This window comes from Ruegeria sp. SCP10 (assembly GCF_040329495.1).
In the GTDB taxonomy this organism is placed as follows: Bacteria; Pseudomonadota; Alphaproteobacteria; order Rhodobacterales; family Rhodobacteraceae; genus Ruegeria.
On the sequence record NZ_JBDZYF010000013.1, the window covers coordinates 56955 to 104842 of the forward strand.

Below are 47888 nucleotides of genomic sequence, written 5' to 3' on the forward strand. Positions count from 1 at the left end.
GGATCGGGCGGCAATTGGACGAGCTTTTGGGCCGCACCCCCACCTATCCGTGACGCGCAGCGCTTGCACCCCGGCCCATTCTTTGCCATTGCCTGTGCCAAACGGATGTTTGCCCAAGAAGGCCGCTTGCAATGAAATTCACTCTGTCCTGGTTGAAAGACCACCTTGATACGGATGCGTCGGTTGATGAGATCACCGAGGCGCTGACCGATCTTGGCCTTGAGGTCGAAGAGATCGTGAATCCGGCGGACCGGTTGAAGGGCTTTACGCTGGGCCATGTGAAACATGCCGAAAAACACCCTGACGCCGACAAGCTGCGCGTCTGCACGGTGGCGACCGATGAGGGCGATTTGCAGATCATCTGTGGTGCCCCCAACGCGCGTGAAGGCATCACGGTCGTGGTCTGCAAACCGGGCATGTATATCCCCGGTCTGGATATCACCATCAATGTCGGCAAGATCCGCGGTGTCGAAAGCTTTGGCATGATGGCCTCGGAACGCGAGCTGGAGCTGTCGGATGAACATGACGGTATCATCGAGCTGCCCTCGGGTGAGGTTGGTGATCAGTTCGTCGACTGGCTGGCCGAGAATGACCCGTCAAAGATCGACCCGATGATCGAGATTGCGATCACCCCCAACCGTCCTGATGCGCTGGGCGTTGCGGGTATTGCGCGTGATCTGGCGGCGCGCGGTCTGGGGACGTTGAAGATACGCGACTACGTTCCGGTGCCGGGTGATTTTGAAAGCCCGATCAAGGTGACCATTGATGAGGATACTCTGGACGGTGCGCCGCATTTCACGGGACGACTGATCAAAGGTGTGAAGAACGGCCCAAGCCCGCAATGGCTGCAGGATCAACTGAAGGCGATTGGTCTGCGTCCGATCTCAGCCCTGGTGGACATCACCAACTACATGACCTTCGATCACAACCGCCCGCTGCACGTGTTTGATGCCGACAAGGTGCAGGGCAACCTGCGTGTTCATCGCGCCAAGGGTGACGAAACGCTGGTCGCGCTGGATGAGAAGGAATACACGCTGCAACCCGGCATGATGGTAATCTCGGACGACAATGGCCCGGAATCGATTGCTGGTATCATGGGCGGAGAAGAGACAGGCTGTACCGAAGACACGGTGAACGTCTTTCTCGAAAGCGCGTTCTGGGATCACGTGCAGATCGCCCTGACGGGCCGCGCGCTCAAGATCAACTCGGACGCGCGCTATCGGTTCGAACGCGGGGTTGATCCGGAATACACACTGGAAGGGCTGGAACATGCGACCCAGATGATCCTGGATATCTGTGGTGGTGAAGCGTCCAAGGTGGTTGAAGCGGGCAAAGCGCCGAACCATGCGCGTGCCTACAAGCTGGATGCGGAACGTGTGCAGTCTCTGGTTGGCATGGACATTCCAGAAAGCGATCAGCGCCAGACCCTGACGCGTCTGGGCTTCCGCCTCGAAGGTGAAATGGCCCATGTGCCCAGCTGGCGCCCTGATGTCATGGGTGAGGCCGACCTGGTGGAAGAGGTCGCGCGGATTGCTTCACTGACCAAGTTGCAGGGCAAGCCATTGCCACGCGTGACCGATGGCATCCCGAAGCCGGTGATGACCCCGACACAGCGCCGCCAATCGATGGCCCGGCGCACGTGTGCTGCGCTGGGTTACAATGAATGTGTTACCTACACTTTCATTGATCAGGATGCAGCGGCTTTGTTCGGAGGCGGGGACGCGGCGACTCAGTTGGAAAACCCGATCTCGTCCGAGATGAGCCACATGCGCCCCGATCTACTACCCGGATTGCTTCAGGCCGCAGCGCGCAATCAGGCGCGTGGTTATGCGGATGTGGCCCTGTTTGAGGTTGGTCCGGTGTTCCATGACGGAGAGCCGGGGGAACAGCAAACGCAGATCACTGGCCTTCTGGTTGGCCGTTCGGCCCCAAAGGACGTACATGGCGCGTCCCGCCCGGTTGATCTGTTTGATGTCAAAGCGGATGCAGAGGCTGTTCTGGCAGCCATCGGCGCGCCCGCTAAGGTTCAGATCCTGCGCGATGGGGACGCCTGGTGGCATCCGGGCCGTCACGGAAAGATTTGCCTGGGCCCGAAAAAGGTTCTGGGCGTGTTTGGTGAGCTGCACCCGCGCATCCTGCAGGCGATGGACATCAAAGGCCCGGCGATGGCCTTTACCATCTGGCCGGATCAGGTGCCTATGCCGCGCAAATCCGGCGCGACTCGCGCGGCGTTGGAACTGCGCGATCTGCAGGCCGTCGAGCGTGACTTTGCCTTTGTCGTTGATGCGGATGTTGAAGCTCTGACACTGGTCAACGCCGCTGCGGGTGCTGACAAAGCGCTGATCGAGGATGTGCGCGTCTTTGATGAATTTATCGGGGGTAGCTTGGGAGAGGGCAAGAAATCCCTGGCCATCACCGTGCGCCTGCAACCCACCGACGCGACGCTGAAAGAAAAAGATATCGAGGCGGTGGCCGAGAAGATCATCGCCAAGGTTTCCAAAGCGACGGGCGGTGTCCTACGCGGGTAATCGCAGCAATATACACTTTGCAGAACGCGCCTTTTGGCGCGCTTTTCAGTTCGAGAAGAACTTGGTCAGCACATCAAAGACCAACCGGATGCGCCGACTGGTGTGCAGCTCGCGATGCGCGACCAACCAGATCGGAAATTCAAATGGGTCCATATCTGGCAGCACCCGCTCCATTTCTGAGGCCACATCCCCCACATTTTGCGACATGGGCGCGATGCCGAAGCCATGCTTGGCATATTCCCAGGCAACAACGCCATTTTGTGAGCCGAGCCTGAAATTATCTTCCGTCAGGTGAATGCCAAGTGGCTCCAGATAAGCGATCATCTGATGGGTATCGCCGAAGCTAATGAAGTCGTGGTTGGGCAAATCGCTTTTCGATTCAGGGTGCCCCATGCGGTTCAAATACGCTGAAGATGCATAAAAGTGGCCGGGCGCTTCCTGCACCAGTTTGGCGATAAGATCAGGTTGTTCAGGTCGCACATGGCGAATTGCGATATCGGCTTCACGCCGCATCAGGTCACTCACATCGTTCGAAGCGATCACTTCTATCCGCAGACGTGGAGCTTGTGCCTGAACCTCGCGTAGCAAATCCGGCAGAATGTGCGCTGACATGACATCACTGGCAGTTATCCGAACACGCCCTTCGATCGATTGTGCCTGACCAGATGCCGTCAAGGCGATCCGATTGGCAGCTTCGCCCATGGCGCGCGCGTGTTCCAGGATCTCCAAACCAGCTTGCGTGATTTCTAACGAGCGGCCCACACGCTCGAACAGCAAAACGCCCAAATCGGCCTCAAGCGCAGCGATCTGGCGGCTAAGTGTTGGTTGACTCTGTCCCAACTGCCGCGCCGCTGCTGAAAGCGATCCGGTATCCGCGGTCGCCAGAAAGGCGCGCATGTGGTTCCAATCAAATTCATCGATTCCAGTCATGCAAATATGTATAAGTGTTCTGCAGTATTCCGCAATTCATATTCAATATCCGCATGAGTAGATAGGCCGCAAAGGAGATTTACCATGAAGACTGGCGCAAAGTTTTGGGATGGCATTGCCGCGAAATACGCGCGTAGCCCAATCCGTGACATGGAGTCGTATGAATACACTCTGGGACGGACCCGGTCCTATCTGACCCAACAGCACAACGTTCTTGAGCTTGGCTGCGGAACAGGCTCAACCGCGCTGCTGCTTGCATCGTCAGTCGCGCATATCACGGCCAGCGATTTTTCTGACGCGATGCTGGATATTGGCCGGGATAAGGCGAAAAAAGAAGGGGTCGACAACATCTTATTCACGCCCATAGACATCACCGCGCCAGATGGTGAACAGTCCTTTGATGTCATTCTTGGCTTCAACGTGTTTCATCTTGTGCCGGATATTGAAAAGGCCTTTGCGGACATCTATGCGCGTTTGCCCTCGGGCGGATTGTTCATATCCAAAACGCCTTGTCTTACCGAGGGAAGTTTGGGTTTCAAATTCGGACTGATGAAACTCATGCTGCCTGTGATGCAGCTGTTTGGCAAAGCGCCTTATGTGAACCTGTTCGACGTAAAAACGCTTGAAGCTGCGATCGCAGATGCCGGCTTCGAAATCATCGAAAGCGGGAACTATCCGGCAAAGCCCCCGTCTCGGTATTTGGTGGCGCAAAAGAAATAGCAATCTTGGGCGGTTTCTTCGGCTTACGCATTGGGCTTTGGGTGATTGCCGCTTAAGTAGGGTCCAAACTGTTTTGGAGGAAACCATGGGCCTGAACGTCTATCTATCTGGGGAAATTCACACCGATTGGCGCGAACAAATCATCGATGGTGCACAGGGACTGGATGTTTCTTTCAACAGCCCGGTCACCGATCATGCTGCCAGTGACGATTGCGGCGTAGCCATACTGGGCGCTGAGCCTAACAAGTATTGGCATGACCATAAGGGTGCGATGGTCAACGCGATCCGCACACGCAAGGGTATCGCGGACGCCGATGTGGTCGTTGTGCGATTTGGCGACAAATACAAACAATGGAATGCAGCGTTTGACGCCGGATACGCAGCAGCCTTGGGTAAATCACTGATCGTGTTGCATGGCCCTGATCATCAGCACGCGCTAAAAGAGGTCGACGCCGCCGCACTCGCCGTGGCTGAGGAACCCGCTCAGGTGGTCGAAGTTCTGCGCTATGTGCTGACCGGTAAGCTGCCGGGCTAAGAATATGGGCTTGCGACCGGTTCTGGCCGCAAGCCCGATATCGGCAACGGGGCGAGGGGGGCCTTAGTCTCGCGCGGGTGTCACCAAGCCTTTTTGAACCGCAGGCCGTTCAAGGAAACGATCCAGATAGGCCACGACATTGGCGTGTTCGTCCCAACCGACTAAATCCTTTGCTTCATAGAAGTCCAATCCGCGCAGCCAGGGGGCAATGGCCATGTCAGCGATCGAGTAGTCTCCGGCAACCCAATCCTGACCTTCAAGCTGCGTGTTCAGCACGTTCAGCAGGCGCTTGGCCTCGGCCACATAGCGTTCACGGGGGCGGGGGTCTTCGATCTCGCGGCCTGCGAATTTGTGGAAAAATCCAAGCTGGCCAAGCATCGGCCCAATACCACCCATCTGAAACATCAGCCATTGCGTAATATGGTGTTTGTCGGATGCATTTTGACCGATGAACTTGCCGGTCTTTTCGGCCAGATACAGCAAAATCGCGCCGCTTTCGAACAGGCCGATAGGTTCACCATCCGGACCGTTGGGATCAATGATTGCCGGGATCTTGTTGTTGGGGTTCAGTGACAGAAACTCGGGGCTTTTGACGTCGGCATCGGCCAGTGTGACCTTATGCGCCTCATAAGGCAGACCGGTTTCTTCCAGCATGATCGATGCTTTGACCCCGTTTGGGGTTGGGAAGGAATAGAGCTGAATGACCGACGGATCTTTGGCGGGCCATTTTTGGGTCACGGCGAAGGGGGCTAAAGCGGACATGGGCTCTCCTGAATGATCTGATTGGGGAAAAATAGGCATGCTTTCCCATAAAAAAATATGTTTTAGGGTGCAATTAGCGCACAATTAATCTGCGCCTATGCGCGAACAGAGGCGAAAAACGCTAACAACAGGAAAGAGGGAACACATGATCCAGGAATTCAAAACATTCATTGCCAAGGGCAATGTCATGGACATGGCTGTGGGTATCATTATCGGTGCTGCATTCACCGCAATCGTGACATCGCTGGTCGGGGACCTGATCAATCCATTGATTGGTCTGTTCACAGGCGGGATTGATTTCACCAATAACTACGCCGTGCTGGCAGGCGATGTTGCCGAAGGGGCGAGCCTGGAAGCTGCGCGTGAAACCGGCGCCTCGGTGTTTGCCTATGGTGCGTTCATCATGGCGGTCATCAACTTCCTGATCATCGCATGGGTTGTATTCATGCTGGTGAAGTCTGTGAACCGCGTTAAGGATGCCGCCGCCAAAGAAGAGGAAGCAGCCGAAGAAGCCCCCGCTGGCCCAAGCGAGCTGGATATCCTCATGGAAATCCGGGACGCTTTGAAGAAGTAAATCCGGAAGTTGGCAAGAAAACGGGGCTCCGCATCGTTACCGGTGCCCCTTCTAATTTGATCGAGAAGGAAATCTGACATGGATCAGACAGTCGATATGGCAAACCAAGCTGTGGATTTAGCGAGTGGCTATATGCCGATCCTGCTAAGTGCGGGTAAGGCGTTGATTGTTCTGATCATCGGTTGGATCGTGGCCGGGATGGTATCGGGCGTTGTGCGGCGTCGTATCAACAAAACGCCTCAGATCGATCCCACGCTTGGGAATTTTGCTGCCAGCCTTGTCAAATGGGCGATCTTGGCGATCGTCCTTGTGGCCGTTCTGGGGATCTTCGGGATCGAGGCCACAAGTATCGTTGCCATTCTGGGTGCTGCCTCTCTGGCGATTGGTCTTGCGCTGCAAGGGACGCTCAGCGATCTGGCAGCGGGCGTGATGCTAGTAGTATTCCGACCCTACAAGCTGGGTCAGTATGTGGATATCGGGGGAACGGCGGGAACAGTCAAAGACCTGAACCTGTTCACCACTGAGCTGGTAACGCCAGACAACGTCCAGATCATTGTCCCGAACGGGCAGGCTTGGGGATCGGTGATCACCAACTATTCCGCACATGAAACGCGGCGTGTCGATCTGGTGTTCGGCATCGATTATGGTGACAGCGCGGATGAAGCCATGAAGATCATTTTGGATGCCGCCAACGCGGATGCGCGCATCCACAAGGATCCAGAGCCTTGGGTGAGGGTCACAAATCTTGGCGACAGTTCGGTCGATCTAACTGCGCGCCTGTGGTGTGCTGCGGCGGACTACTGGGATGTGAAATTCGAGCTGACCAAGACCATCAAGGAAGCCTTCGACGCCAAGGGTGTCTCGATCCCTTATCCGCATTCGGTGGAAATTCAGAAACAGGGCTAAGGGCTCCCGCCCGTCGAACGGGCATTCAAAATGCCCTCCTCCGGTTGGGCCCGGCGCCGCACTGTCGTGCTGCGCTGTTTCGTTTTGCGACGGTCGATTTATAGAGTACCCGCGCCGCGCCAAGGGCGCGGTGCTACGCCCAACGCTGTAAAGCGCCTTTTTCAGAAGGCGCTTTCAGGGGCGGGAGGGTTACGCCTTGATCACCACGTTGGGCGAGACGACGTCGATGCCAAGCGCCTTGCCAACTGCATAGTACGTCAGCTGTCCGGCATGGACGTTCAGACCGGCCAGCAGATGCGGATCATCCTGACAGGCCTGTTTCCAGCCTTTATCTGCCAATGACAACATGAACGGCATCGTCGCGTTGCCCAGCGCAATGGTCGAGGTGCGTGCCACAGCGCCCGGCATGTTGGCCACGCAGTAATGCATCACCCCATCGACCTCATAGATCGGGTCCGCATGGGTGGTCGCGCGAGAGGTTTCGAAGCAGCCGCCCTGATCGATGGCCACATCCACCAGTACCGCACCGGGTTTCATTGTCGACAGCTGCGCGCGCGAGACCAGTTTGGGCGCTGCTGCGCCGGGGATCAGAACCGCACCGATGACCATATCGGCTTCACGGATCAGTTCGGCGGTTGCGCCGGCGGTCGAGTACTGGTTCTTGAATTGGCCTCCGAACACGTCGTCCAAATAGCGCAGGCGAGGCAGGGACCGGTCCAGGACGGTTACATCTGCGCCCATGCCAGCGGCGATCTTTGCCGCATGGGTGCCAACCACACCGCCGCCGATCACGACGACCTTGGCCGGGCCAACCCCAGGCACGCCACCCATCAGCACACCGCGCCCGCCATTGGCCTTTTGCAAGGTCCATGACCCGACCTGAGGGGCCAGACGCCCGGCCACCTCGGACATCGGGGCCAGCAGCGGCAGGCCGCCATTGGTATCGGTTACGGTTTCGTAGGCAATGGCCGTACAGCCCGATTCCAGCAGGTCATGGGTCTGATCCGGGTCGGGGGCCAGATGCAGGTAGGTGAACAGCAACTGACCTTCGCGCAGCATCTTGCGCTCGCCGGCTTGGGGTTCCTTGACCTTCACGATCATGTCGGCTGTGGCGAACACCTCTTCCGCCGTGTCCAGAATGCGCGCGCCTGCGGCGACATAGGCGTCGTTGTCAAACCCCGCACCGATTCCTGCGCCGGTTTCGATGAGCACTTCATGCCCTCGCGACACCGCTTCCTGAGCTGCGTTTGGCGTCATGCCAACGCGGAATTCCTGGGGTTTGATTTCCTTTGGGCACCCGATTTTCATGTGACCCTCCTCCGTTCATAAACTGCCTAAATTATGTGCATTACGTGGCGCAATTTCTGTGAAACAATACCTGCCATTGGGCTTTCTTTTGAAAGAATCCAGCGAGAATACTAAAATCAACGCAATGGATGTGCGCGAATGAGCTTAGATACGACTGATCGTAAGATTCTGTCCGCCCTGCAAAAGAATGGTCGGGTTTCGAATGCGGACCTGTCCGAAAAGGTGAACCTTTCACCCTCGGCCTGCCATCGCCGGGTCCAACGGCTGGAGCTGGAGGGCTATATTAGAAACTACGTGGCCTTGCTGGACGCAAGGAAGATGAATGTTCCCACAACCGTGTTTGTTGAGATCACCTTGCAAGGTCAAGCCGAAGAGGGTCTGGATGCATTCGAAAAGGCGGTGGCCCGCATTCCGGATGTGTTGGAATGCCACCTGATGGCGGGAACGGCAGATTACCTTCTGAAAGTCGTTGCCGAAAACACCGAAGATTTCGCCCGCATTCACCGCCAATATCTGTCGCGCCTGCCGGGCGTGGCGCAGATGCAAAGCTCGTTTGCCTTGCGGACGGTGTTCAAGACCACGGCCTTGCCGGTCTGATCAGGCCGACACGGGATAGGTGAAATAGGCGAGGTGGACAAAGTTAAAGGCAAAGTGCATCGCAATCGGTACCCAAAGCCGCCCGGTCGCGGCATAGGCCAACCCCAGACCCAAGCCCAGCACCGTGGCAAAGATCATCAGGGCTGGACCACCGCCGAAATGCGCCAAACCGAACAACAGGCTGGCTGCGACAACGCCACCAATAGGGCCAAGTTTCGAACTGAACAGAGATTGCAGGTAGCCGCGAAAAAATGCCTCTTCCGTGAAACAGGTTAGAAACAGGTTTGAAACTGCAAAGACCAGCCACCACGGGGGCAGTTTAACCTCTGGCCGCAGCGCCCCGATTGAAACAGCGGCAAGAAAGATCAGCGGCAGTAGGGCAAGCCCGACGACGAGCCACGTGGCATTGGTTTTCTGACGCGCAAACAGCATGCTGGGCCAAACCAAGAGGACCGCAAAGAATACCATTGGTTTGTCGAGGTTCAGATACATTGTAAACGTGGCGCTCTTTTCACCGGCATAGACCTGATCCAAGATAAGCAGATTGTTGAACCCAGGAACCAGATGCGCGCCCAGGGCGAAACACCACAGGATCAGAAGTGTATGTCCGGCAACTGCCATCGCGCCGCTCAGGCGTGGCAGGGTCGCGGCCCCTAGCAACCCGATCGCAATCACTGCAATCGCCCATGGCGTGATCAGATTGGCAACCGATCCAAAGCTGATGAACAGCGCCAACAGCGCCAATGCCACGCCCATCCGTCCGCTCAGCGCGGTAATCTGGGCCGCGATCAGGATCAGCCAGGGCCAGATCATCGGAAGAAGGGTCAGGACATGCGCCACGGTGGCCTCGACAGTTCGACTGGCTTAGTCATGGCGCGCAGCTTTCCCCGGTGCAAGCCTTTCCAGTTGCGGCAATTCTTACGGTTGTATCCCCTGCGCGAGCGGTCCAGAATTGCACGTAATGTCTTTACATGGCGGCGGCCACCTCATCGGCGCCTGCAATAAGATCAACTTATCCGATGACATCAGGCGGTTACACAGGCGCACTACTGTCCGCACCCGGTGAATGAAGAAGGAACAGACTTTGGCGTATGAAAACAACGACTCTCCCAAAGACTGGCTAGAGGCCGAGTTGGAAGACACGCTGGACGAAGATTTTGAGATCGAGTTCAGCGAACCCATGCTGTCAATGGAAGTGCGCAAGATCTACAAGGATCAGCATCCCGATATGTTGGATCGCAAGGTCTATTTCCGCAACCTGCTGCGCCTGCAAGCCGAGCTGATCAAGGTTCAGGATTGGGTGCAGCATACCGGGGCCAAAGTGTGCATCCTGTTCGAAGGTCGCGACAGTGCGGGCAAGGGTGGGGTGATCAAGCGGATCACCCAGCGTCTGAATCCTAGGGTCGCGCGCGTGGTGGCGCTGCCTGCGCCCAGCCGACGGGAACAAAGCCAGTGGTATTTCCAGCGCTACGTCCCGCATTTGCCTGCGGCGGGCGAGATCGTGTTCTTTGATCGGTCCTGGTACAACCGCGCCGGGGTTGAACGCGTCATGGGCTTTGCGACCGAGGATCAGGTCGAACAGTTCTTTCAGGACGTTCCCGAATTTGAACGGATGTTGGTTCGGTCCGGGATCATCTTGCTGAAATACTGGTTCTCGATCACCGATGAAGAACAACAGCTGCGATTCCTCATGCGGATTCATGATCCGATGAAACAGTGGAAACTGTCTCCGATGGATCTGGAATCCCGCATTCGTTGGGAATCCTACACCAAGGCGAAAGAGGATATGTTATTCCGCACGAACATCTCTGAGGCGCCGTGGTACATTGTCGAGGGCAATGACAAAAAGCGCGAACGCCTGAACTGTATCGAGCACCTGTTGACCAAGATCCCCTATACGGACGTGCCGCAGGAGCGGGTCGATCTACCTGATCGTAGGTACAACCCTGACTACGAACGTCGCATTCTGCCCGACGAATTGTACGTCCCGAAAATCTACTAGGCGAAACGGGTCTCTGACCCAAGAAAAGCAGGGCGCGATGTCTCGCGCCCTGCCCAAGTGCCAGCCGTTAAGCGACGTCCATCATGCATTCGCCACCCATTGGAGTGAAGATCAGCATGTCATCATCGTCGGTGAAGCCCGCGACGGGTTCTTCTGTCGGCGGCGTTGCGTCATCGCCCGCTTCCGGGATCAGGATCAGACCGTCATCCATTGGTACGTCACCACCGGGTTGCGCGGCGGGTAGTTCGATATCGATCCAGTCGAAATCATCGACTAGTGCCAGCACTTCGTTCAGGAATTCTTCCAGCGCCGCAACGAAGGCTTCGATATCGAAACCGTTCTCAGCCGTTGGTTCAGGCGTTTCTGGCTCTTCAGGGACCTCTGGTTCTTCCGGAGTCTCTGGTTCCACAGGTTCTTCGGGCTCCTCTGGCGTTTCGGGTTCCACGGGAGTCTCTGGTTCCTCCGGCGTTTCCGGCTCCGCAGGCGTTTCCGGTTCTTCTGGCGTTTCAGGCTCTTCGGGTGTTTCCGGTTCTTCCGGAGTTTCAGGTTCAGTTGGTGTCTCTGGTTCTTCTGGAACTTCCGGCGTCTGAGGTTCCTCGGGTGTCTGAGGCTCTTCCGGTGTTTCGGGCTCTTCGGGCACCTCTGGTTCTTCGGGCATCGGCGTAGGGGTTGGGGTCGTGCCTGTATCCAGGTCCACCGTACCCGCTGTTGCGCCAAAGTTTTGCGTGACCATCACGGCGTCAAAACCCTGCATATCGCCCGTTTCGATCCCAATCCCGATATATTCGAAGTTCGGATTCAGGATATTGGCACGGTGGCCCGGGCTGTTCATCAGGTTCTGATGCAGCTGTGCGACATCGTCGCTGATCCCCGGCGCGCCGCGTTCAGATTGCCAGGCGATGTTCTCACCTGTGCGCCAGCTGCCCGACAGATCGAACCCCGCGGCCTGCATCCTTTGGGTCGCGCTGGACCCGCCCGCGCCTGTATGGCTGAAGATATCGCGGTCCAGCATCCAGGTGCTGTGATCCTCGGATGACTCGTTCAGATTGGTTTCCAGCTGCAGCGGGTTCAGCCCGCGGGATGTTCGCTCTTCATTGATAAGCGCGAGCATTTCTCGCTCGATTGTGCTTGCAGTCGACATAGTAGCCTCCGTTTTTGATTTGGTGTCTGAGTAGACGAGAGGCTGATACAAAGACCTTTCCTGCGGCGGATAGGTGGGCTGATCTGGCAGGTGAATTTGGGCATCGCCATGCTACCGATGCGGTATTCGCTGCGCTGCAAAATGCCGGGCAAAATCCTGCCGGGGCTGAAATGGCAGCTTGTCGCACAGCATCACGCACGAGTCGGCAAGATCAAACCGGTCTTAGAAACGACAAACCCCCGGGCGGGGCCTCGGGGGTCGTCAAATAGTGTCATCCAAAGCTGGACGAGACGGGTCGCTGCTTAGAGCATACCTTCGCGCTGGGCTTTCTTGCGTGCCAGTTTACGGGCACGGCGGATCGCTTCAGCTTTCTCGCGCGCTTTTTTCTCGGACGGTTTCTCGAAATGTTGCTTCAGCTTCATTTCACGGAACACGCCTTCGCGCTGCAGCTTTTTCTTCAGGGCACGAAGCGCCTGATCGACGTTATTGTCGCGAACACTAACCTGCATGTGGTTGTCACCACCTTTCTAGATAGAGTTGCAAGGAAATTGCAGGAGTTGGCCGTATAGCAAAGCCGTTCTATCTTGTCTAGTACTGGCCCCGAACACCGGAGAACCGCCATGACAGTGACCTATGAAGACGCAAAACAGCAGATGCTGGACGCGATGCTTGCCCATGTTCCATTTGACGGATGGTCCGAAACCTGCTTTCGCGCCGCCATTTCAGAGTGCGATCTGGATGACGGTCTAGCCCGGGCGATTTGCCCGCGCGGCGCGGTTGATCTGGCGCTGGCCTATCATGCGCGTGGGGACCAGATGATGCTGGATCGGATCAAGTCTGAAGACCTGAGCGCGCTCAAGTTCCGCGAAAAGATCGCCGCCGCCGTTCGGTTCCGGCTTGAAGCGGTTGAAGACAAGGAACTGGTCCGCCGGGGCATGACTTTGTTTGCCCTGCCAATGCATGCAGGTGACGGGGCCAAGGCGGTTTGGGGCACCTGCGATCTGATCTGGGATGCGCTGGGTGACACGTCGGATGATGTGAACTGGTACACCAAGCGGGCGACGCTGTCGGGGGTCTATTCCTCGACCCTGCTGTTCTGGCTGGGAGACGATTCGCCTGATCACCAGAAGACGTGGGAGTTTCTGGACAGGCGCATTGGCGACGTGATGCAGTTTGAAAAGCTGAAGGCGCAGGTCAACAGCAACCCGTTGTTCAAACCGTTTCTGGCCGTGCCGAACTGGCTGGCTGGTCAGGTCAAAGCACCGATGAAGATGCGAGCAGATTTGCCGGGTCTGCTGAATCCGCGCAAGTAGTCAAAGCTTGGACTTTGCCCAGATGACAGCTAGGCATTGGGCAAAGGAGATTTGCCCATGAACCAGATGATGCGCGCTGTCGAAATCACTCAGCCCGGTGGTCCCGATGTTCTTAAGCTGATCGAACGCCCGATCCCGACAGCCGAGGCCGGGCAGGTTGTTCTCAAGGTCGCCTATGCCGGGGTGAATCGCCCGGACGCTTTGCAACGTGCCGGGGCCTATGATCCCCCGCCGGGAGCCAGCGATCTGCCGGGGCTGGAAGCATCGGGCGAGGTAGTTGCCGTGGGCGCCGGGGTCGAGGGTTTGGCGCTGGGCGATAAGGTCTGCGCCTTGTTGCCCGGTGGCGGTTACGCCGAATACGTCGCCTCACCCGCTGCGCATTGCCTGCCAGTGCCGGACGGGATGGACATGAAGCAAGCGGCTTGCCTGCCAGAGACGTTCTTTACCGTCTGGTCCAACGTGTTCACGCGAGGCGGTCTGAAACCAGGCGAGCGCTTCCTTGTTCATGGTGGGTCCAGCGGCATCGGAACCACTGCGATCCAGCTTGCCAATGCCTTTGGTGCGCGGGTCTTTGCAACTGCTGGCTCGGATGAGAAATGCGCCGCCTGCGTGAAATTGGGGGCAGAGAAGGCCATCAACTACCGCGACGAAGATTTCGTGGGTGTTATGCGTGCTGAAGGCGGTGCGAACCTGATCCTCGATATGGTGGGCGGCGACTACATCCCGCGCAACGTGAAGGCATTGGCCGAGGATGGACGTCTGGTTCAGATCGCGTTTCTGCAGGGTCCTGTGGCTGAGTTGAATTTTGCTCTGATGATGGTCAAGCGTCTGACGCTGACCGGCAGTACCTTGCGCCCGCAAAGTGATCTGGCCAAGGCCCGGATTGCACTGGACCTGCGTGAGGCCGTCTGGCCTTTGCTGGCCGCCGGTAAGGTTGCCCCGGTTATGGACAGCGAATTCCCCCTGGCCGATGCTGCGGCAGCGCATACCCATATGGAAAGCTCGACTCATATTGGCAAGATCGTTTTGAGCGTTGCAGGCTAGTGGCGATGCGCGGGGGTTGATCCGCGCGCAAACTCGCCACAGCACAAGCTCCTGATTGCCCTGTCACGCAAGCATGCTAGCTTGGGATCAGGCAAGAGGAGGTTCAGAATGCAGAATACTGCGCGCACAGTCGTTATCCACGAATTCGGCGGCCCCGAGGTCTTGCAGATCGAAGATCGGCCCTTGGGTGATCCCGGTCCGGGTGAGGTTCTTATCCGCCATCATGCCTGCGGCCTGAACTTCATCGATGTTTATCAGCGCACCGGCCTTTATCCGCTGGAGTTGCCACATGCGCTTGGGATGGAAGCATCGGGTGTGATCGAAGCGGTTGGCGACGGGGTCACCCATCTGACACCGGGTCAGCGCGCAGCCTATGCTGCCGCACCGTCGGGCGCCTATTGCGAAGCGCGGGTGATGCCGGCGGCTCAGGTCTGTCCGTTGCCAGACGGCATTTCATTCGAAGCGGCGGCGGCGATGATGCTGAAGGGCATGACCGTTGAATATCTGTTCCACCGCACCACGCCTTTGCGTCGCGGGGATACAGTGTTGTTCCACGCTGCGGCCGGGGGTGTGGGCCTGATCGCCTGCCAATGGGCGAAATCCGAAGGCATCACTCTGATCGGCACCGCTGGCACGGATGAGAAATGCGCGCTGGCCCAGTTCAACGGCGCATCGCATTGCATCAACTACCGCGCCGAGAACTTCGTCGAACGCGTGGCCGAGATCACCAATGGGAAAGGCGTTGACGTGGTGATGGACTCGGTCGGCGCCGACACGTTCGAAGGGTCGCTGGACTGTCTGAAACCGCTCGGGATGATGATCTCATTCGGCAATGCTTCGGGGCCGGTTCCGCCTGTGAATATCGGGATCTTGGGGCAGAAAGGATCGCTCAAGATCACCCGCCCGACCTTGTTTACGCATATCGGCGATCATACGATCTGTCAGGCGATGGCGCGGCGGTTGTTTGGTAAGGTCGAAGGCGGCGAGGTCAAGATTCACATCGACCAGCGCTTCCCACTAGATCAGATCGCCGACGCGCACCGTGCGCTTGAGGCGCGTCAAACCACGGGCAGCACAATCTTGGATGTCTGAACAACAAAACCCGGCGACACGCGCCGGGTTTTGATCAATCTGGCGGGTTACAAAGCGTATTCCGTTCAGAGTGGGATTTGAGCGCGGCAGGAACATCTCTGTTCCCACCGCAAAAGTTGCCGAATACGGGTTATTGCTGCAGTTCGGCCGGAGCTTTGTCCGCAATGTTCTCCCAGTTTGCGCTGGCCTGTTCGATGAAGCCCGGAATGTCGCCTTCCCAGCGTTCCTGGATGTCCTGCGACAGGTTCAGGTACAGTGTGTTGTCTACGATTTTCCAGTGGTTCGGGTCACCATCAAACTTGAAGCCCATGGCTGCACCGAAAGCGCAGTAGCCGCCGTAAGCAGGCAGATACGCTTCGGGGTTCGCTTCAAACGCGGCTTTGTTTTCCTCGGATGAGAAGCGGTACATTGCGTCATCATGCAGCGTGGTGATCCGGTAGTCGCCCTTGGTGGCTTCACCTTCGGTAAAATACGCAACCGGGTCATAGCCCTGCATCGCGAGCCCGGTCGAGCTGGCATTGATTTCTACGCCAGCTGCAAGGGTTGAAGTTGCCAGAGCAACAGACAGCGCAACGCCACCGATCAGAGATTTAAACGTGTTCATAGCTTCACCTTTCGTGAAAGAGGATGCGCGCGGTCGCCGTAATTGCGATTTGCGATCCCGGATTTTGTCCTGTGCGACCGGTAATTGGCCGTCACAGAAACTCAGGTGGGAAGCCGGATGTTCACGTTCAAAGCAATCAATTGTGATTGTGCAGAGGCGCAGAGATGCTGTTCAGAAATGTGGCTGGGTCAGCCTTCGGGTGTCAGCGCAAGAACAAAGGCGACGACCTTTTGGGTAGGCATTTCGCAAGGTCGTAGCAACGCACCGCTGTTGCGGGTTTGGTAAAGGTTCAGGCTGATATAGTCCCCGCCACCGAGTTCATACGCCACAAGCTTATGGGACTTGTTTTCTGCCATGGCCTGACGTGAGACGACATAGCGCCGATCATCGGCGCGGCCAGTGAATGTGCCCAAGGGCAATGCGAAAAAAGCGCGGGTAAACGCGTCGGTCGCAGTCACGGTTTTCCGATTTTGGGCTCAGTCCCCGCCTTGATGCGGGCTACATTGGCGTTGTGGCGCCAATAGACCAGCAAGGTAAGCGCAATACCCAAAACGAAGGTGGACCCATCCGTCAATACCACGATCCAGGTGGTCGACAACGCAGCCGCCGCCAGTGAGCCGATCGAGGATATCCGCCAGATCGCCGCCGCAACCAACCACGTTAGACAGCAGGCAACACCGACCCGCCAATCCAGCGCCAGCCAAAGGCCCAGGAAGGTGGCCACGCCCTTACCACCCTTGAAGCTTAGCCAAACGGGATAGCAATGGCCCAGAAACGCCATGAGCGCGGCAATCTGGGCTGCGTCCTCACCGGCAAAGGCGCGCGCCAGCAGAACCGCAACAGCGCCTTTTGCGGCGTCAAACAGCAGGGTCAGGGCGGCGGCGGCCTTGTTGCCGGTTCGAAGCACATTGGTGGCCCCGATGTTGCCCGACCCGATCTGGCGCAGATTGCCCAGCCCCATAATCTTGGCCAGGATCAGGCCAAAGGGAATTGACCCCAACAGGTAGCCCATGGCCGCCCACAGCAGCAATTCGGGTTGTGTACTGTCAATCAGGGGCATCAAATTCTCCGGTAGACTTCTTTGCCGGCCACATAGGTCGCAATGACCTTACCTTGCATCCGCTGCCCGTCAAATGGCGTGTTTTGCGATTTGGATCGGAGTGTAAACCGGTCCAGCACAAACGGAATATCAGGATCAAACAAAACTAGGTCGGCTGGCGCATCTTTGGACAAACGACCACTGTTCAAACCCAGACGTTTGGCCGGGTTCAGGGTCATGGCACGGAACAGGGTCGGAAGGTCCAGCTGACCCGAATGATACAGACGCAGTGCAGCAGGCAATAGCGTTTCTAGCGCGACCGCGCCTGAAGCAGCCTCTTCAAACGGCAATCGTTTGCTTTCCTCGTCCTGCGGGGTGTGCATTGAGCTGATCGTGTCGATCAGGCCCGATCGTACCGCCTCAATCACCGCCTGCCGGTCGTCTTCCGACCGCAGCGGCGGTTTGACCTTGAAGAAAGTGCGATAGTCGGCCACGTCCAGCTCGTTCAGCGTCAGATGGTGGATCGAAGTTCCGGCGGTGATGTCCAGCCCGTTGCGCTTAGCGCGCTCCAGCGCGGGCAGGGCGCGAGCTGTTGTGATCTGATCAGCGTGATAGGCTGCGCCGGTCATCTCTAGCAGGGCGATGTCACGGTCCAGTCCCATCCGTTCTGCCCGGGCTGAAACTGCGGGCAGGCCGCGCAACGCTGCGAACTTGCCGCTGGTCGCAGCAGCCCCGGCGCTGAGCCCCGGTTCCTGCGGATGCGCAATCACCAACGCCCCGCACGACCGTGCATAGGTCAACGCGCGAGAGAACACCTTGGTGTTTGTCACCACATGATCGCAATCCGTAAAGGCCACCGCACCGGCATCCATCAGAAACCCGATCTCGGTCATCTCGCGCCCTTCGCGTCCCTTCGTCAGGGCAGCCATTGGAAGTACGTTCACAGGCGTATCAGCCTGGGCGCGGCGTGTAGCAAATTCCAGCGTTTCCGGCGTGTCGATGGCAGGTGTGGTGTCAGGGCGCGTAACCATCGTGGTCACCCCACCCGCCGCTGCCGCGAGACCTGCGGATTTATAGCTTTCCTTGTGCCGCTCGCCCGGCTCACAAACTTTAACGCCGATATCGACAATGCCGGGGGCCAGGTATTTGCCATTGCAGTCCACGACCTGCCCGTCCACTGCGGGGGCATCGCCGTTGCCGTTCGCCACGATCCGCCCGTCCGCGACATGCAGCCATCCAGTCGCATCCGTCCCGTTCTCGGGGTCGATCAGGCGCGCGTTGGTAAACAGTAAGTTTGTCATGCTGAGGCCTCTCGGGCTTTGTTCAACGCCGCCAAAGCGGCATTGGGGTCAGACAGGTGGTCGAATCTGAAAAACGGATGGCGACTGAACACCACAGCTGAGGGTACAGTGCGAAAGTTCAGGAACTGGTTGATTTCCAAAGTCTTGGACTTCAGGTCCTTGTTGATTTGCCAGGCATTCTGGGAGGTCACGACATAAACGCGTTGCAATCGAACGTAGCGATCCGCCCACATCACGAAGGCCAATAGGATCGTGCAACTGATCAGCTTCCAAGACTCTCTCACCGAGTCCACTATCCACGGACTGACCAGCCAGGCCAAAACTAAACAGAAAATTAGAATTCTGTAGGACCATCCCAGATGGGGCGGGAAATACCCGCCATGCGGTTGTCCGAGCCACAGAACTTCTTCGCTCTCAGGTATTTCCTCGCGCCACCATTCTGCGTTCATGCAATTGCCCTTTCGATAGCGGCTTTGGTGGCGGCTGGGTCCGCTTGGTATTTGATCAGATGCTTGTCGCCGCTTTTGGTCACAAGCTGGACGAAGCTGCCCATGGTGTTCACGGCCTCAATCTGTGTCAGCGCAACCTTGCGCGGGCCGGGGCCTGTCAGCAGCGTATCGGTCATCTCCCATTTGGCGGTCAGCTCTTCCGAAGCCAGATACCATGCGCGCAGGCCGATGGCAGCAAGTCCAGCAGGCGCACCGGTCCAGACATAGGGGTTCCCGATCAACCAGAGCACAGCCATCGCCCCGGCCATTGCAACGGCGGCCAGCCAGGCGTTGGTGCGAATATACGCACCCTTGTCGGGGGTGAAGATCACAGGATCAGCCACAGGGCACCTCCGATCACCAGCAACAAGAACACGGCTAGCGCGGCCGAGCCTATTCGGCGCGGCCTGTTGTCTTGCGCCGGTGTCTGCGGTGCCGAAAACGGCTTGGCGCTTTCGGTTTCGATCCTGTCGCCACTCCAGTTTGTGGCCTCTTCCGTGAACAGACCAATCAGCTGCACGCGGGAATCGGGGGCAAGCACCGCAGGCTGTCCTTTGAACGCAGCGCTGCGCAGAGCCATGATCCAGCCTTCGACCGCGCCCAGCGCCGCACGATCCAATTGGTCTTCGGACACGCCGCCCCCTTCGTTCAGATAGCCCCAAAGGCCCAGGTCTTCGAGGTCGGACACAGGAAAGATGTCGATCTGTTCAGGGTCCAAATCCGCAACCCCCAAAACCTGATCCGCAGCACCCGGTTCACGCAGGAACTTGGCCTCTTCCGGGCGCATGTACAGTGCAAACAGGCGGATGACGCCGCGTTCGTGGGGAAGGACGGTTAGGTCACTCATGCGGCCTCGCGCAGGTTGCGGGCCAGCAGTTCCATAGCGGCCATGCGGACGGCGACGCCCATCTCGACCTGTTCCTGAATGACCGATCGGTTGATGTCATCCGCCAGCGTACCGTCGATCTCGACCCCTCGGTTCATTGGACCCGGGTGCATGACGATGGCGTCAGGTTTGGCTTGCGCAAGCTTGACCGCGTCAAGGCCATAGCGGTGATAGTACTCGCGCTCCGACGGGATGAACCCGCCATCCATCCGCTCTTTCTGAAGGCGCAGCATCATGACGACATCAACATCCCGCAGGCCTTCGGTCATATCGTCATAAATCTCGGCCCCGAACTCGGCGAATTGCGCAGGCACCAGCGTGGGTGGCCCGATCAGACGGATCCGGTTCTCCATCTTGCCCAGCAGGATCAAGTTCGAACGTGCCACGCGGGAATGGGCCACATCGCCGCAAATGGCGATGTTCAGGCGGTGCAAGCGACCCTTGGCGCGGCGGATGGTCAACGCATCCAGCAGCGCCTGTGTCGGATGTTCATGCCGCCCGTCGCCTGCATTCAGCACAGCGCAATTCACCTTTTGCGCCAGCAGATCGACTGCGCCAGATTGTGGATGCCGCACCACCAGCAGGTCGGGATGCATCGCATTTAATGTCATCGCTGTATCAATCAGGGTTTCGCCCTTTTTGATCGAACTGGCCTGCATCGCCATATTCATCACATCTGCACCCAGACGCTTACCCGCGATCTCAAAGCTCGCTTGCGTGCGGGTCGAGTTTTCAAAGAACATATTGATCTGGGTCAGCCCGGACAGCACATCCGAGTGCTTGGTCGACTGGCGGTTCAGATCGACATAGGTCTCAGCAAGGTCGAGAATGGCGGTGATATCAGATTGCGACAGATGCTCGATGCCAAGAAGGTGACGATGGGCGAAACGCATGGGCGGGCTCCTGTCTGACAATCGGACCGCTTATAGAAAGCTGCGCCGGGCAAGGCAACCTAAGGTTCTGTGCTGTCGGGCAGTTTCTGGCATCCACCTTCGGGCAGGCATTGTTCACCCGGTTTGCACCATTTGCCGTACCCGCAATCGATGGCTTTGACAGGGACACAGCCTTGATTTCTGGAGCATTTGAAACCTTGGCGACATTGCGACCCAGTTTTTTCGCATAGGTACCATCCAGGACGCGAGCATCCGCCTTGCGGCATGCAGTATGATCCGCGTGCGCAAATCCGGCCATCGGCGCAGGGCTGCGGCAGGTTCAGATCAATATCTGGGCGGATCAGTTCGCATTTGCCACGGCCATTGCAGCGGCTCCCACTGGGGCAATCGAGGCTGGAATTGCAGGCATTTGCACCTTGTGGTGCACATCGCGTTCCGCCCGCGGCACAACGCTCGAAAGGGCCACAGCTGCGCCCACCACCGCAATAGGTACCGCCCAGTGGGATGCAGTGGCCATCAAAGCTGCACCTCTGCCCGCCCGAGCAGCAGCGGCTGCCACAGGCGAATTGACCCCCGCGGCATTGGTCATTGCCGATGGAAAGCTGTGCCTGTAGCGCGCCTGCCGGGGTGCTGAGAAGCAGCGCAATCAGAAGGAATCGCAAGATTGATAGCATAACAGGATCATGGTCGGTGCGACCCAGCGCCGTGGCAAGGTCTATTCGCTTTCCATCGGTCAAAAGCCGGTTAGATTGTGGGATATGGAATCGGGCATGGATTATCACACCGCACGGGCGCTGTTGGACTGGCAGATTGAACTGGGCGTGACCGAGGCGATTGGAGACGCGCCAATCGACCGGTATGCGCTGCCCGATACTGCGCCCAAGTCAAAAAAACCGGCCAGCCCCGCTGCTGCGCCGGAGAAACCCAAGCAGGTTGACCCGGTTGCCATCGCAAAGTCCGCAGCACAAAGCGCCGGATCACTGGATGAATTGCGCGCGGCGATGGACGCATTTGAGCATTGTGAGCTAAAGCGCGGTGCGCGGCAGTTGGTGTTTGCCGATGGTACGGCTGGTGCGCGTGTGATGATCATCGGAGAGGCTCCGGGCCGGGATGAAGACCGCGAAGGTAAGCCCTTTGTCGGGCGTGCGGGTCAGTTGTTGGATCGGATGTTGGCGGGGATTGATCTGGATCGCACGCAGAATGCCTATATCACCAACGTGTTGCCTTGGCGCCCCCCACAAAACCGCGATCCGAAGCCGGAAGAGATCGGCATGATGAAACCGTTTCTGGAACGCCATGTGGCGCTGGCCAAGCCCGAGGTTCTGGTGGTGATGGGCAATATCAGTTGTCAGGCTGTTCTGGGCAAGCGTGGTATCACGCGGTTGCGCGGCACTTGGGAACACGCGCTGGATTTGCCGGTGATCCCGATGTTCCACCCCGCTTACTTACTGCGCCAGCCGCAGATGAAACGAGAGGCTTGGGCCGATCTGTTGGAGTTGAAAGCACGGCTGGGGGCAGGATGATGCGCATTCTGGCTTTCTCAGACCTTCATATGGCGCGCAACCGGGCGGCTGATCTGGTGGAGGCCAGCGCGCAGGCCGATCTGGTGATTGGGGCCGGGGATTACTGCAATATGCGCCAGGGACTGGCCGAGGCGATGCAGATGCTGTCGGGTATCTCGGCCCCGCTGGTGCTGGTGCCGGGAAATGCGGAAAGCGCGGATGAGCTGACCGATGCTGCGCCAGATAGCGCCCATGTTCTGCATGGCACCGGAATGACGGTCGATGGAATACACCTGTTCGGGCTGGGCTACGGAGTACCCGCCACGCCGTTTGGCGATTGGTCCTGCGATCTGTCCGAGTCAGAGGCTTCGGAACTGCTGGATCGCTGTGACACTGCCGATGTTCTGATCGTGCATTCTCCGCCCAAAGGACACGGGGACGTGACATCGCAAGGTATCTCCGTCGGCTCGGTGGCCGTGCGCGATGCCGTGGAACGGCTTCAGCCCAAACTGGTTTTCTGCGGTCATATCCACGACAGCTGGGGATATCGTGGTACGCTGGGGCAGACGCAGATCGCCAATCTGGGACCCAAAGTGAACTGGTTCGAGGTGTCGTGATGATCGAAACCGTCACGCTGCTGACGTTCATACCGGCGGCGCTGCTTCTGAATCTCACACCAGGGGCGGACATGATGTTCTGCTTCGGGCAAGGCCTGCGATCTGGTGCAAAACCTGCCTTGGCGGCCAGTGCCGGGATATCGGCGGGCTCTTTTGTCCATGTTTTGCTGGCAGGTTTGGGGTTGGGTGCAGTGGTATCGACCATCCCATGGGTATTCGATGTTATCCGTTGGGTGGGCGTTGCTTACCTACTATATCTCGCTTGGGACGCGTTCCGAAACGGCAACTTGCCGATTGAGAACGATGTCAAACCAACGCGAATGGCCTTTCGCGACGGTATGGTGGTGAACCTGACCAATCCCAAGGTCATCTTGTTTGTGCTGGCCTTCATCCCGCAATTTGTGGATCCCGCTTCGGGCTCGATCCTGGTGCAGTTCCTGATCTTCGGCATGATCATCGCGCTGGGTGGCTTTGTTGTGAATGGTCTGGTCGGGGTTTTCGCCGGGGGTGCGGGAAAGGTGCTGGTTTCAAACCCCCGCGCTTCGCGGATTATGGGCTGGGTCACCGGAGGCATCTTCACGGCACTTGCCGTCCGACTGGCAATCATGGAAAGGACCTGACCCCGTATGTCGCGCATTGATGAAACCAAAGATTTTATCCCTGTCCGAATTGCTGTCCTGACAGTCTCAGACACGCGATCAATCGAAGAGGACCGGTCTGGCCAAACATTGGTCGATCGGATCGAAGCGGCGGGTCACGCCGTTGCAGATCGGCAGATCTTACCCGACGAGCGCGCGCAGATCGCGGATCAGTTGCGTATATGGATCGCGGACCCTCAGATCGATGTTGTGATCTCGACCGGCGGCACGGGCCTGACCGGGCGCGATGTGACTGTCGAGGCGCATCGCGATGTCTATGAGAAAGAGATCGATGCTTTTGGAACCGTCTTCACCATTCTGTCGATGGAGAAGATTGGAACCTCGACCGTGCAGTCCCGCGCCACAGGCGGTGTTGCTGGCGGCACCTATCTGTTTGCCCTGCCGGGCAGCCCGGGTGCGTGCAAGGATGCATGGGACGGTATTCTGGAAAAACAATTCGACTACCGCCATCGCCCCTGCAACTTTGTGGAAATAATGCCGCGATTGGACGAACATCTGCGACGGAAGTAGACTGCTCGTACGTTTAACACCTTATAACCGCATTGTGGCTTGGCATATTTCACGGTCCAGCTACATTTTGCGCAAGGCAGCCCATTGCAACCGGGGTAAGTGAGAATGCGTTTTCTAAGGCAGAGTCTTGTCGGTGTCTTTCTGGCGTCGCTGACGTTGGCTTTGCTGTTTGTCGCTGTCCAGATGATCACAGGTGCAATTCAGGACGTGATTGCGCGTGACACTGCAAAACCCCCGGCGCGCGAGCGTGTGTTTACAGTGTCGGTCAGAACAGCCGAGCTACAGACCGTAACGCCCTATCTGGAGGCCTTTGGTGAGGTGCAAAGTCGCCGCCGGCTTGAACTGCGCGCGGCGCTGGGGGGGCGTGTGATCTCACTCGCCGATGACTTCGAGGATGGCGGGACGGTCACGGCGGGTGAAATTCTGGTCGAGCTGGACCCTGCGGATACGCAATCCGCCCTGGACCGGGCCAAATCCGATCTGCTGGATGCCCAGTTCGAGGAACGCGATGCGGAACGATCCCTGCTGCTGGCGCAGGATGAGTTGAAATCGGCAGAAGCGCAGGCTGAGCTGCGTGAACGTGCCCTTCAACGGCAACGCGACCTGGAATCCCGAGGTGTGGGCGCGACTGCGAGCGTGGAAGAGGCCGAATTGTCGGCCACCTCGGCCCAGCAATCTGTTCTGGCACGTCGGATCGCCCTGGCTCAGGCTGAATCACGTGTGGATCAGGCCACAACGCTACTAGCGCGTGCGCGGATTGCCCTTGAAGCGGCAGAACGCGATCTGGATGATATGACCATTCGGGCCGGGTTCGGCGGTACACTGACCGATGTCACATTGGTCGAAGGACGACTGGTTGCCGCCAACGAAAAACTGGCCGAGCTGGTAGACCCTGACGCCTTGGAAGTCGCCTTCCGGGTTTCGACGGCCCAATTTGTCCGATTGCTGGATGAAGATGGCACGCTACTAAACGCTCCGGTAACGGTGTCGCTTGAGGTGACGGGGGCCGACCTGACCGCAACAGGACGGATCAGCCGCGACAGCGGATCAGCGGGTGAGGGGCAGACAGGTCGTCTGATCTTTGCACGATTGGATAGCGCCTCGGGCTTCAAACCAGGGGATTTTGTGACGGTCACCGTTCAGGAACAGGCGGTCGACGCCGTTGTGCGTTTGCCCTCATCCGTTCTAGACGCGGCGGGCACGGTTTTGGTGCTGGGCGCGGATGACCGTCTGGAAACCTTACCGGTGCAATTGATACGACGGCAGGGTGATGAGGTTTTGCTGCGCGGCGCCGGCCTGGAAGGCCGCGAGGTTGTGATTGGCCGCACGCCGCTGCTGGGTTCCGGCGTGCGCGTGCGCCCCCTGCGGGTTGAGGAAAGCGCCGACGCGGATATGGTCGAGTTGACGGATACGCAGCGCGCGCAGCTTGTTGCACAGGTTGAGGCCAGCGAAGGTATGCCTCAGGATGTCAAAACCCGAATGTTGGGTCAGTTGGAAGCGGCGCAAGTGCCTGCCTCGCTGGTCCGTCGTATTGAAAACCGGGCCGGGGGATAAGCGCTATGATGCGCGAAATCCCAAGCGCGGCGGGCGGCATTCTCAGTTATTTCACCCGGCACCGGACGGTCGCCAATTTGCTGCTGCTGGTCATGCTGGTTTTGGGGGCCGCGGCGATCCCGAACATGCGCGCGCAGTTCTTTCCGGATGTCATTCTGGAACGGGTCGATGTCGACGTCGAGTGGGAGGGCGCGGGTCCTGAGGATGTTGATAACGGGATCGTTCAGCTGCTGGAGCCCGAGCTGCTGGCGGTCGAGGGCGTAGCCAGTACCACAGCCACTTCACGAGAAGGGTCGGCGAACATCCGGCTTGAGTTCGAAGCCAACTGGGATATGTCCCGCGCCGTCGAAGATGTTCGGACCGCTGTTGATAGTGTCACTAGCCTGCCCGAAGACGCCGAAGAACCCTCGATCCGGCGGGGGGCGTGGCGTGATCGTGTGACCGATGTTGTGATCACCGGCCCAGTAGCGCCTGACCAATTGGCGAAGTTTACCGATGAACTGATCAACAGGCTGTTCGCTGCGGGTGTTACGCGCACCACGATCCGCGGCTTGGCCGCGCCGCGTGTGGTAGTGGAAGTTCCGACGGCGCAGTTGATCGCAAACGACATTGCCTTGTCTGACATCTCCTCGGCCATTGCGGCTGAGGTTAACGCCAGCCCAGCCGGGGATGTCACGGGCGCCAATGCCCGTATCCGAACAGGTTCGGAGAAGCGCACCCCGGAAGAGATCGAAGGCATCGCACTGCGCAATTTTGCAGACGGATCCAAACTGTTCGTGGGCGATGTCGCACAGATCCGGGTTGAAGGGGTTGATCGCAATCGAAGCTATTTCGTGGGCGAAGATCCGGCCATGTCCATCCGGGTGGATCGTTCTAATCTGGGCGATGCCATCGGCATTCAACATCAGGTCGAAGACGTGGTGGCCGAGATGCAGGCCAGCCTGCCCGAAGGCGTCACGGTCGAGTTGATCCGAACGCGGGCGCAGTCGATCACAGACCGGCTGGACATTCTGATCGACAACGGCCTTGTCGGGCTTGGGCTGGTTGTGTGCCTGCTTTTTCTGTTCCTCAACGCGCGGATTGCTTTCTGGGTGGCCGCAGGCATTCCCGTCGCAATGTCAGCCGCCATTGCGCTGATGTACCTAGGCGGACTGTCGATCAACATGGTCTCTTTGTTCGGCCTGATCATCACCCTAGGTATTGTGGTGGACGACGCGATCGTCGTGGGCGAACACGCTGATTTTCGTGCCCGTCGTCTGGGCGAACCGCCTATGGTTGCGGCTGAACGCGCCGCCCGGCGGATGGCCATGCCGGTCTTCGCGGCGACTTTGACAACCGTGATCGCGTTCTTCGGCCTGACCCTTGTCGGTGGTCGGTTCGGAGAGTTGATCCGGGACATCCCATTCACTGTGATCGCTGTACTCGCGGCCTCTCTGATCGAGTGTTTCCTGATCCTGCCCAACCACATGGCCCATGCCATCGCCCATTCGGCGAAGGAGCATTGGTACGACCTGCCCAACCGGGTGGTCAACCGCGGGTTCCGCTGGGTGCGGGATCGCCTGTTCCGGCCCTTCATCGCCTGGGTGGTCTGGGCACGCTATGTGGTCGTTGCCTTGATGGTTGTCATTCTGGCCAGCCAGATTGCCCTGTTCATCCGGGGCGATGTGAATTGGCGGTTCTTTAACGCGCCCGAGCGTGGTTCGGTCACCGGCAGCTTTATCATGGCCGAAGGGGCGACCCGTTCCGATACGTTCGAGATGATGCGCCAGTTGCAGCAAGCGGCCGAAGAACTGGGCGCAATTTATGAAGAACGCCATGGCCGCAACCCCATTGACTATGTTCTGGCTGAAGTTGGCGGCAGTGCCGGGTTTGGCCTATCGGCCGCTGAAGGCAAGGATGATGACCTGCTGGGCGGTATCTCGATTGAATTGATTGATGCCGACCTTCGCCCCTATTCCAGCTTTGAATTTGTGGGCGAGCTGCAGGATTTCGTGCCCCGCCATCCCAAGGTCGAGCTGATCAGCTTCCGTGGTTGGCGGTCCGGCCCAGGTGGCGATGCCATCGACGTGCAGTTCTACGGTTCCGATGTGAACACGCTCAAGGCCGCATCAGAGGACCTTCAGACTGAATTGTCTAAATACCCCGAGGTTTCGGCGCTTGAGGACAATCTTGCTTATGACAAGGAAGAGTACATTCTGGACCTGACCGCGCAGGGGCAGGCTTTGGGCTTTCGCATCGAAACCCTGGGACGTGTGCTGCGCAACCGATTGAACGGGATCGAGGCTGCGACCTTCCCGGATGGGCCACGCAGCGCCGAGATCCGGGTGGAACTGCCCGAGGGCGAGTTAACGGCTGACTTCCTAGAACGCACTCTGATGCGCACACCCGATGGGGTGTATGTGCCGCTAGCCGATATTGTCTCGGTCGAGCGGAAATCCGGCTTCTCAACTGTACGGCGCGAGAATGGGCTGCGGGTGATCTCGGTGAATGGCGACATTTCCGAGGATGATCCGACCCGCGCGGCCGAGATTGAACGCGCGCTGAACGAAGAGATTCTGCCCAATATCGCTGCCGAACGACAGGTCGAATGGCGCATGGCAGGGCTGAGCGAGCAGGAAAACGAGTTCCTCTCCGAGGCGCGCACGGGTCTGATCCTGTGTTTGACCGGGATTTATCTGGTGCTGGCCTGGGTCTTTGCCAGTTGGTCCAGACCTCTGGTGGTGATGGCCATTATCCCGTTTGGCTTGGTGGGTGCGATCTGGGGGCATTATATCTGGGATGTGCCGCTGAGCATGTTCACGGTTGTTGGCCTGCTGGGCATGACCGGCATCATAATAAACGATTCGATTGTGCTGGTGACAACTATAGATGGCTATCAGCAGGAACGTGGACTGGTGCCGTCGATTGTCGAAGGCACGGCTGACCGGTTGCGCCCGGTGATGCTGACGACGCTGACGACAGTGCTGGGCCTGACGCCGTTGCTGTATGAAGGTTCTCAGCAAGCACAATTTTTGAAGCCAACCGTAATCACTCTGGTTTACGGCTTGGGTTTTGGCATGTTGCTGGTTTTGGTTCTGGTTCCTGCTTTACTGGCTATTCTGAATGACGTCTCCCGTCCGATGACAGCCATGCGGCGAGCCATGCGCGCGCCGGATCGGGTGATGCAGGGCGCTGTTGCGGCCACCGGGGTCGTGCTGATGCTGTGGTTTGCAGTGACGATGGTGTGGCCTGCGCTTGTTGGTAAACCGATCGGCATGCTCTCTGCGCTCTACCCGGGTGAGAGTGGCGCAGGTGTCTTGGATATGGGGCTGGGTGCGTTTTTGGCCGGAGCTCTCCCGATACTGGCGCTCAGCTTTGCAGCGTCCGGATTGCTTTATGTGCGGCTGAAAGGCCGGGTTGGCACTTAGCCCACGCGCAGGGCTCGTTCCAAAAGCTGGGGCACGCGCGCGCTCATCTGTAAATCGCCCTGACTTATCCGTTCAATCGGAAACCAGCGCGCGTCCAGCGCGTCATCTCCGGCTATGGGTTCGCCCGACTGATAGCGGCAGGCCACGCCGACGAGCAGGTAATGTGAGATGACTTCTCCTGCCTCATCCCGTCGCAGCAGATCCAGATTGTCCAGATAGTGCAGCGGTTCCGCGGTGACCGAGGTTTCTTCGAACAGCTCCCGCTGCGCCGCCTCAAGAACGGTTTCGCCCCATTCCACATGGCCGCCCGGAAAGCCCCAAAGCCCACGGTCGGGCTGTTTGCTGCGTTGCACCAGCAGGACCTGACCCTGATGCAGAACAACGGCCAATGCTCCGATCTTTGGGGTTTGGCTCATGCGATTAGCCTGCGCTGCAGCCCTGAATATCTACGGCGTGGTTTGCGCCCAGAACCGTGATCCGAATCTCGGACCGATCCAGCGCGAAGGGCTCGCCCGACGCATTGATGACCTCTGCCTTAGCGATGAGCGTGCCGCCCTGGCGCACTGTTTCGGGCTGCGAGGCCCAAAGCACCGGATTGCCCGGTTCGATCACTGCTATTTCCTGCCCGCCAGCCGAGGGCATGGTCACGCGCGCTTCGATCTGCATGCCGTCTGCCGTAGGTGTCAGGCTGCATCGTGCAGCTGAAACATTGGCCTCTCGCGCAGAAAACGGGCGTTGGGCCAGTGCTGCGGCGATGGCCGGGTTGCGCTCGGCCTCGGCATCCAGCGTATGGTCGAAATCCAGTCTCTCGGGGATGCAGACATCCTTGCAGACGCCCAAATCCATCTCGCCGCGCAGGCGAACAGGCTTGGCAGGGTTTTTCGGCGTGATCTCAACCGGCAAAACCAATTGATCCTCGTACCCGATGGATTGCAGCCCATTCTGGTCAAACACATCCGGGGCAGGCCATGTGATCGACACATCGCCAACATTGCGCGACCCGGTCCAGTCAAATTGCGGCGGAATCCCCGCATCCCCCGGCGCGCGCCAATAGGTTTTCCAGCCGTCCTGCAGGGTCAGGCGCAATGCTCCCAGATAGGTGCCATTGGTGGTCCGACCCCCATCCAGAACGTCCAGTTGGACGACACCATCCAATTGTTGCGCCGGGGCAGGCGAGACGGCGCATAGGCAAGTCGCAACAGCGGCGGCTATGGGTTTCTTGAACGCGATCATGCCCTATACATGCGTGGTATGCGGATGAAATCCAAGTCACGTTCGGGTCACCGGACTGAAATCTGCCAAAAACCTCAGTGCCATCTTGCCAATCCCTGCGCTGCGAGGTCATTGTTGAGGTGCCATTTGAAAGAGACCCCGCCCCATGGACCTGACCGGAAAACTGTTGATTGCGATGCCCGGCATGGGTGATCCGCGCTTCGACCATTCGGTTGTTTATATGTGCAGTCATGGTGATGACGGCGCGATGGGCTTGATCGTGAACAAACCCTCAGACCTGCGGATCAAAGCTTTGTTAGGGCAACTGAACATAGCCTGTCGTATTCCGGTGGTGGGGGAGCGGTTGGTGCATTTTGGTGGCCCGGTCGAGATGTCGCGCGGCTTTGTCCTGCACAGCGCCGACTACGATGCCAATCTGCACTCGCTGCAAATCTCGGATGATTTCAGCATGACCGCAACGCTTGACGTGCTCGAAGATCTGGCATCGGGCCGGGGTCCGCTGAATTCAATGGTCACGCTGGGATACGCAGGTTGGGGTCCTGGACAGCTGGAGGATGAGATCGCCATGAACGGCTGGCTGACAGCCGAGGCGAGCCCGCAACTGGTGTTCGATGTCCCCGATGATGATAAGTGGGAGGCCGCGCTGGCCACGCTGGGCGTTGATCCACTGACCCTGTCGGCCAGCGCCGGGCGTGCGTAATCAGCTATCGCGCGGCGCCGCAGCACGGCGCAGGCGGTCATTGATAGCAGCCCCAAGCTCGTGATCGGGTATCGGGGATACAGCAATCGGTCGGCCCGTTTCATTCAAGCTGTGCAATGCGGCGAACAAATTGGCGGCGGCTTCGATCAGGTTGCCGCTCTCCGACAGGTTCAAGTCGCAGTCGACCGGACCAAAGCCCAGCAAAACTTCCTCCCCCTGCTTCAACACAGCGTTCAGGCGGACGGGCGCGTCCGGGGCGTAGTGTGATTGCAGTTGTCCCGGTGCGGTCAGGTGGTCCCCTACCTGATGCAAGTGCAGGCGTGTGTTGAGGGCGGTTTCGATATCCTCAAGCGCGATACCGCCCGGGCGCAATAAAGTGGGCTCCCCGGCCAAACCAACAATGGTCGATTCCAGCCCGACACCACAGGGCCCGTCATCCAGAATGGCAGAAATCCGGCCGCCAAGCCCTGCGCGCACATGATCGGCGGTGGTCGGGCTGATCTGGCCGGAAGGATTGGCGGATGGGGCTGCCACTGGGCCGTCAAAGGCGGCCAGCAGGTCCCGGGCGGTTTGGTGGACGGGTACGCGGACAGCCAGTGTTTCCAACCCTGCAGTGACCAGCGGAGAGATACCGTGACCATCGCGCAAGGGCAGAACCAGTGTCAGCGGTCCGGGCCAGAACGCATTGGCAAGCGTTTCTGCATGGTCTGACCAGTCGACAAATCGTCGGGCTGCCTCGACCGAGGCGACATGGGCGATCAGCGGGTTAAAGCTGGGTCGTCCCTTGGCCTCGTAGATCTCAGCGACCGCCTCGCCGTTCCGGGCGTCGCCACCTAGGCCATAGACGGTTTCGGTTGCAAAGGCGACCAGCAAGCCCTGCCGCAAAAGGTCTGCGGCCCGTGCGATGCCGTCTGGGTCCGCTGTCAGATCGAGAGTCGTTGGGATCATGTCTGGTGACGCCGCGTTTCGGTTGCTCGGAACATAGGGAACGTTAGGTAATGCTTCCAAGCCTTGATGCATACCGGTGCAGTGTCGGAAATCCAAGCCCGCCTGCAAACAGCCGATCAGACAGCCCCTGAGGGAAACAATGCCATACCGCGCGCCGCTTTCAGATTATCAGTTCCTGTTCCAAAACGTTGTGGGCTTCGATCAGATCGCCGCGACAGATCGCTTTGCGGATGCCAGCCCCGATGTGGTCAGCGCGATCCTGTCTGAGGCGGGCAAGATGTGCGAAGAGGTTCTGGCCCCGCTTCAACGACCCGGTGATCTGACGCCCGCTCGTTTGGAAAACGGTGTTCTGCGCAGCTCGCCCGGTTATGCCGAGGGCTGGAACGCGATTGCTGAAGGCGGTTGGATTGGCATCAGTGGCGATCCGGAATATGGCGGCATGGGCCTGCCAATGACCATCACCACTGCCGTGAACGAGATGATGAGTGCGGCCTGCCTGTCGCTGCAACTGGCGCCGCTGATGACACAAGGCCAGATCGAGGCGTTGGAACATCATGCCAGTGATGACCTCAAGGCACTGTACCTGCCCAAGATGATGGCGGGTGAATGGTCTGGCACAATGAACCTGACGGAGCCGCAGGCCGGGTCCGATGTTGGCGCGCTGACCTCGAAAGCTGAATCCAAAGGGGACGGCACCTACGCAATCACGGGGCAGAAAATTTATATCTCATGGGGTGACAACGACTTTGCGGGGAATGTCTGCCATTTGGTTTTGGCGCGCCTGCCTGATGGGGTTCCCGGCACCAAAGGGATATCGCTGTTTCTGGTGCCCAAGTTCATTCCGGATGCCCAGGGCAATCCGGGCGTTGCCAATGATCTGAAGGTCGTCTCGCTTGAACACAAGCTTGGCCTACACGGCTCACCAACCTGTGTGATGCAGTATGACGGCGCGACCGGCTGGCTTGTGGGCAAAGAGCATGGCGGTATGGCGGCCATGTTCACCATGATGAACAACGCGCGTTTGGGCGTAGGCGGTCAGGGCGTGGGCGTGGCCGAGGCTGCATATCAACACGCGCTGGCCTATGCGATGGATCGCAAACAGGGCAAAACGCCCTCGGGCACCATCATTGACCATGCTGATGTACGCCGGATGCTGGCCGAGATGCGTGCCGACACCTTCGCCGCGCGTGCGATCATGCTGGCCAATGCGGTGGCCATTGATATGGCGCAGGCCACGGGGGATGCCGATTGGGCTGCGCGTGCAGCTCTGTTGACCCCTATTTGCAAAGCCTTTGGATCACAGACCGGGATGCGCGTCTCTGAAACAGGTGTTCAGGTGCATGGTGGCATGGGTGTGATCGAAGAAACCGGCGCGGCTCAATACTATCGCGATGTCCGCGTGGCGGCGATTTATGAGGGTACAAATGGCATTCAGGCCATGGACCTTGTCGCCCGCAAGATGATGGATGGGGGCGAAGCCGCATCGCGCCTGTTGGATGAGATCGAAGACCATGCCGAACAGGCCCGTGCCACGCTGCCCGATCTTGCCGGTCCCGTCTGGGAAGCAACCGAGTCCTTGCGTGAAGCAACCGAATGGATTGTCAGCCAACGGGATATGAACAACCGGTTTGCGGGGGCGCATGCCTATCTGCATGCCTTTGCCCGTGTTCTGGGTGGGCATTACCACCTCAAGGCGGCATTGGCCGATCCGCAAGGCGCGCGGGGCAAGCTGGCGCGGTTCTACATTAATGGGTTGCTGCCGCAGTATTCCGGTCTGTTGGCGCAGGCGCAAAACGGGGCCGAGGACCTGTTCGCGCTCAGTGCAGATGATCTGGCGGCTTAAGAGCTGAATGGCGGTGTCGATGATCGAATATCCCTGGTCCGACCCGCCCGCACCGGGTGAGGCGATTGAGATTGCCGAAGGTGTCTTGTGGATGCGCCTGCCGCTGCCCATGGCGCTGGATCACGTCAATGTCTATGCGCTGGACGATGGGGATGGCTGGACCCTTGTGGATACCGGGATTTCATCCGGGAAAACACGCGTGATCTGGCAGAAGCTAACGTCTGGTCCGCTTGCGGGCAAACCTGTGCGCCGTGTGCTGGCCACCCATCATCATCCCGATCATGTCGGCAATGTGGGTTGGTTTCAGTCTGAACATGGCGCTGAACTTCTGACCAGTCGCACCGCTTGGTTGTTTGCGCGTATGCTAACATTGGATGTTCAGGAAAGCTGGCCCCAGGAAACGCTGGACTTCTACCAAAGCGCGGGCATGGCTGCCGAGGTTCTGAACAAACGCAAGGCTGACCGGCCCTTCAACTTTGCCGACACGGTGTACCCCATGCCATTGGGGTTCACGCGGGTGAAACAGGGCGATGTGCTGCGCGCAGGTGGGCGCGATTGGGATGTGCACATGGGCAACGGCCACGCGCCGGAACATGTCACACTCTGGAGCCGAGATGACAATCTGGTTCTAAGCGGCGATCAGATTCTAAGCTCGATCAGCCCCAATCTTGGAGTCTATGCAACCGAACCCATGGCCGATCCGGTCTCAGGCTGGTTAGAGGCGTGCCAACGGCTGGAAGGGCTCGCGCAGGCCGATCATCTGGTTCTGGGGGGGCATAAGCTGCCCTTTACCGGTTTGCCCCTGCGCATGCGTCAACTGATCGACAACCATCATGGTGCGCTAAAGCGCCTGCTGGATGATCTGGACACACCCAAAGCTGCGGCGGATTGCTTTGCACCGCTGTTCAAACGGACCATTCGTGAGGGGGAATATGGCCTGGCGCTGGTCGAAGCGGTTGCACATATGAACCATCTTTACCACATTGGGTCCGTCACCCGTACGCGCCGCGCAGACGGAGCCTGGGTCTACAAACGCAAAGGGTAAAGAATGCAGGACGAGATCGAGACCTCAGCCGAGGCAGCCGAAGCAGCGGCACTGCCGCGCTGCTATGAAGTGCACGCCAATTCCGAAGCTGAATCCGGGTCGAAGCCCCTGCCGGAACCTTTGCAGAAACCGGTTGAAACCAAAAGCCCGGCGCAATGGGCTTATGAACGTCTGATCCTGTACATCCAGAACTTCGAAAAGACCCTAGATGGCGATCACGAGGTCGCAATGGGCTTCACTGGTGGAGACGCGGGTGTGCTACGGATCGAAGGGATGGGCTATTTTGACCCTGATATCATCACCTTCTACGGCTCGGACGGGGCCGGGGGCCGTACCCAGTTGGTGCAGCATGTCAGCCAACTGAATGTGATGTTGCGCGCCTTGCCGAAATCGGTCGAAGACAAACCAGCCAATCGCATCGGGTTCCGGCTGGCCGCCGATCTGGAAGAAAGCTGACTTGCAATTCACGGCTACGCGGCCTTGAATGATCCCATCATTCAGGAGGCCACGACGTGTCTTATGTCTCAGCCATAGTTCGGGCCTATTCTGGGGCCTGGGCCCGGCGGCAGACCTTTGTTCCCATCTACATAGGAGTCCGCCTGCTGCTGATCGCACTTATTGCGCCGGCTATGGCCGCAGCAATCAATTTGGCGGTTTCTCTGTCTGATCAGTCGGCGCTGACGGATCAGGATATCGCCACCTTCATCCTATCGCCCGCAGGGTTCATGGCGGCCCTAGTCGTGCTGAGCCTGTTTCTGATGGCCGAGGTTTTTGTCTTCGCTGTTATGGCAGGCTCGCTACGCATGGATGAGCCCAACCCGTGGCGGGCGGGCAGTTCTGCCATCCGGCTGGTGGTGTCGCGCCTGCCAGCCCTGTTTGGGTTTGCATGGCGCTTTATTCTGCGCGTTCTGATTCTGGCGCTGCCCTTTCTGGCCATCTCGGGCTTGATCGCATGGTGGGCGCTGACGGAATACGACATCAACTACTACCTGACCTTCCACCCGCCCGCCTTTTGGATTGCCGTTCTGCTGATCGGCGCGGTTGCAATGGTGATGGCTTGGGTTCTGATCCGCAGATTGTCGGCATGGGCGCTGTCGCTGCATCTTGTGCTGTTTGAAAATGTCCACCCTGCGCATGTGTTTGGGGTCAGCGCGATACGGATGGAGGGGCGGCAAGGACGGTTGAAGTTGTCTTTGGTCGCATGGCTTGGCCTGCGCCTGGTGATCGCAGCGGCGATTGCGGCGTTTGCCGGGTTACTGTTTGCGCTGGTTCCATTGCAAGGCAGCGGTCACCTTCGGATGGCACTGATCTATAGCCTTGTGATCGCGGGCCTTTGGTCACTATCGGGGTTGGTTCTGGCGGCAACGGCACTGGGCGCGCTTGCGTTGCTGTTGGATGGGTTCTTTGAACCTCAGGTCGTGGATATCCCGCATCCTGAACCGCGTCGTCTGCGCCTGTCGCTGATCGGCGCCGTGGGCCTTTCGGTGATTGCGCTGCTGGTCGGCAGTTGGTTTGGCCATCGCCTGCTGGAACGGGTACAGGCTCCGGATCGGGCCGAGGTGATCGGCCATCGGGGTGCGGCGGCGTTGCGGCCCGAAAACACCATGGCCTCGGTTCTGAAAGCCATCGAGGATGGCGCGGATTGGGTCGAGATCGATGTGCAGGAAACCGCAGATGATGAGGTCATCGTGGCCCATGACAGTGACTTCATGAAGCTGGCGCAGGTCGATCTGAAGGTTTGGGATGCCACGATGGAGGACGTGGCAGAGATCGATATCGGCAGTTGGTTTGGCGCCGAATTCGCGGACCAGCGCACCCCCACGCCGCGCCAGGTTCTGGAGGCCGCCAAGGGCAAAACCAAGGTTATCATCGAATTGAAATACTATGGCCACGATATCGATCTGGAAAACCGGGTAATCACTCTGGTCGAAGAGTTCGGGATGCAGGATCAGATCGCAACGATGTCTTTGAAATACCCTGCGGTGCAAAAGATGAAGACCCTGCGCCCGGATTGGCGCGCGGGCGTTCTGGCCGCGACCGCCGTGGGAGATTTATCGGGGCTTGAGGGTGATTTTGTCGCGGTGAATGCCGCGTCAGTCTCTCCGGGACTGATCCGCTCGGTGCACGACGTGGGTAAGGATATCTATGTCTGGACGGTGAACGATCCGCTGCAAATGTCTGCCATGGCCTCAATGGGCGTTGACGGTTTGATCACCGACCGACCGGCAATAGCACGCGAGGTTCTACGGATCCGGGCCGAGATGGGCCCAGCTGAACGCCTTCTGCTGTGGCTCGCCACCACCTTTGGTATGCAGGTCGACACGCAGGCGATGCGCGATGCAAGCCCGTAAGTTAGCGGTGCTGCTGGTCTGCCTATCCGGTGCTGCGGCGGCTCAGGATTTGATGCGCAGCGTCGAGATGCCTGCACATCGCGCTTTGATTGCGCAACGGGGCACTGTGCCTTTGACACCGTTTGAAACAGATGGCTGTTCAGGCGGCCTGTCGACCAGTTGGCGCTGGGTGGCCGATACATTTCCGCAGATCGGAGACTTACACGAGGCCAACCCCCCGTGGGAGGAATGCTGCGTGATCCACGACCGGGCCTATCACAATGCGGGCGCAGCCTTGCTGCCCGAGGACAGCTACGACGCACGCCTGTCTGCAGATCAGACCCTGCGCGCCTGCGTCAAGGATCATGGGGACACACATGCCGAGGATTATGCCCAGCGTTATGACATGACGCCGGATCAAGTGCGCAACGTTCATGCGCTGACGGCAGATGCAATGTATGGTGCCGTTCGGTTCGGCGGCGGACCTTGCAGCGGGCTGCCGTGGCGCTGGGGGTTTGGGTATCCGGGGTGTTCTGTTTTTGGAGATCGCACCCCTGCGCGCGAATGACGTCGTGACAGCCCCTGCCTTTTCGATTATCCAACATGAAAACACGCGAATTGGGATTCTGAGACTCATGGCTGACCACAAGCACGGCGAAATGGACATCACCGTTCAAACCAAAACCTTCAACGGCTTTATTAAAGCCACAACCTGGTGTGTGATTGCTATCGCCTTCCTCTGCCTATTCTTGGCGGTTTTCGCAGCGTAACGCGTAGCGAGGGCTGCCCCGTGTTCCGGATTTTGATTGCCTGCCTACTGGCAGCAACCGTTGCAGGCTGTGCAGGCTCGCAGCGCCCTCAAGCTGATCCGTCAGAGATCGTATCCCGGTCTTACCGTGACCGCGGACCGTCAACGCTGACGCTCTATACAATGATCAACACGCGCACCGGGTCCGGGGCGCATACGTCGCTGATGATCGGTGGCAGTGAACGGGTGATTTTTGATCCCGCGGGGTCTTTCCGGGCCGATGTCGTGCCGGTCAAGGACGATGTTCTCTACGGCATTACCCCGGCGGTCGAGCAGGCCTATCGCAGCTCACATGCCCGCGAGTCGCATTATGCGCGTGTTCAGACGATCCAAGTCTCACCCCAACAGGCGGAAATTGCCTTGCAACTGGCCAAACAAAGCGGTCCGGTAGCGGGTGCGTTCTGTGCGAACTCAACAGCGCGATTGCTGCAACAGGTGCCCGGATTCGAGCAGATCGACGTGACCTTTTATCCTGTGAAACTCTCGGATCAGTTTGGCCAATTGCCCGGTGTAGTGACTGAAGACTATCGCGAAAACGATGATGCCGATCTGCAAAAAGGTCTGGCGGCGAATAACGCGCGTCTCAATCAGTTGGACGCGGCACTAGCCGAGTAAATAGAGCAAACCATAAAGCGTCGCGGCCCCTGAAAAGATCGCGGCGAGCACGTTTTTTGTAATCACCCCGATGCCCAGTGCCATTGCCGCCGCTGCCATACGTGCAATATCGGGCTGCCCTTCGGTGGCCGATGGCCAGACAACCAGAGGCGCGATCAGGGCAGGCAGGATCGCCACGGCGGTGTAACGCAGATGGCGCAGCAGCCATGGCGGCATCGGGCGGTCTCCAACCAGACCGATAAAGGTAAATCGAAGGGCAAAACTGCCAATCGCCAGCCCGATGATGACAGTCCACATGGTGACAGGATCAATCTGGGTCATGTCTTCCTCCGCTCCAGCATCACTTCGGACTGTGCACCTGCGATCATTCCTGCCGTTCCTGCGATCAAAAGGCCCAGGTTGAACGGGACAGAAACGGTCAGGAGGGCGACGATGATTGCGACAAAGGCTGCGATCACATGGGGAAGCGTGCGCATCATCGGCCCGATCATGGCCAGAAAGGTGATCGGAAGCGCAAAATCCAGCGCCCAGCTTTCTGGAATGCGCGCACCTAGCACGGCGCCCAGATATGTGGCCAATATCCAAAGCGGCGTGATCGGTGTGACCGAACCGAAGAAATACGCCATCCTCTGCGGCAGCGTCATTTTGGGTTCTTTTTCGAACTGCACGATGCTGCAGGCATAGGATTGGTCGACCGTCAGATAGGCCGCGAAAGCCCTCTGCCACATCGGGGCCGCGCCCAGAAACGGTGTCAGAGACGCCGAATACATCGCCACCCGCAGGTTCACCGCCAAGGCCGAGGCCAGCACGATCACCGTTGGTGCGTTTTCCTGCATCAGCTGCAAGGCGGTGAACTGCGCTGCGCCGGCGAAGACCGTGGCGGAAAAGGCAACCACCTGTACGATGCTCAACCCGGCTTCCGTCGCAAAGACGCCGAACAGGGTGCCAAACGGAATGGCGACAAATATGAACGGCGTCCCGTCGCGAAAACCCTTCCAGAAGTATGACTTGGATGTGGCGTCTGCCATGGCGAAATCCTATGGTGATCGCAGCAGCAGTAGCTGTCTTGAGAGAGGGTTGCAATTGGCCACGAAACCGAATGCCTCGGACTACATCATCGCGCCTGATCCGGAAGCGCCACGGTTGACCCGTGCCGTCGAAGGTGTGGACCAGAATGGTGAGGTCAGCCAGATCTCGGTGGTCGAGGAACGCCCGCTGACGATTTTTCTGAATTCACAGGAAATCGTGACGGCGATGACGATTGGTGACTATCCAGAATACCTGGCGCTGGGCTTTCTGCGCAATCAGGGGATGTTGCTGGTCGATGACCAGATCACACGTGTCGAATATGATGATGATCTGGAAACGGTAGTGGTTCGGACGCAGCGCGAAACCTCGTATGAGGAGAAGCTTAAGAAAAAGACCCGCACCAGCGGCTGCGCTGTGGGCACCGTCTTTGGCGACATGATGGAGGGGCTGGAGGATGTGCGCCTGCCTCAGGTCTCGGTGCGCACCTCGTGGCTCTATGATCTGGCCGCCAAGATCAATCGCACACCGTCTTTGTATCTTGAGGCGGGAGCAATCCATGGCACGGTCTTGTGCCGCCAGAACCGGCCGCTTGTGTATATGGAGGACGTGGGCCGCCACAACGCGGTCGACAAGATCGCAGGCTGGATGCTGTCCGAGGGTGAGACAGCCGACGACAAGATCCTATACACCACAGGCCGCCTGACGTCCGAGATGGTGATCAAAACGGCGATGATGGGCATCCCGGTTTTGGCCTCGCGATCCGGTTTCACCGCCTGGGGCGTCGAAATCGCGCGCGAGGTTGGGTTGACCCTGATTGGCCGGATGCGAGGTCAGCGGTTTGTTTGTTTGTCGGGCGAGGATCGGTTGCTGCGGGACGTTGATCCGGCGAGTGTCGCCGTTGAGGATAAGAAGCATAGACGGAAGAGTGCGGGATGATTGAAATGCTCGCAGGGATCAAAGAGATTCTGGTCCTACCGGTTCTCTGTGTTACAGCGCTCTATTCCATGAGATTCCAATATGCGGATGAACTCGCGATGGATATGGCGCTGGCGACCTATCCCGACGAAGTACTGGATCAGCTTGGATGGAGCGCTCTGACCGATTTGATCGCAGCCTCTCGTGCGGCCGTTAGCTCGTCACGGCGAAAGTCGACGCGTCGGCGTATTATGTTTTGGGGACTTCCTGCATTGAAAGGTCTCAATAGACCGGCCTTAGCTGCGACGCGGCGATACCGGTTAAACACTGTGGCCATGTTCATCTCGGTGATTCTGATCGCAAGCGCTTGGTCTGTCTGGTTGGCTGGCCTTCTGATTTTGCTTGCTGTCGTTCTATTTGTACGAACACCAAAATGGCCGACGCTGGAAGGGTTGCCGGCATGACAAAACCCCTCGGCATCATCCTCGCAGGCGGTCTTGCGACCCGAATGGGCGGCGGTGACAAGGGCCTCTTGCAGATTGGCGGGCAGAGCCTTTTGAACCACGTGATCGACCGTCTGTCCCCACAGGTGAGCGGTCTGGCTCTGAACGCCAATGGCGATCCAGAACGGTTCGCTGAAATTACCCTGCCCGTCATACCGGATACAATTGAGGGGTTCGCCGGACCTTTGGCGGGTGTTTTGGCGGGGCTCGATTGGGCGGCAGAGCAAGGGGCGGACAGTATCGTTACGGCTGCAGCGGATACGCCGTTCCTGCCACGTGATCTGGTCGAGCGCCTGACCGCCGCAGCCGAAGGTCAGACCCATCCGCTGGTTCTGGCGACCACTCCGCGCACCGGGGATGAGGCGTTGAAATCAGGCGGCAGCAAACGGGTCAATCGGCATCCGACGTTTGGCCTCTGGCCCGTTGCGCTGCGCAATGATCTGCGGGCTGCGCTGAACGACGGGCTGCGCAAGGTGGTGTTGTGGACCGATCAGCATGACGGTCGTGAGGCGCTATTCCCGGCTGAGCCGTTTGATCCTTTTTTTAACGTCAACACGCCGGATGATCTGGCGTTGGCCGAAAAGCTGTTGGAACAGGCATGAAGGTCTACGGCGTCACTGGCTGGAAAAACGCGGGCAAAACCGGGTTGATGGAGCGGTTGGTGGCCGAGATCACAGGACGGGGCTTCTCGGTCTCGACCGTCAAACACGCGCATCACTCTTTCGATGTCGATCAGCCAGGGCGGGACAGCCATCGCCACCGAATGGCGGGCGCCCGTGAGGTTTTGCTGGCCTCGGGGCAGCGGGTGGCGTTGATGCAGGAATTGCGGGGTGCCCCGGAACCCGCGCTCAAGGATTTGCTGGCCCGCCTGTCACCGGTCGATCTGGTGCTGATCGAAGGGTATAAGCGCGAACCTCACCCCAAAATCGAAGCGTTTCGGGCCGAGCCCGGCAATCATTTGATTGCTGACGGCGACCCCACGATCCGTGCAATTGCCAGTGATACGCCGCTGACGCTGGATCGTCCCGTTTTCGATCTGAATGACACAGGCGCGATTGCGGATTTCATTCTGGCCGAGGTCGGTTTGTGAGCCTGTTTGACAGCTTTGCGATGGTGGATTGGTCAGGTGGTAACGATACCGGGCCGACCCCGCGCAAAGATGCCATCTGGGCCTGCGTTGTGCGTGATGGCAAAGTGCGGGCGCTTGACTATCTGCGCAATCGTGTGGTGGCTGAAACCTGGCTGCGGGACCTGATCGAGACCGAACTGGCGGCGGGTCGACGCCTGTTTCTGGGGTTCGATTTCCCGTTTGGCTACTCTCAAGGCTTTACCGAAGCCATAACAGGCCACGATGATCCGTTGGCATTGTGGGATTGGTTGGAGACGCAAGTCGAGGATTCACCGAACGCCAATAACCGGTTCGATCTGGCGGGGCTGATCAATAGCCGGTTTGGTGGAAAGGGCCCATTCTGGATGAATGCGCTGCGCCGCGATATCGATGGGTTGCCGCGCACGAAACAGGACTATCACAACCCGTTCCCCGACCGCCGCGCAGTCGAAACACGGGCGAAGGGCAGTTTTACCTGCTGGCAAATGGCCGGCGCAGGGTCTGTAGGCGGGCAGGTTATGATGGGCCTTCCGGTGCTCAGCCGACTACGGCATGCTTTCGATGGCAAGGTCGCCGTCTGGCCCTTTCAACCGCTGGACAAACCGGTTGCGTTTGTCGAGATCTGGCCCTCGCTCAATCTGGGGTCCGCCCCGCCGGACCAGATCAAAGATGCCTGGCAGGTGGAACAGGTCGCCTTGACTTTGTCCCGACTTAGCGATCAGGAATTGACAGAACAGTTGGATGTTTCAGCCCCCGAGGAGGGGTGGATTTTGGGTGTGCCACAAGACAGACCGAACATAGCGCCGCCGCCATTGCGAAACGATTGTTTTGCCTTGCCTGCGGGTGTGAACTGGACGCCGGTGGATGAGGCCTTGGCGCTGCTGCAGAGCAGGTTGCATCCAGTGACCGGGATTGAAACCGTTCCGCTGCTGCAGTCTGTGGGCCTGGTTTTGGCCGAAGACGTGGTGGCAAAACGCTCGAACCCGCCGCAACCTAACACGGCGGTTGATGGCTATGGCTTTGCAGGCCCTGCCGCAGATGGTGCACAGGTGATGCCTTTGACTGAAGGTCGCGCAGCGGCGGGCATTCCATTTGATGGCCAGGTCCCGCCCGGCCATGCGCTGCGCATCCTGACCGGGGCGACCCTGCCCAAGGGCGTGGATACGGTGATCCTTGAAGAGGATGTGACGCTGAAGGATGGTCACATCGCGTTCCGAGGGCCGTTGAAAAAAGGTGCGAACACGCGCCGCGCGGGTGAGGATGTGGTGGAGGGTGACACAGCCCTTTCAGCCAGGCGAAAGCTGACCCCCGCGGATATGGCTTTGTTATCGGCTGTCGGTATCGCTGAGGTGCCGGTTCACCAAGCCCTGCGCGTGGCGGTTCTGTCTACCGGGGATGAACTGGTCGAGCTGGGCGATGCTGCAGGCGCGGGGCAAATCTTCGATGCCAATCGTCCGATGTTAATGTCTTTGATTGGGCGGATGGGATTTGTGCCCGTTGATATGGGCCGAGTCGAAGACAACCGGGACGCGCTTCGCCAACGACTGGATGAGGCCGCCGCGCAGGCGGATGTTATCCTGACCAGCGGCGGGGCCTCGGCAGGGGATGAGGATCATGTCTCAGCCCTTTTGCGTGACGCGGGTGCGATGCAGGAGTGGCGGATTGCGCTGAAACCCGGGCGGCCTTTGGCGCTGGGCATGTGGTCGGACACGCCTGTCCTTGGCCTGCCCGGCAATCCTGTGGCCGCCATGGTGTGTACCCTGATCTTTGCACGGCCTGCCCTGAGCCTGATGTCAGGCGAAGGATGGGTTGAACCACAAGGGTTTGAAGTGCCTGCCGCCTTTGAGAAGCGCAAGAAACCTGGTCGCCGCGAATATCTGCGTGCGCGTCTGCGCGATGGTAGGGTCGAAGTGTTTCACTCGGAAGGGTCAGGCCGGATCAGCGGGCTGAGTTGGGCCGAAGGGTTGGTCGAAATCGAAGATGGTGCCCGGCATATTCAACCGGGCGATCCGGTGCGGTTCATTCCTTACGGCAGTTTCGGGCTATGAGTGTCACCGTCTCGAAGGGGTTTAGCCCAGATGAGCGGCCGATGGCTGCTGCACTGTTCTGGCAGGCCTTCGCGGCGAAATTGCACAAGGTGATGGGCCCGGAAGAACGGGGTGTGGCCTTTTTTGAGCAGGCTCTTAATCCAGACTTTGCATTGGTTGCGCGCGACTCGTCCGGACAAATACTGGGGCTTGCCGGTTTCAAGACCAACGAGGGTGGTCTGGCCGCAGGCAGCCTGTCTGGCCTTGCGCGTGTCTATGGATGGTTCGGGGCACTGTGGCGCGGCACGGTGCTGAGCGTGTTGGAGCGAGACCTGAAACCCGGTGTGTTCCAAATGGATGGTATCTTTGTCTCAGCTGAAGCGCGTGGCAAAGGCGTTGGAACCACATTGCTGAGCGCGATCAAGGATGAGGCGCGCAGCCGTGGTATGACCGAAGTGCAATTGGATGTCATCGACACCAATCCGCGCGCGCAGGCTTTGTATGAACGCGAAGGATTCAAGCCGGTGGGCCATGAAGAGACTGGACCGTTTCGGTACCTGTTCGGCTTCAGCAGCGCCACCAAGATGAGTTGGGCCGTTACGCCCGTCTAATCGAACGTCCCGGCAACACGTCCCACCAGCATAAAGGCGCGCGCCGTTCTGGTGTCACCCAGCGCAGTCAGCTCGGCATCGCTGGCGTCAGGTTCAAATTCAACAATCATGTTGTCGAACCGTCGCAGGAAATGATGCGCCGCATCCCGGAAAATTGGGTCTTGCTTCATTCGCGCCGCCGTCAGCGCCAGTGACGATCGATCCCGAATTCCACCCAAAGCCGCCACGGCACGCCCGCGAGCACCTTGAGCGAATTGCCGCCAGATCTCAGGCCGTGCCATGTCGGGGCGTAGATCATCCATATAGATGCCTTCCTGGCTGAGCAGGGTCAGCACATCCTGCGAGGCTTGAACCAGCTTGGCGACCTTTCGGTCCTTCAATGCCATCCGCAGCGCATTGAAGCCTTCGGTATCTTTATCTGTTTCGGGAAAATTCAGGGCGCGGATGAAGATATCGGTTGTCAGTGGTGGCGTGATCTCTTCGGCTGTTGTGCCCAGTGCCAGCGAGGTTTGATCTCCGGCAACCGGGGCTGACTGAAGGGTCTGAACAGGCTCGCGGCGTTTGGTCGAGAATGTGGCCAAGGCATCCTCGGCCTTTTTGGTTGCTGCGGCGATCTCGTCCAGCTTTTTGCTCACCGTCGGTTCGTAAGAGCTGGCAGCACGCTGCTGTTGCACCACATAGGCCTGGCGGATCGCATCTATGGCAGTCTGCAATCGGGCGCTTTCCTCGCGCATGACACGGCTGGCACGCATGGCCGTGGCCGCGACCCAGATCATCGCCACCGGCATGAACACTGCAAGAAAGGTCACGATGATACCACTACCCTCGGCCTGATCGGGCAGCACAAGAAACACGACCGATATCACCAGCCAAACGACACTCAGCACAGCGGCGGCGATTTCGATCGAGGTTACAGGCGTCCGGTCCGGGCGATCATAGATCCCCAGCGAGGTAGGCCGTTCGGTTTCCTGGTCAGGTTCGTTCCCCGACATGTCAGATGCTCCGGTCAGGCGTATTCGATGCTCAGAACTTCATAGGATCGCACACCGCCGGGTGTACGCACTTCGACGCTGTCGCCTTCATCCTTGCCGATCAAGGCACGGGCCATGGGCGATTTGATGTTCAGCAGGCCGTTTTCGATATTGGCCTCATACTCTCCGACGATCTGCCAGGTCTTTTCTTCGTCGGTATCCTCATCGACCAATGTGACCTTTGCGCCGAATTTGATCGCGCCAGACAGCTTAGCGGGATCGATCACATCGGCCAGAGACAGGATGCCTTCCAGTTCCTTGATGCGGCCTTCGATAAAGCCCTGCTTTTCGCGGGCCGAGTGGTATTCGGCGTTTTCCTTCAAATCACCCAGTTCCCGCGCCGAAGCGATGGCTTCGATGATCGCCGGGCGCTCGACGGATTTGAGGTTTTTCAGCTCCGCTGCCAGCGCGGCATTGCCCGCAGGCGTCATTGGAATCTTTTCCATAGTCTTGTTGTCCACGCATAAATTGAGCCGCCCCGCCGCAGGGAAAGCGTCGGGGCGAATGATGGGTCGTTCAGTACCTGACCTAAATGGGGCGTGAATTGCAAGAGGCCAAGGGGCAGCCTGCGTTCAATTCGCGGCTTAGCGCCGTTGGGGTGGGCCGGGCGCGCGCCTGTGGCGGTGATCCGGGGGCTTGTCCCGGCGCCAGCGGCGCGAATGGGTGCAGAGCCATAGCATCTCAATCATATTGGACCACTTCGAATTCTATGCCGTTGTCATCGTCGAAATAGAATCTTTTGCCCGGTTCGTAATCCGCATGGTTATGGGGTGTGAAACCGGCGTCGCGAACTTTGGCTTCGGTGGCGTCGATATCTTCGACCAGAACGCCAACATGGTTCAGGCCCCCGACGATGTCGTAGCTGCTTTCTTTTGATGACTTCGGATCATCGGGCTTGTAGAGCGCAAGATAGGTGTGCTTGGTGCCCACGTGCACGGTGTAGCCGCCCGCCATCGCGGGACCTTCCCAGCGGGTTTTCCAACCAAAGACCTTTTGCATCCATGCTGCTGAGGCCAGCGGGTCGCGGACGGTGAAATTGGTGTGTTCAAGCGTCGCCATCATGGGATCTCCTTTGCGAATTGAGGCTTGTCACGACTCACCGTAATTTCTAAACCTAACTTTAGGTCAAGGTATTTTTTGCGAGGATCTAGTGGCTGCATCTGAAGGACTGGCAATCGGCGCACTGGCCCGGCGCACTGGTTTGGCGGTGTCGGCTATCCGGTACTATGAAGCGCAGGGTCTGATTTCGCCGTGGCGCAACGCGGGCGGGCAAAGACGCTATCAACGGGCCGATATCCGACGGCTGAGCTTTGTGATGATCGCACAGCAGTTCGGCTTGACCCTGCCGGAAATCCGCGAGGTCCTGTCGGGCCTTCCGGGCAACCGCACCCCGACACCGCAAGATTGGAAGGATATCAGTGTAACGCTGCGGGCGCATTTAGATCAGCGAATCGATACATTGGTACGGCTACGCGACAATCTGGATGGCTGCATCGGCTGCGGGTGCTTAAGCCTGCCGAAATGTGCTCTGTACAATCCAGATGATCGCGCCAAATCAAATGGGAGCGGTCCCAGATACCTGATGGGCGACTCGCCGGAGGCTTAACTGCCGCATTGCAGTAATGTTACGCCGTGTTTTGATTGACCAAGGTCTTTCCGACCATGTAATCAGCCGTGAAACAAAATTGCGCCGACTGCACGAGAAAAGCGCCAATTCGGAAAGTTAGCTAAGGAGCCCGCGATGGCCGATATTGAACGCGAAGCGATGGAATATGACGTGGTGATCGTGGGTGCAGGCCCTGCGGGCCTGTCGGCGGCCATTCGTCTGAAACAGCTTGATGCTGACCTGAACGTCGTGGTTCTGGAGAAGGGCTCGGAAGTGGGCGCGCATATCTTGTCGGGTGCTGTTCTGGACCCGTGTGGCCTGGATGCGCTGATCCCGGATTGGAAGGAAAAAGGCGCGCCGCTGAACACACCGGTCAACGAAGACAACTTCTATATGCTGGGAGAGGCGGGTCAGATCCGTATCCCCAACTTCCCGATGCCGCCGCTGATGAACAACCATGGCAACTACATTGTCTCGATGGGCAATGTTTGCCGCTGGATGGCGGAACAGGCCGAAGAACTGGGCGTGGAAATCTTCCCGGGCATGGCCTGTTCCGAAATGGTCTATGGTGAGAACGGCGAAGTCAAAGGCGTTGTTGCCGGTGTCTTTGGTCTGGAGGCGGAT

At 58.6% G+C, this 47888-nt stretch carries 56 protein-coding genes (1 of these 56 only partly in view); 33 read left to right on the forward strand and 23 right to left on the reverse strand.

Annotation, left to right across the window (positions count from 1 at the left end; all coding sequences use genetic code 11):
• Nucleotides 1-53, forward strand: the 3' end of a protein-coding gene (locus ABLN87_RS19640) for an alpha/beta hydrolase family esterase (RefSeq protein ID WP_353013516.1). 751 nt of this gene lie to the left of the window's left edge; only the last 53 of its 804 coding nucleotides appear in the window; its start codon lies off the left edge, out of view; it ends in the stop codon at nucleotides 51-53.
• Nucleotides 54-131: 78 nt separating this feature from the next.
• On the forward strand, nucleotides 132-2528 hold the full coding sequence (gene pheT, locus ABLN87_RS19645) for a phenylalanine--tRNA ligase subunit beta (protein WP_353013518.1): 2397 nt from the start codon (nucleotides 132-134) through the stop codon (nucleotides 2526-2528).
• Between the two features lie 45 nt (nucleotides 2529-2573).
• On the opposite strand, the gene ABLN87_RS19650 is transcribed toward pheT, so the two are convergent.
• Nucleotides 2574-3458 (reverse strand): LysR family transcriptional regulator, encoded by an 885-nt coding sequence (locus ABLN87_RS19650; protein WP_353013520.1) that lies wholly within the window; start codon nucleotides 3456-3458, stop codon nucleotides 2574-2576.
• 84 nt (nucleotides 3459-3542) lie between these two features.
• Between ABLN87_RS19650 and ABLN87_RS19655 the strand changes: the two genes are divergently transcribed.
• A complete protein-coding gene (locus ABLN87_RS19655; protein WP_353013521.1) occupies nucleotides 3543-4178 on the forward strand; it encodes a class I SAM-dependent methyltransferase in 636 nt (211 codons plus the stop codon).
• An 85-nt stretch (nucleotides 4179-4263) separates the two neighbouring features.
• Nucleotides 4264-4713, forward strand: a complete 450-nt coding sequence (locus ABLN87_RS19660) for a YtoQ family protein (protein ID WP_353013522.1) — start codon at nucleotides 4264-4266, stop codon at nucleotides 4711-4713.
• 63 nt (nucleotides 4714-4776) lie between these two features.
• Here the strand turns inward: ABLN87_RS19660 and ABLN87_RS19665 are convergent, their stop codons facing one another.
• On the reverse strand, nucleotides 4777-5475 hold the full coding sequence (locus ABLN87_RS19665; RefSeq protein WP_353013524.1) for a glutathione S-transferase family protein: 699 nt from the start codon (nucleotides 5473-5475) through the stop codon (nucleotides 4777-4779).
• 145 nt (nucleotides 5476-5620) lie between these two features.
• Here ABLN87_RS19665 and mscL point away from each other — a divergent pair, with 145 nt between their 5' ends.
• Both mscL and ABLN87_RS19675 read left to right on the forward strand, forming a co-directional pair.
• Nucleotides 5621-6049, forward strand: coding sequence for a large conductance mechanosensitive channel protein MscL (gene mscL, locus ABLN87_RS19670; RefSeq protein WP_170535682.1), 429 nt, complete (start codon nucleotides 5621-5623; stop codon nucleotides 6047-6049).
• A 96-nt stretch (nucleotides 6050-6145) separates the two neighbouring features.
• Nucleotides 6146-6955, forward strand: a complete 810-nt coding sequence (locus ABLN87_RS19675; protein WP_417750410.1) for a mechanosensitive ion channel family protein — start codon at nucleotides 6146-6148, stop codon at nucleotides 6953-6955.
• 189 nt (nucleotides 6956-7144) lie between these two features.
• Here the strand turns inward: ABLN87_RS19675 and ald are convergent, their stop codons facing one another.
• Nucleotides 7145-8263, reverse strand: coding sequence for an alanine dehydrogenase (ald, locus tag ABLN87_RS19680; protein WP_353013528.1), 1119 nt, complete (start codon nucleotides 8261-8263; stop codon nucleotides 7145-7147).
• Nucleotides 8264-8401: 138 nt separating this feature from the next.
• Between ald and ABLN87_RS19685 the strand changes: the two genes are divergently transcribed.
• Nucleotides 8402-8860: an Lrp/AsnC family transcriptional regulator gene (locus tag ABLN87_RS19685; protein WP_353013529.1), complete on the forward strand. Its 459-nt coding sequence runs from the start codon at nucleotides 8402-8404 to the stop codon at nucleotides 8858-8860.
• Here ABLN87_RS19685 and ABLN87_RS19690 read toward each other — a convergent pair whose 3' ends face one another.
• On the reverse strand, nucleotides 8861-9700 hold the full coding sequence (locus ABLN87_RS19690; RefSeq protein ID WP_353013531.1) for a CPBP family glutamic-type intramembrane protease: 840 nt from the start codon (nucleotides 9698-9700) through the stop codon (nucleotides 8861-8863).
• A gap of 226 nt (nucleotides 9701-9926) precedes the next feature.
• Between ABLN87_RS19690 and ppk2 the strand changes: the two genes are divergently transcribed.
• Nucleotides 9927-10862 carry a polyphosphate kinase 2 gene (gene ppk2 / locus ABLN87_RS19695; RefSeq protein ID WP_353013533.1) on the forward strand — a complete coding sequence of 312 codons (936 nt, stop codon included), beginning with the start codon at nucleotides 9927-9929 and terminating at the stop codon, nucleotides 10860-10862.
• A 67-nt stretch (nucleotides 10863-10929) separates the two neighbouring features.
• Here ppk2 and ABLN87_RS19700 read toward each other — a convergent pair whose 3' ends face one another.
• Both ABLN87_RS19700 and rpsU read right to left on the reverse strand, forming a co-directional pair.
• The gene (locus ABLN87_RS19700; protein WP_353013535.1) at nucleotides 10930-12003 is read right to left on the reverse strand and encodes a CAP domain-containing protein; all 1074 of its coding nucleotides are present in this window, start codon (nucleotides 12001-12003) and stop codon (nucleotides 10930-10932) included.
• Between the two features lie 302 nt (nucleotides 12004-12305).
• The gene (rpsU, locus tag ABLN87_RS19705; RefSeq protein WP_008207378.1) at nucleotides 12306-12512 is read right to left on the reverse strand and encodes a 30S ribosomal protein S21; all 207 of its coding nucleotides are present in this window, start codon (nucleotides 12510-12512) and stop codon (nucleotides 12306-12308) included.
• A 111-nt stretch (nucleotides 12513-12623) separates the two neighbouring features.
• On the opposite strand from rpsU, the gene ABLN87_RS19710 reads away from it, so the two are divergent.
• The 3 genes from ABLN87_RS19710 (at nucleotide 12624) to ABLN87_RS19720 (ending at nucleotide 15452) form a co-directional block, all read left to right on the forward strand.
• On the forward strand, nucleotides 12624-13316 hold the full coding sequence (locus tag ABLN87_RS19710) for a COQ9 family protein (protein ID WP_353013538.1): 693 nt from the start codon (nucleotides 12624-12626) through the stop codon (nucleotides 13314-13316).
• A 57-nt stretch (nucleotides 13317-13373) separates the two neighbouring features.
• A complete protein-coding gene (locus ABLN87_RS19715; RefSeq protein ID WP_353013540.1) occupies nucleotides 13374-14360 on the forward strand; it encodes an NAD(P)H-quinone oxidoreductase in 987 nt (328 codons plus the stop codon).
• Nucleotides 14361-14468: 108 nt separating this feature from the next.
• Complete coding sequence (locus ABLN87_RS19720) at nucleotides 14469-15452, forward strand: quinone oxidoreductase family protein (protein ID WP_353013542.1); 984 nt, start codon at nucleotides 14469-14471, stop codon at nucleotides 15450-15452.
• A gap of 130 nt (nucleotides 15453-15582) precedes the next feature.
• Here the strand turns inward: ABLN87_RS19720 and ABLN87_RS19725 are convergent, their stop codons facing one another.
• The 9 genes from ABLN87_RS19725 to ABLN87_RS19765 all read right to left on the reverse strand — a co-directional run bounded on the left by ABLN87_RS19725 (nucleotide 15583) and on the right by ABLN87_RS19765 (nucleotide 21180).
• Nucleotides 15583-16056: a YHS domain-containing (seleno)protein gene (locus ABLN87_RS19725; RefSeq protein ID WP_353013544.1), complete on the reverse strand. Its 474-nt coding sequence runs from the start codon at nucleotides 16054-16056 to the stop codon at nucleotides 15583-15585.
• Nucleotides 16057-16244: 188 nt separating this feature from the next.
• Nucleotides 16245-16514, reverse strand: a complete 270-nt coding sequence (locus ABLN87_RS19730) for a hypothetical protein (protein ID WP_353013546.1) — start codon at nucleotides 16512-16514, stop codon at nucleotides 16245-16247.
• Nucleotides 16511-17116: a glycerol-3-phosphate 1-O-acyltransferase PlsY gene (plsY, locus tag ABLN87_RS19735; RefSeq protein ID WP_353013548.1), complete on the reverse strand. Its 606-nt coding sequence runs from the start codon at nucleotides 17114-17116 to the stop codon at nucleotides 16511-16513. Before plsY ends, ABLN87_RS19730 begins: the two co-directional genes overlap by 4 nt.
• Nucleotides 17116-18396: a dihydroorotase gene (gene pyrC / locus ABLN87_RS19740; RefSeq protein ID WP_353013550.1), complete on the reverse strand. Its 1281-nt coding sequence runs from the start codon at nucleotides 18394-18396 to the stop codon at nucleotides 17116-17118. Before pyrC ends, plsY begins: the two co-directional genes overlap by 1 nt.
• Nucleotides 18393-18845 (reverse strand): hypothetical protein, encoded by a 453-nt coding sequence (locus ABLN87_RS19745; RefSeq protein ID WP_353013552.1) that lies wholly within the window; start codon nucleotides 18843-18845, stop codon nucleotides 18393-18395. The genes pyrC and ABLN87_RS19745 overlap by 4 nt, the downstream gene beginning before the upstream one ends.
• Nucleotides 18842-19228, reverse strand: a complete 387-nt coding sequence (locus tag ABLN87_RS19750) for a hypothetical protein (protein ID WP_353013554.1) — start codon at nucleotides 19226-19228, stop codon at nucleotides 18842-18844. The genes ABLN87_RS19745 and ABLN87_RS19750 overlap by 4 nt, the downstream gene beginning before the upstream one ends.
• A complete protein-coding gene (locus tag ABLN87_RS19755; RefSeq protein ID WP_353013556.1) occupies nucleotides 19213-19731 on the reverse strand; it encodes a hypothetical protein in 519 nt (172 codons plus the stop codon). The genes ABLN87_RS19750 and ABLN87_RS19755 overlap by 16 nt, the downstream gene beginning before the upstream one ends.
• On the reverse strand, nucleotides 19728-20663 hold the full coding sequence (locus ABLN87_RS19760; RefSeq protein WP_353013558.1) for an aspartate carbamoyltransferase catalytic subunit: 936 nt from the start codon (nucleotides 20661-20663) through the stop codon (nucleotides 19728-19730). The genes ABLN87_RS19755 and ABLN87_RS19760 overlap by 4 nt, the downstream gene beginning before the upstream one ends.
• A 340-nt stretch (nucleotides 20664-21003) precedes the next feature.
• Nucleotides 21004-21180 (reverse strand): hypothetical protein, encoded by a 177-nt coding sequence (locus tag ABLN87_RS19765; RefSeq protein WP_353013560.1) that lies wholly within the window; start codon nucleotides 21178-21180, stop codon nucleotides 21004-21006.
• Between the two features lie 241 nt (nucleotides 21181-21421).
• Between ABLN87_RS19765 and ABLN87_RS19770 the strand changes: the two genes are divergently transcribed.
• From ABLN87_RS19770 to ABLN87_RS19795, 6 genes are all read left to right on the forward strand, one after another.
• A complete protein-coding gene (locus ABLN87_RS19770) occupies nucleotides 21422-22186 on the forward strand; it encodes a uracil-DNA glycosylase (protein ID WP_353013601.1) in 765 nt (254 codons plus the stop codon).
• A complete protein-coding gene (locus tag ABLN87_RS19775) occupies nucleotides 22186-22782 on the forward strand; it encodes a metallophosphoesterase family protein (RefSeq protein WP_353013603.1) in 597 nt (198 codons plus the stop codon). Before ABLN87_RS19770 ends, ABLN87_RS19775 begins: the two co-directional genes overlap by 1 nt.
• Nucleotides 22782-23402 (forward strand): LysE family translocator, encoded by a 621-nt coding sequence (locus ABLN87_RS19780; RefSeq protein WP_353013562.1) that lies wholly within the window; start codon nucleotides 22782-22784, stop codon nucleotides 23400-23402. Before ABLN87_RS19775 ends, ABLN87_RS19780 begins: the two co-directional genes overlap by 1 nt.
• Before the next feature lie 6 nt (nucleotides 23403-23408).
• A complete protein-coding gene (gene moaB, locus ABLN87_RS19785) occupies nucleotides 23409-23951 on the forward strand; it encodes a molybdenum cofactor biosynthesis protein B (RefSeq protein ID WP_353013564.1) in 543 nt (180 codons plus the stop codon).
• Between the two features lie 105 nt (nucleotides 23952-24056).
• A complete protein-coding gene (locus ABLN87_RS19790) occupies nucleotides 24057-25505 on the forward strand; it encodes an efflux RND transporter periplasmic adaptor subunit (protein ID WP_353013566.1) in 1449 nt (482 codons plus the stop codon).
• A gap of 5 nt (nucleotides 25506-25510) precedes the next feature.
• A complete protein-coding gene (locus ABLN87_RS19795) occupies nucleotides 25511-28912 on the forward strand; it encodes an efflux RND transporter permease subunit (protein ID WP_353013567.1) in 3402 nt (1133 codons plus the stop codon).
• Here ABLN87_RS19795 and ABLN87_RS19800 read toward each other — a convergent pair.
• Together ABLN87_RS19800 and ABLN87_RS19805 are read right to left on the reverse strand one after the other, a co-directional pair.
• A complete protein-coding gene (locus ABLN87_RS19800; protein WP_353013569.1) occupies nucleotides 28909-29328 on the reverse strand; it encodes an NUDIX hydrolase in 420 nt (139 codons plus the stop codon). The two genes, ABLN87_RS19795 and ABLN87_RS19800, sit on opposite strands and share 4 nt — an antisense overlap.
• Before the next feature lie 4 nt (nucleotides 29329-29332).
• Nucleotides 29333-30145 carry a protein-disulfide reductase DsbD domain-containing protein gene (locus ABLN87_RS19805; RefSeq protein WP_353013571.1) on the reverse strand — a complete coding sequence of 271 codons (813 nt, stop codon included), beginning with the start codon at nucleotides 30143-30145 and terminating at the stop codon, nucleotides 29333-29335.
• A 145-nt stretch (nucleotides 30146-30290) separates the two neighbouring features.
• On the opposite strand from ABLN87_RS19805, the gene ABLN87_RS19810 reads away from it, so the two are divergent.
• Complete coding sequence (locus ABLN87_RS19810) at nucleotides 30291-30845, forward strand: YqgE/AlgH family protein (protein ID WP_353013573.1); 555 nt, start codon at nucleotides 30291-30293, stop codon at nucleotides 30843-30845.
• Here ABLN87_RS19810 and ABLN87_RS19815 read toward each other — a convergent pair whose 3' ends face one another.
• Nucleotides 30846-31793: an L-threonylcarbamoyladenylate synthase gene (locus ABLN87_RS19815; protein WP_353013574.1), complete on the reverse strand. Its 948-nt coding sequence runs from the start codon at nucleotides 31791-31793 to the stop codon at nucleotides 30846-30848.
• Nucleotides 31794-31932: 139 nt separating this feature from the next.
• Between ABLN87_RS19815 and ABLN87_RS19820 the strand changes: the two genes are divergently transcribed.
• The 7 genes from ABLN87_RS19820 (at nucleotide 31933) to ABLN87_RS19850 (ending at nucleotide 38434) form a co-directional block, all read left to right on the forward strand.
• On the forward strand, nucleotides 31933-33636 hold the full coding sequence (locus ABLN87_RS19820) for an acyl-CoA dehydrogenase (RefSeq protein ID WP_353013576.1): 1704 nt from the start codon (nucleotides 31933-31935) through the stop codon (nucleotides 33634-33636).
• A 19-nt stretch (nucleotides 33637-33655) separates the two neighbouring features.
• Nucleotides 33656-34681: an MBL fold metallo-hydrolase gene (locus ABLN87_RS19825; protein ID WP_353013578.1), complete on the forward strand. Its 1026-nt coding sequence runs from the start codon at nucleotides 33656-33658 to the stop codon at nucleotides 34679-34681.
• A 3-nt stretch (nucleotides 34682-34684) separates the two neighbouring features.
• A complete protein-coding gene (locus ABLN87_RS19830) occupies nucleotides 34685-35137 on the forward strand; it encodes a DUF6173 family protein (RefSeq protein ID WP_353013580.1) in 453 nt (150 codons plus the stop codon).
• A 56-nt stretch (nucleotides 35138-35193) separates the two neighbouring features.
• Nucleotides 35194-37032, forward strand: coding sequence for a glycerophosphodiester phosphodiesterase family protein (locus tag ABLN87_RS19835; protein WP_353013582.1), 1839 nt, complete (start codon nucleotides 35194-35196; stop codon nucleotides 37030-37032).
• Nucleotides 37019-37579 (forward strand): hypothetical protein, encoded by a 561-nt coding sequence (locus ABLN87_RS19840; protein ID WP_353013583.1) that lies wholly within the window; start codon nucleotides 37019-37021, stop codon nucleotides 37577-37579. Before ABLN87_RS19835 ends, ABLN87_RS19840 begins: the two co-directional genes overlap by 14 nt.
• Nucleotides 37580-37646: 67 nt before the next feature.
• Entirely contained in the window at nucleotides 37647-37781 is a 135-nt protein-coding gene (locus ABLN87_RS19845) for an aa3-type cytochrome c oxidase subunit IV (protein WP_170535738.1), read from the forward strand.
• A gap of 20 nt (nucleotides 37782-37801) precedes the next feature.
• Nucleotides 37802-38434 (forward strand): hypothetical protein, encoded by a 633-nt coding sequence (locus ABLN87_RS19850; protein ID WP_353013584.1) that lies wholly within the window; start codon nucleotides 37802-37804, stop codon nucleotides 38432-38434.
• On the opposite strand, the gene ABLN87_RS19855 is transcribed toward ABLN87_RS19850, so the two are convergent.
• Both ABLN87_RS19855 and ABLN87_RS19860 read right to left on the reverse strand, forming a co-directional pair.
• On the reverse strand, nucleotides 38423-38755 hold the full coding sequence (locus tag ABLN87_RS19855) for an AzlD domain-containing protein (protein ID WP_353013585.1): 333 nt from the start codon (nucleotides 38753-38755) through the stop codon (nucleotides 38423-38425). The genes ABLN87_RS19850 and ABLN87_RS19855 overlap by 12 nt on opposite strands.
• Nucleotides 38752-39462, reverse strand: coding sequence for an AzlC family ABC transporter permease (locus tag ABLN87_RS19860; RefSeq protein ID WP_353013586.1), 711 nt, complete (start codon nucleotides 39460-39462; stop codon nucleotides 38752-38754). The genes ABLN87_RS19855 and ABLN87_RS19860 overlap by 4 nt, the downstream gene beginning before the upstream one ends.
• Here ABLN87_RS19860 and ABLN87_RS19865 point away from each other — a divergent pair.
• Genes ABLN87_RS19865 through ABLN87_RS19890 form a run of 6 tightly spaced genes read left to right on the forward strand, consistent with a single transcriptional unit; the run spans nucleotide 39461 to nucleotide 44627 of the window.
• A complete protein-coding gene (locus ABLN87_RS19865) occupies nucleotides 39461-40399 on the forward strand; it encodes a formate dehydrogenase accessory sulfurtransferase FdhD (RefSeq protein WP_353013587.1) in 939 nt (312 codons plus the stop codon). The genes ABLN87_RS19860 and ABLN87_RS19865 overlap by 2 nt on opposite strands.
• Nucleotides 40396-40842: a hypothetical protein gene (locus ABLN87_RS19870; protein ID WP_353013588.1), complete on the forward strand. Its 447-nt coding sequence runs from the start codon at nucleotides 40396-40398 to the stop codon at nucleotides 40840-40842. Before ABLN87_RS19865 ends, ABLN87_RS19870 begins: the two co-directional genes overlap by 4 nt.
• On the forward strand, nucleotides 40839-41483 hold the full coding sequence (gene mobA / locus ABLN87_RS19875) for a molybdenum cofactor guanylyltransferase MobA (RefSeq protein WP_353013589.1): 645 nt from the start codon (nucleotides 40839-40841) through the stop codon (nucleotides 41481-41483). Before ABLN87_RS19870 ends, mobA begins: the two co-directional genes overlap by 4 nt.
• Nucleotides 41480-41971 (forward strand): molybdopterin-guanine dinucleotide biosynthesis protein B, encoded by a 492-nt coding sequence (gene mobB / locus ABLN87_RS19880; protein ID WP_353013590.1) that lies wholly within the window; start codon nucleotides 41480-41482, stop codon nucleotides 41969-41971. The genes mobA and mobB overlap by 4 nt, the downstream gene beginning before the upstream one ends.
• Nucleotides 41968-44037: a gephyrin-like molybdotransferase Glp gene (glp, locus tag ABLN87_RS19885; protein WP_353013591.1), complete on the forward strand. Its 2070-nt coding sequence runs from the start codon at nucleotides 41968-41970 to the stop codon at nucleotides 44035-44037. Before mobB ends, glp begins: the two co-directional genes overlap by 4 nt.
• A 41-nt stretch (nucleotides 44038-44078) precedes the next feature.
• Complete coding sequence (locus ABLN87_RS19890) at nucleotides 44079-44627, forward strand: GNAT family N-acetyltransferase (protein WP_353013592.1); 549 nt, start codon at nucleotides 44079-44081, stop codon at nucleotides 44625-44627.
• On the opposite strand, the gene ABLN87_RS19895 is transcribed toward ABLN87_RS19890, so the two are convergent.
• From ABLN87_RS19895 to ABLN87_RS19905, 3 genes are all read right to left on the reverse strand, one after another.
• The gene (locus tag ABLN87_RS19895; protein WP_353013594.1) at nucleotides 44624-45619 is read right to left on the reverse strand and encodes a hypothetical protein; all 996 of its coding nucleotides are present in this window, start codon (nucleotides 45617-45619) and stop codon (nucleotides 44624-44626) included. The two genes, ABLN87_RS19890 and ABLN87_RS19895, sit on opposite strands and share 4 nt — an antisense overlap.
• Before the next feature lie 14 nt (nucleotides 45620-45633).
• Nucleotides 45634-46104, reverse strand: a complete 471-nt coding sequence (greA, locus tag ABLN87_RS19900; RefSeq protein ID WP_170453169.1) for a transcription elongation factor GreA — start codon at nucleotides 46102-46104, stop codon at nucleotides 45634-45636.
• A 235-nt stretch (nucleotides 46105-46339) separates the two neighbouring features.
• Entirely contained in the window at nucleotides 46340-46720 is a 381-nt protein-coding gene (locus ABLN87_RS19905; protein ID WP_353013596.1) for a VOC family protein, read from the reverse strand.
• Between the two features lie 88 nt (nucleotides 46721-46808).
• On the opposite strand from ABLN87_RS19905, the gene soxR reads away from it, so the two are divergent.
• Both soxR and ABLN87_RS19915 read left to right on the forward strand, forming a co-directional pair.
• Nucleotides 46809-47264, forward strand: a complete 456-nt coding sequence (gene soxR, locus ABLN87_RS19910) for a redox-sensitive transcriptional activator SoxR (protein WP_353013598.1) — start codon at nucleotides 46809-46811, stop codon at nucleotides 47262-47264.
• A 135-nt stretch (nucleotides 47265-47399) separates the two neighbouring features.
• Nucleotides 47400-47888: NAD(P)/FAD-dependent oxidoreductase (locus tag ABLN87_RS19915; protein ID WP_353013600.1), on the forward strand; the 489-nt coding region annotated here is incomplete at its 3' end.

Excerpts from the sequence above, each read along its gene's own strand:
- pheT (WP_353013518.1), top strand. The coding sequence starts at position 132 with ATGAAATTCACTCTGTCCTGGTTGAAAGACCACCTTGATACGGATGCG.
- ABLN87_RS19650 (WP_353013520.1), bottom strand. The coding sequence starts at position 3,458 with ATGACTGGAATCGATGAATTTGATTGGAACCACATGCGCGCCTTTCTG.
- ABLN87_RS19655 (WP_353013521.1), top strand. The coding sequence starts at position 3,543 with ATGAAGACTGGCGCAAAGTTTTGGGATGGCATTGCCGCGAAATACGCG.
- ABLN87_RS19660 (WP_353013522.1), top strand. The coding sequence starts at position 4,264 with ATGGGCCTGAACGTCTATCTATCTGGGGAAATTCACACCGATTGGCGC.
- ABLN87_RS19665 (WP_353013524.1), bottom strand. The coding sequence starts at position 5,475 with ATGTCCGCTTTAGCCCCCTTCGCCGTGACCCAAAAATGGCCCGCCAAA.
- mscL (WP_170535682.1), top strand. The coding sequence starts at position 5,621 with ATGATCCAGGAATTCAAAACATTCATTGCCAAGGGCAATGTCATGGAC.
- ABLN87_RS19675 (WP_417750410.1), top strand. The coding sequence starts at position 6,146 with ATGGCAAACCAAGCTGTGGATTTAGCGAGTGGCTATATGCCGATCCTG.
- ald (WP_353013528.1), bottom strand. The coding sequence starts at position 8,263 with ATGAAAATCGGGTGCCCAAAGGAAATCAAACCCCAGGAATTCCGCGTT.
- ABLN87_RS19685 (WP_353013529.1), top strand. The coding sequence starts at position 8,402 with ATGAGCTTAGATACGACTGATCGTAAGATTCTGTCCGCCCTGCAAAAG.
- ppk2 (WP_353013533.1), top strand. The coding sequence starts at position 9,927 with ATGAAGAAGGAACAGACTTTGGCGTATGAAAACAACGACTCTCCCAAA.
- ABLN87_RS19700 (WP_353013535.1), bottom strand. The coding sequence starts at position 12,003 with ATGTCGACTGCAAGCACAATCGAGCGAGAAATGCTCGCGCTTATCAAT.
- rpsU (WP_008207378.1), bottom strand. The coding sequence starts at position 12,512 with ATGCAGGTTAGTGTTCGCGACAATAACGTCGATCAGGCGCTTCGTGCC.
- ABLN87_RS19710 (WP_353013538.1), top strand. The coding sequence starts at position 12,624 with ATGACAGTGACCTATGAAGACGCAAAACAGCAGATGCTGGACGCGATG.
- ABLN87_RS19715 (WP_353013540.1), top strand. The coding sequence starts at position 13,374 with ATGAACCAGATGATGCGCGCTGTCGAAATCACTCAGCCCGGTGGTCCC.
- ABLN87_RS19720 (WP_353013542.1), top strand. The coding sequence starts at position 14,469 with ATGCAGAATACTGCGCGCACAGTCGTTATCCACGAATTCGGCGGCCCC.
- ABLN87_RS19725 (WP_353013544.1), bottom strand. The coding sequence starts at position 16,056 with ATGAACACGTTTAAATCTCTGATCGGTGGCGTTGCGCTGTCTGTTGCT.
- plsY (WP_353013548.1), bottom strand. The coding sequence starts at position 17,116 with ATGCCCCTGATTGACAGTACACAACCCGAATTGCTGCTGTGGGCGGCC.
- pyrC (WP_353013550.1), bottom strand. The coding sequence starts at position 18,396 with ATGACAAACTTACTGTTTACCAACGCGCGCCTGATCGACCCCGAGAAC.
- ABLN87_RS19745 (WP_353013552.1), bottom strand. The coding sequence starts at position 18,845 with ATGAACGCAGAATGGTGGCGCGAGGAAATACCTGAGAGCGAAGAAGTT.
- ABLN87_RS19755 (WP_353013556.1), bottom strand. The coding sequence starts at position 19,731 with ATGAGTGACCTAACCGTCCTTCCCCACGAACGCGGCGTCATCCGCCTG.
- ABLN87_RS19760 (WP_353013558.1), bottom strand. The coding sequence starts at position 20,663 with ATGCGTTTCGCCCATCGTCACCTTCTTGGCATCGAGCATCTGTCGCAA.
- ABLN87_RS19765 (WP_353013560.1), bottom strand. The coding sequence starts at position 21,180 with ATGGCCACTGCATCCCACTGGGCGGTACCTATTGCGGTGGTGGGCGCA.
- ABLN87_RS19770 (WP_353013601.1), top strand. The coding sequence starts at position 21,422 with ATGGAATCGGGCATGGATTATCACACCGCACGGGCGCTGTTGGACTGG.
- ABLN87_RS19775 (WP_353013603.1), top strand. The coding sequence starts at position 22,186 with ATGCGCATTCTGGCTTTCTCAGACCTTCATATGGCGCGCAACCGGGCG.
- ABLN87_RS19780 (WP_353013562.1), top strand. The coding sequence starts at position 22,782 with ATGATCGAAACCGTCACGCTGCTGACGTTCATACCGGCGGCGCTGCTT.
- moaB (WP_353013564.1), top strand. The coding sequence starts at position 23,409 with ATGTCGCGCATTGATGAAACCAAAGATTTTATCCCTGTCCGAATTGCT.
- ABLN87_RS19790 (WP_353013566.1), top strand. The coding sequence starts at position 24,057 with ATGCGTTTTCTAAGGCAGAGTCTTGTCGGTGTCTTTCTGGCGTCGCTG.
- ABLN87_RS19795 (WP_353013567.1), top strand. The coding sequence starts at position 25,511 with ATGATGCGCGAAATCCCAAGCGCGGCGGGCGGCATTCTCAGTTATTTC.
- ABLN87_RS19800 (WP_353013569.1), bottom strand. The coding sequence starts at position 29,328 with ATGAGCCAAACCCCAAAGATCGGAGCATTGGCCGTTGTTCTGCATCAG.
- ABLN87_RS19805 (WP_353013571.1), bottom strand. The coding sequence starts at position 30,145 with ATGATCGCGTTCAAGAAACCCATAGCCGCCGCTGTTGCGACTTGCCTA.
- ABLN87_RS19810 (WP_353013573.1), top strand. The coding sequence starts at position 30,291 with ATGGACCTGACCGGAAAACTGTTGATTGCGATGCCCGGCATGGGTGAT.
- ABLN87_RS19815 (WP_353013574.1), bottom strand. The coding sequence starts at position 31,793 with ATGATCCCAACGACTCTCGATCTGACAGCGGACCCAGACGGCATCGCA.
- ABLN87_RS19820 (WP_353013576.1), top strand. The coding sequence starts at position 31,933 with ATGCCATACCGCGCGCCGCTTTCAGATTATCAGTTCCTGTTCCAAAAC.
- ABLN87_RS19825 (WP_353013578.1), top strand. The coding sequence starts at position 33,656 with ATGATCGAATATCCCTGGTCCGACCCGCCCGCACCGGGTGAGGCGATT.
- ABLN87_RS19830 (WP_353013580.1), top strand. The coding sequence starts at position 34,685 with ATGCAGGACGAGATCGAGACCTCAGCCGAGGCAGCCGAAGCAGCGGCA.
- ABLN87_RS19840 (WP_353013583.1), top strand. The coding sequence starts at position 37,019 with ATGCAAGCCCGTAAGTTAGCGGTGCTGCTGGTCTGCCTATCCGGTGCT.
- ABLN87_RS19845 (WP_170535738.1), top strand. The coding sequence starts at position 37,647 with ATGGCTGACCACAAGCACGGCGAAATGGACATCACCGTTCAAACCAAA.
- ABLN87_RS19855 (WP_353013585.1), bottom strand. The coding sequence starts at position 38,755 with ATGACCCAGATTGATCCTGTCACCATGTGGACTGTCATCATCGGGCTG.
- ABLN87_RS19865 (WP_353013587.1), top strand. The coding sequence starts at position 39,461 with ATGGCGAAATCCTATGGTGATCGCAGCAGCAGTAGCTGTCTTGAGAGA.
- ABLN87_RS19860 (WP_353013586.1), bottom strand. The coding sequence starts at position 39,462 with ATGGCAGACGCCACATCCAAGTCATACTTCTGGAAGGGTTTTCGCGAC.
- ABLN87_RS19870 (WP_353013588.1), top strand. The coding sequence starts at position 40,396 with ATGATTGAAATGCTCGCAGGGATCAAAGAGATTCTGGTCCTACCGGTT.
- mobA (WP_353013589.1), top strand. The coding sequence starts at position 40,839 with ATGACAAAACCCCTCGGCATCATCCTCGCAGGCGGTCTTGCGACCCGA.
- mobB (WP_353013590.1), top strand. The coding sequence starts at position 41,480 with ATGAAGGTCTACGGCGTCACTGGCTGGAAAAACGCGGGCAAAACCGGG.
- ABLN87_RS19890 (WP_353013592.1), top strand. The coding sequence starts at position 44,079 with ATGGCTGCTGCACTGTTCTGGCAGGCCTTCGCGGCGAAATTGCACAAG.
- ABLN87_RS19895 (WP_353013594.1), bottom strand. The coding sequence starts at position 45,619 with ATGTCGGGGAACGAACCTGACCAGGAAACCGAACGGCCTACCTCGCTG.
- greA (WP_170453169.1), bottom strand. The coding sequence starts at position 46,104 with ATGGAAAAGATTCCAATGACGCCTGCGGGCAATGCCGCGCTGGCAGCG.
- ABLN87_RS19905 (WP_353013596.1), bottom strand. The coding sequence starts at position 46,720 with ATGATGGCGACGCTTGAACACACCAATTTCACCGTCCGCGACCCGCTG.